42 protein-coding genes and 14 pseudogenes are annotated in these 57671 nt (G+C 68.4%); 24 read left to right on the top strand and 32 right to left on the bottom strand.

Annotation, left to right across the window (positions count from 1 at the left end; all coding sequences use genetic code 11):
* Window positions 1-241: 241 nt before the first annotated feature.
* A pseudogene (locus ASC56_RS43325) lies at window positions 242-789 on the top strand (hypothetical protein).
* Window positions 790-918: 129 nt separating this feature from the next.
* On the opposite strand, the pseudogene ASC56_RS34630 reads toward ASC56_RS43325, so the two are convergent.
* Window positions 919-1521, bottom strand: a pseudogene (locus ASC56_RS34630) (transposase); the annotation flags it as partial.
* Window positions 1522-1804: 283 nt separating this feature from the next.
* Here ASC56_RS34630 and ASC56_RS34635 point away from each other — a divergent pair.
* From ASC56_RS34635 to ASC56_RS42500, 5 genes and pseudogenes are all read left to right on the top strand, one after another.
* Window positions 1805-3901, top strand: a complete 2097-nt coding sequence (locus ASC56_RS34635; RefSeq protein WP_055495580.1) for a hypothetical protein — start codon at window positions 1805-1807, stop codon at window positions 3899-3901.
* The gene (locus ASC56_RS34640) at window positions 3885-5792 is read left to right on the top strand and encodes a GTPase (protein ID WP_055495581.1); all 1908 of its coding nucleotides are present in this window, start codon (window positions 3885-3887) and stop codon (window positions 5790-5792) included. The genes ASC56_RS34635 and ASC56_RS34640 overlap by 17 nt, the downstream gene beginning before the upstream one ends.
* The gene (locus ASC56_RS34645) at window positions 5789-6346 is read left to right on the top strand and encodes a hypothetical protein (protein WP_055495582.1); all 558 of its coding nucleotides are present in this window, start codon (window positions 5789-5791) and stop codon (window positions 6344-6346) included. The genes ASC56_RS34640 and ASC56_RS34645 overlap by 4 nt, the downstream gene beginning before the upstream one ends.
* Window positions 6347-6670: 324 nt before the next feature.
* Window positions 6671-7618, top strand: a pseudogene (locus ASC56_RS43330) (CHAT domain-containing protein); the annotation flags it as partial.
* A gap of 1142 nt (window positions 7619-8760) precedes the next feature.
* Entirely contained in the window at window positions 8761-10038 is a 1278-nt protein-coding gene (locus tag ASC56_RS42500; RefSeq protein ID WP_055495584.1) for a hypothetical protein, read from the top strand.
* Between the two features lie 27 nt (window positions 10039-10065).
* Here the strand turns inward: ASC56_RS42500 and ASC56_RS34660 are convergent, their stop codons facing one another.
* From ASC56_RS34660 to ASC56_RS34690, 6 genes are all read right to left on the bottom strand, one after another.
* A complete protein-coding gene (locus tag ASC56_RS34660; RefSeq protein ID WP_159039784.1) occupies window positions 10066-10239 on the bottom strand; it encodes a hypothetical protein in 174 nt (57 codons plus the stop codon).
* Window positions 10240-10611: 372 nt separating this feature from the next.
* Window positions 10612-11405, bottom strand: a protein-coding gene (locus ASC56_RS34665) for an IS5 family transposase (RefSeq protein ID WP_234377212.1) whose coding sequence is annotated in 2 segments (ribosomal slippage) — window positions 10612-11070 and window positions 11073-11405 — 792 coding nt in all. Because the reading frame shifts where the segments join, the coding sequence is not laid out codon by codon here.
* Between the two features lie 13 nt (window positions 11406-11418).
* On the bottom strand, window positions 11419-11802 hold the full coding sequence (locus tag ASC56_RS34675; protein WP_055495587.1) for a hypothetical protein: 384 nt from the start codon (window positions 11800-11802) through the stop codon (window positions 11419-11421).
* 1000 nt (window positions 11803-12802) lie between these two features.
* Window positions 12803-16567 (bottom strand): CHAT domain-containing protein, encoded by a 3765-nt coding sequence (locus ASC56_RS34680; protein ID WP_159039785.1) that lies wholly within the window; start codon window positions 16565-16567, stop codon window positions 12803-12805.
* Window positions 16564-17514, bottom strand: coding sequence for a hypothetical protein (locus tag ASC56_RS34685; RefSeq protein ID WP_055495589.1), 951 nt, complete (start codon window positions 17512-17514; stop codon window positions 16564-16566). Before ASC56_RS34685 ends, ASC56_RS34680 begins: the two co-directional genes overlap by 4 nt.
* Complete coding sequence (locus ASC56_RS34690) at window positions 17508-17903, bottom strand: hypothetical protein (protein WP_055495590.1); 396 nt, start codon at window positions 17901-17903, stop codon at window positions 17508-17510. Before ASC56_RS34690 ends, ASC56_RS34685 begins: the two co-directional genes overlap by 7 nt.
* 365 nt (window positions 17904-18268) lie before the next feature.
* Here ASC56_RS34690 and ASC56_RS40245 point away from each other — a divergent pair.
* A protein-coding gene (locus tag ASC56_RS40245) for an IS5 family transposase (RefSeq protein ID WP_234377213.1) occupies window positions 18269-19062 on the top strand; the annotation gives its coding sequence in 2 pieces (ribosomal slippage) (window positions 18269-18601 and window positions 18604-19062; 792 coding nt in all).
* A gap of 58 nt (window positions 19063-19120) precedes the next feature.
* Here the strand turns inward: ASC56_RS40245 and ASC56_RS42505 are convergent.
* Window positions 19121-19278, bottom strand: a pseudogene (locus ASC56_RS42505) (glyoxalase/bleomycin resistance/dioxygenase family protein); the annotation flags it as partial.
* Between the two features lie 806 nt (window positions 19279-20084).
* Here ASC56_RS42505 and ASC56_RS34705 point away from each other — a divergent pair.
* Window positions 20085-20642: a DUF3291 domain-containing protein gene (locus tag ASC56_RS34705; protein WP_055495592.1), complete on the top strand. Its 558-nt coding sequence runs from the start codon at window positions 20085-20087 to the stop codon at window positions 20640-20642.
* A 141-nt stretch (window positions 20643-20783) separates the two neighbouring features.
* Here ASC56_RS34705 and ASC56_RS34710 read toward each other — a convergent pair whose 3' ends face one another.
* Window positions 20784-21062: a hypothetical protein gene (locus ASC56_RS34710; protein ID WP_055495593.1), complete on the bottom strand. Its 279-nt coding sequence runs from the start codon at window positions 21060-21062 to the stop codon at window positions 20784-20786.
* A gap of 770 nt (window positions 21063-21832) precedes the next feature.
* Between ASC56_RS34710 and rph the strand changes: the two genes are divergently transcribed.
* Complete coding sequence (rph, locus tag ASC56_RS34715) at window positions 21833-24427, top strand: rifamycin-inactivating phosphotransferase (protein WP_055495594.1); 2595 nt, start codon at window positions 21833-21835, stop codon at window positions 24425-24427.
* Window positions 24428-24736: 309 nt separating this feature from the next.
* Here rph and ASC56_RS38960 read toward each other — a convergent pair.
* Together ASC56_RS38960 and ASC56_RS34720 are read right to left on the bottom strand one after the other, a co-directional pair.
* Window positions 24737-24995 (bottom strand): annotated as a pseudogene (locus tag ASC56_RS38960) (chromosomal replication initiator protein DnaA); the annotation flags it as partial.
* 236 nt (window positions 24996-25231) lie between these two features.
* Window positions 25232-25741: pseudogene (locus ASC56_RS34720) on the bottom strand (TetR/AcrR family transcriptional regulator); the annotation flags it as partial.
* A 20-nt stretch (window positions 25742-25761) separates the two neighbouring features.
* Between ASC56_RS34720 and ASC56_RS34725 the strand changes: the two are divergent.
* Together ASC56_RS34725 and ASC56_RS34730 are read left to right on the top strand one after the other, a co-directional pair.
* On the top strand, window positions 25762-25938 hold the full coding sequence (locus ASC56_RS34725) for a hypothetical protein (protein ID WP_371330443.1): 177 nt from the start codon (window positions 25762-25764) through the stop codon (window positions 25936-25938).
* A 52-nt stretch (window positions 25939-25990) separates the two neighbouring features.
* Window positions 25991-26656, top strand: coding sequence for a hypothetical protein (locus tag ASC56_RS34730; RefSeq protein ID WP_055495595.1), 666 nt, complete (start codon window positions 25991-25993; stop codon window positions 26654-26656).
* A gap of 61 nt (window positions 26657-26717) precedes the next feature.
* Here the strand turns inward: ASC56_RS34730 and ASC56_RS34735 are convergent, their stop codons facing one another.
* Complete coding sequence (locus tag ASC56_RS34735) at window positions 26718-28736, bottom strand: hypothetical protein (RefSeq protein WP_159039786.1); 2019 nt, start codon at window positions 28734-28736, stop codon at window positions 26718-26720.
* Between the two features lie 584 nt (window positions 28737-29320).
* A complete protein-coding gene (locus ASC56_RS43335) occupies window positions 29321-29542 on the bottom strand; it encodes a helix-turn-helix domain-containing protein (protein ID WP_371330445.1) in 222 nt (73 codons plus the stop codon).
* An 18-nt stretch (window positions 29543-29560) separates the two neighbouring features.
* Here ASC56_RS43335 and ASC56_RS34745 point away from each other — a divergent pair, with 18 nt between their 5' ends.
* Window positions 29561-29752 carry a hypothetical protein gene (locus ASC56_RS34745; protein ID WP_055495597.1) on the top strand — a complete coding sequence of 64 codons (192 nt, stop codon included), beginning with the start codon at window positions 29561-29563 and terminating at the stop codon, window positions 29750-29752.
* 274 nt (window positions 29753-30026) lie between these two features.
* Here ASC56_RS34745 and ASC56_RS34750 read toward each other — a convergent pair whose 3' ends face one another.
* Window positions 30027-31010, bottom strand: coding sequence for a LysR family transcriptional regulator (locus ASC56_RS34750; RefSeq protein WP_063785052.1), 984 nt, complete (start codon window positions 31008-31010; stop codon window positions 30027-30029).
* Window positions 31011-31225: 215 nt separating this feature from the next.
* Here ASC56_RS34750 and ASC56_RS34755 point away from each other — a divergent pair.
* Window positions 31226-32147, top strand: a pseudogene (locus ASC56_RS34755) (NADP-dependent oxidoreductase).
* Between the two features lie 138 nt (window positions 32148-32285).
* Complete coding sequence (locus ASC56_RS34760; RefSeq protein WP_055495598.1) at window positions 32286-32990, top strand: type 1 glutamine amidotransferase domain-containing protein; 705 nt, start codon at window positions 32286-32288, stop codon at window positions 32988-32990.
* A gap of 28 nt (window positions 32991-33018) precedes the next feature.
* Here the strand turns inward: ASC56_RS34760 and ASC56_RS34765 are convergent, their stop codons facing one another.
* Entirely contained in the window at window positions 33019-33666 is a 648-nt protein-coding gene (locus tag ASC56_RS34765; protein WP_371330446.1) for a transposase, read from the bottom strand.
* Window positions 33591-34070, bottom strand: coding sequence for a winged helix-turn-helix domain-containing protein (locus ASC56_RS38970; protein ID WP_234377209.1), 480 nt, complete (start codon window positions 34068-34070; stop codon window positions 33591-33593). The genes ASC56_RS34765 and ASC56_RS38970 overlap by 76 nt, the downstream gene beginning before the upstream one ends.
* Window positions 34071-34990: 920 nt before the next feature.
* On the opposite strand from ASC56_RS38970, the pseudogene ASC56_RS42510 reads away from it, so the two are divergent.
* Window positions 34991-35293, top strand: a pseudogene (locus ASC56_RS42510) (transposase); the annotation flags it as partial.
* An 18-nt stretch (window positions 35294-35311) separates the two neighbouring features.
* Here the strand turns inward: ASC56_RS42510 and ASC56_RS34775 are convergent.
* The 6 genes and pseudogenes from ASC56_RS34775 to ASC56_RS34795 form a co-directional block, all read right to left on the bottom strand.
* Window positions 35312-36649 (bottom strand): beta-1,3-glucanase family protein, encoded by a 1338-nt coding sequence (locus ASC56_RS34775; RefSeq protein ID WP_371330453.1) that lies wholly within the window; start codon window positions 36647-36649, stop codon window positions 35312-35314.
* A 192-nt stretch (window positions 36650-36841) separates the two neighbouring features.
* Window positions 36842-37201 carry an IS5 family transposase gene (locus tag ASC56_RS34780; protein WP_055495599.1) on the bottom strand — a complete coding sequence of 120 codons (360 nt, stop codon included), beginning with the start codon at window positions 37199-37201 and terminating at the stop codon, window positions 36842-36844.
* 365 nt (window positions 37202-37566) lie between these two features.
* Window positions 37567-39312, bottom strand: a complete 1746-nt coding sequence (locus tag ASC56_RS34785) for a VCBS repeat-containing protein (protein WP_055495600.1) — start codon at window positions 39310-39312, stop codon at window positions 37567-37569.
* A gap of 80 nt (window positions 39313-39392) precedes the next feature.
* Window positions 39393-39587 carry a hypothetical protein gene (locus ASC56_RS40260; RefSeq protein WP_107309443.1) on the bottom strand — a complete coding sequence of 65 codons (195 nt, stop codon included), beginning with the start codon at window positions 39585-39587 and terminating at the stop codon, window positions 39393-39395.
* 372 nt (window positions 39588-39959) lie between these two features.
* Window positions 39960-40109, bottom strand: a pseudogene (locus ASC56_RS40265) (VOC family protein); the annotation flags it as partial.
* A 388-nt stretch (window positions 40110-40497) separates the two neighbouring features.
* Entirely contained in the window at window positions 40498-41742 is a 1245-nt protein-coding gene (locus ASC56_RS34795; RefSeq protein WP_199836155.1) for a hypothetical protein, read from the bottom strand.
* Window positions 41743-41818: 76 nt separating this feature from the next.
* On the opposite strand from ASC56_RS34795, the gene ASC56_RS34800 reads away from it, so the two are divergent.
* Window positions 41819-42226 carry a hypothetical protein gene (locus tag ASC56_RS34800; RefSeq protein ID WP_055495602.1) on the top strand — a complete coding sequence of 136 codons (408 nt, stop codon included), beginning with the start codon at window positions 41819-41821 and terminating at the stop codon, window positions 42224-42226.
* 9 nt (window positions 42227-42235) lie between these two features.
* Window positions 42236-42454, top strand: a complete 219-nt coding sequence (locus ASC56_RS34805; RefSeq protein ID WP_055495603.1) for a helix-turn-helix transcriptional regulator — start codon at window positions 42236-42238, stop codon at window positions 42452-42454.
* Window positions 42455-42466: 12 nt separating this feature from the next.
* Here the strand turns inward: ASC56_RS34805 and ASC56_RS38980 are convergent.
* From ASC56_RS38980 to ASC56_RS34815, 3 genes and pseudogenes are all read right to left on the bottom strand, one after another.
* Window positions 42467-42950: pseudogene (locus ASC56_RS38980) on the bottom strand (transposase family protein); the annotation flags it as partial.
* Between the two features lie 318 nt (window positions 42951-43268).
* Window positions 43269-44003, bottom strand: a complete 735-nt coding sequence (locus ASC56_RS34810; protein WP_055495604.1) for a hypothetical protein — start codon at window positions 44001-44003, stop codon at window positions 43269-43271.
* A 1077-nt stretch (window positions 44004-45080) separates the two neighbouring features.
* Window positions 45081-45647 (bottom strand): AAA family ATPase, encoded by a 567-nt coding sequence (locus ASC56_RS34815; protein ID WP_055495605.1) that lies wholly within the window; start codon window positions 45645-45647, stop codon window positions 45081-45083.
* Between the two features lie 798 nt (window positions 45648-46445).
* On the opposite strand from ASC56_RS34815, the gene ASC56_RS34820 reads away from it, so the two are divergent.
* The 3 genes from ASC56_RS34820 (at window position 46446) to ASC56_RS34830 (ending at window position 47920) form a co-directional block, all read left to right on the top strand.
* Window positions 46446-47228 (top strand): Ku protein, encoded by a 783-nt coding sequence (locus ASC56_RS34820; RefSeq protein ID WP_055495606.1) that lies wholly within the window; start codon window positions 46446-46448, stop codon window positions 47226-47228.
* Window positions 47229-47298: 70 nt separating this feature from the next.
* Window positions 47299-47529 (top strand): hypothetical protein, encoded by a 231-nt coding sequence (locus tag ASC56_RS34825; protein WP_055495607.1) that lies wholly within the window; start codon window positions 47299-47301, stop codon window positions 47527-47529.
* A gap of 46 nt (window positions 47530-47575) precedes the next feature.
* Window positions 47576-47920, top strand: coding sequence for a fic family toxin-antitoxin system, toxin component (locus ASC56_RS34830; protein WP_371330451.1), 345 nt, complete (start codon window positions 47576-47578; stop codon window positions 47918-47920).
* Between the two features lie 164 nt (window positions 47921-48084).
* Here ASC56_RS34830 and ASC56_RS40910 read toward each other — a convergent pair whose 3' ends face one another.
* Entirely contained in the window at window positions 48085-48315 is a 231-nt protein-coding gene (locus tag ASC56_RS40910; protein WP_159039788.1) for a hypothetical protein, read from the bottom strand.
* Between the two features lie 729 nt (window positions 48316-49044).
* On the opposite strand from ASC56_RS40910, the pseudogene ASC56_RS38985 reads away from it, so the two are divergent.
* Window positions 49045-49299 (top strand): annotated as a pseudogene (locus ASC56_RS38985) (alpha/beta hydrolase); the annotation flags it as partial.
* Between the two features lie 12 nt (window positions 49300-49311).
* Here ASC56_RS38985 and ASC56_RS34835 read toward each other — a convergent pair.
* Window positions 49312-49925 (bottom strand): annotated as a pseudogene (locus ASC56_RS34835) (TetR family transcriptional regulator).
* A gap of 84 nt (window positions 49926-50009) precedes the next feature.
* On the opposite strand from ASC56_RS34835, the gene ASC56_RS34840 reads away from it, so the two are divergent.
* The 3 genes and pseudogenes from ASC56_RS34840 to ASC56_RS42520 all read left to right on the top strand — a co-directional run bounded on the left by ASC56_RS34840 (window position 50010) and on the right by ASC56_RS42520 (window position 51847).
* Window positions 50010-50939 (top strand): oxidoreductase, encoded by a 930-nt coding sequence (locus ASC56_RS34840; RefSeq protein ID WP_055495609.1) that lies wholly within the window; start codon window positions 50010-50012, stop codon window positions 50937-50939.
* Between the two features lie 39 nt (window positions 50940-50978).
* Window positions 50979-51119, top strand: a pseudogene (locus tag ASC56_RS42515) (IS701 family transposase); the annotation flags it as partial.
* Between the two features lie 200 nt (window positions 51120-51319).
* A complete protein-coding gene (locus ASC56_RS42520) occupies window positions 51320-51847 on the top strand; it encodes a hypothetical protein (protein ID WP_234377210.1) in 528 nt (175 codons plus the stop codon).
* A gap of 48 nt (window positions 51848-51895) precedes the next feature.
* On the opposite strand, the gene ASC56_RS34845 is transcribed toward ASC56_RS42520, so the two are convergent.
* From ASC56_RS34845 to ASC56_RS34860, 5 genes and pseudogenes are all read right to left on the bottom strand, one after another.
* Window positions 51896-53770 (bottom strand): TerD family protein, encoded by a 1875-nt coding sequence (locus ASC56_RS34845; RefSeq protein WP_055495610.1) that lies wholly within the window; start codon window positions 53768-53770, stop codon window positions 51896-51898.
* Window positions 53771-53986: 216 nt separating this feature from the next.
* Complete coding sequence (locus ASC56_RS34850) at window positions 53987-54430, bottom strand: DUF3761 domain-containing protein (RefSeq protein ID WP_079102911.1); 444 nt, start codon at window positions 54428-54430, stop codon at window positions 53987-53989.
* A gap of 547 nt (window positions 54431-54977) precedes the next feature.
* Window positions 54978-55376 (bottom strand): annotated as a pseudogene (locus tag ASC56_RS43340) (GNAT family N-acetyltransferase); the annotation flags it as partial.
* A gap of 107 nt (window positions 55377-55483) precedes the next feature.
* Window positions 55484-56224, bottom strand: a complete 741-nt coding sequence (locus ASC56_RS34855; RefSeq protein WP_371330454.1) for an MBL fold metallo-hydrolase — start codon at window positions 56222-56224, stop codon at window positions 55484-55486.
* Window positions 56225-56507: 283 nt separating this feature from the next.
* The gene (locus ASC56_RS34860) at window positions 56508-57434 is read right to left on the bottom strand and encodes a DUF4238 domain-containing protein (protein ID WP_159039789.1); all 927 of its coding nucleotides are present in this window, start codon (window positions 57432-57434) and stop codon (window positions 56508-56510) included.
* Window positions 57435-57671: the final 237 nt, after the last annotated feature.

Here is a 57671-nt window from a genome sequence, read left to right on the forward strand (position 1 = left end):
GCGGACTTTGTCCTGGTCGAGAACGGGGCAGTGAAGGAAAAGCACTCCTACGTCGACGGAATGGCGATGCAGGCCGCGCTTGCGCCCGCCGATGCTGCCGCATGAGCCGCACTGAATGACAAAACGGTAAGAAGCTGTTGTCTTCCGAAACCTGAGGACGGCGGTTTCGCTGGTCAGGCGTAGAGGCGACGTCAGCGTGGGAGTGGTGGCTCGTCGTGTCGTCGCCCCCGGGAGGTCGTGGATGCGGTCGGTCGTCGGACTACTGGAAGAGCACGAGCTCGCTGCTCGCCATCGCGTCGACGGGCTGCGTGAGGACGCCGACCGCCTCCAGGCCGAGTTGGCCGCAGCCGAGCGGGAATGGCCGGAGTGGTCGATCGCCCGCAGGCGGGTCGATACGGTGCCGGCTCTAGGACTGCGGCAACGCCGCCGACGCGGAGGTCACTCCGGATCCGCGGGATGCGGACGCGCAGTCGGCGCCCCGGGATGCGGCGAAGCCGAAGCCGAAGTCGCAGGTGCCGATGCGGCGTGAGGGGCTGGTTTGGTCGGTCGGTGCTGTCGGTCGACTACCAGCGCCTCCTGCAGGCGCTCGCGGACCAGACCCAGCTCGGTCAAGGGCCGCTGAGTTGCCAGGAGACGGCCGCAGCGTTCGGCATGGACGTGGTGTCGGCAAGAGTGGAGGCACAGCGGTCGAAAGCGAAACGGCTGGTAGCCCTCGGCTGGTTCGCCGAGTCGACGCCGGGCCGGTTCACGCTCGCGCAGGCCGTGGCCGGGCCAGGTGGCGGGTCATGAGCAGGGCCATCGACCAGTAGACCATCGCTTCGGCGCTGGTGGTGCGGCGTAGCCGTGGGCCAGGCGGCGGGTGTGCATCAGGTGGGCGAAGAACCGCTCGACGATCCACCGCTTGGGCAGCACCACGGGTCATGCCCCTGTGGTGGTGTAGCGGGGGCCGAGTTGATCTTCGTCCTGGGGGTAGATCGTGACCAGGCTGCCTTCGGGGATGTAGCGGCGAGGGAAAGCGATCTATTCGTCGTGCATCTCGATAAGGACGGTTGTGGCGAGGCGTTCGAGGGCGTCGGGGTTAGGGAATGTCTGGACGGCGTCGACGCGGCGCTTGATCTCCCGGTTGACCCGCTCCAGGGGGTTGGTCGACTGGATCTTCTTCCAATGTCGCTCGGGGAAGCCCGCGAAGGCGGTGAGGTCGACCTTCGCCTCCCAGAGCATTGGCCTCACCTTCGGGAACTGCCGTCCGAGCATGTCGGCGACGCTGTCGAGTTGGGCGCGGACGGCCTCGGCGGTGGGCTGGGCGAAGATCGTGCGGATGGTTACGGCCACCACCTCCGCGGCGTCCTTGGGGATCAACGCACAGACGCTGCGCAGGAAATGAACGCGACACCTCTGGTAGGCGGCACCGAGCATGACCTTGCGGACGGCCTTGACCATGCCGCTGTGGTGGTCGGCGATGACCAGGCGGACCCCGGTCAGACCCCGCTCGCGCAAGGAGGGCGGGAACTCGCTCCAGAACCAGATCTTTCGGACCCGCGCCCCCGCGTCGCGCCTCTCCCCTCGCGCAATCGAATGACCGCTGTCCACCACCGTAGGGGGATCTACAGCGCAAAAGAACTGGGACTTGACTCAACTGTCTTCATCCGCTGTTGGCTTATGGACATACTGGACACCTCTTGCAGAACGGTGCGGGCCGTTCACATCTCCCTGGCCACGGAACCGGCCGCACCGCTGTGCGCCTGGACAGCCACGCCCGCATCGTCACGCAGGTCTCCCACACGCTTCCTCCGAGGGCACGGACATGGATGAACAGGAAGACGCTGACGGTCGTTTCGTCAAGGCGGAGCTGCTGCAAGGGCTCGCCATGGCCCTGATGCGGCTCGGCGTGGAGCTCGACATCAGGGGTGCCGACAACAGCGACTGGCTGCTTCTGGTACGGCAGCTCTACGTGCTGAGCTCGCTCGGCGGGCACCAGTTCGTCTCGATCGCCGGTGAGCAGGGAGCCGGCAAGACGTTGCTCGCCCGCAACCTCTATCCGGACGCGGACACCTGGCTCGAGGACAACACTGGCCTGGGCGAGAAGTGCCCGGTCGCCATCGTCGAGCGGGCGGGCCTCCAGGAGCCGCGCGGGGTGGTGGTCTTCCGGCGGCCCGGCGCCCACGCTGAGCGCACCGGCCAGCTTGTGGAGCGGCGGTACTACTCGGCCGAGCAACGCGAGGAGTGGCGTCGGCACGTGAAGAGCCAGGATGCCCGAGTGCTGCTGACCCAGCTGGAAGTGCCCTTGGGCTTCTGGCAGTTGGAGGGCACCGGGTTCGTGCTGCTGCCCGGTCTGGAGCGGGGCCGGGCGCAGGAGCAGTGGCAGGAGCTGATGAAGATCGTCCTGGCCACCAGCCCGGCCGCGCTCCTCGTTGCCGACGAGCGTCGTCTGGCCAACGCCGGACAGCCCGAGCTGCTGAGCCTGCTGCGCCGGGACGAGGACGAGCTGCACCTGGTGGTCGCGGTGCCCCGCTGCGAGGCTTCCACACCCGAGGCGATCGAGGAGCGGACCGCTCGCGCGGCGGAGGTCTTCGGGGTCGACCGGGCGGACGTCGTCCCTGTGGGCAAGGACGGCATCAGCCCGAAGGGCTGGGTCAAGACGCTCAGGACGCGGATCGACGCCAAGCGCGGAGGCGCCCGGGACAGCCGGCGGCTGGAGACGGACCTGATGCGTGAACTGATCCGGCGGGATCTCGCGGGTGTCCTCAGGCTGGCTAAGGCGGCACGTGACCGCAAGGCCCTGGACAGCGAGGTCGCCGAGCAGATCCAGGGGCTGCTGGACGAGTTCGACAAGGCGAGCGACGGTTTGCGGCGCGCGCTCACACCCAAGGTGGCCGAGCACTACGGCCGGCACATGAACCGGGCTTCGACCAGGTTGACGAAGCTGTTGCATGACAGCGGAGGACTGAAGGAAGCGACCATCCGCACCAAGGACTACTTCCAGCTGCGCAGGAACGAGCGCGACGACCGCTTGGCCGAGCTGGTACGGCAGGCGTGGCTGACGCCTGCGGAGTCGGAGCAGCCGGGTCTGCCCGGGCCCAACGCTGCCTACCTGGGCAGCATCGAGGCGACCGTGCAGGTTCAACGGCAGGTCTACTTGGGGGCCTTCACGGGGTCGCTCACTCAGGGCCGTCTCGACCGCGATGTAGCGCTGGTTCTGACGGGCCGGCCGCCCGTCGGCGACGCGGACGCGCAGCCGGACGACCTCCGGGGCACCGTCTCACCCGCGGTGAACGTCGGAGGGCGACTCGTACAGGCCGTCAGGGCGTTGCCGTTCATGACACTCGACGCCCGGGCCTTCGCGGTAGGCGAGTTCGCGATGCCCGACGGCACACTGGAGACGACGAAGTCGCCCGAACAACTGTCGCGCCTGCTGCGCGACCTCGCGGATGAGCGAAAGGCGCTGCTGGGCACCGTGGGTCTCCTGCTGGGCACGGACGCGTTCGTCAACGAGGACATCGACCTCCTGGCGCACGTGGGACAGCTCTCGGCAGGCCTGTTCGCCGGCAGCGTGAAGACCGCGGGACTGGGCGCGACCGCCTCGACGCTGCTGCTCACCACCGTCGGCGTCGGTGTCGTCGGCGCCACGCTTCTCAACGCTGGGAACAACAAGATGTCCGAGCGTGACGGCCTGGCGAGGTCGCTGCTGGCCCGCCATCGGGAGGCGGCGGAGCGGCAGGTGCTGGAGAACGTGGACGAACTGCTGCGCGTAACCCGGGAGGTCTTGCAGGCCCGACTGCAGCAGGCGCTGGGGGCGGACAGCGAACTCAACGGCCAGTTCCGGCTGGTGTCGGCCACACGTGCGGTGGAGAGCTACCGCGAGCGGATGCTGGAGGCGCTCGGCTATGACGAACTCGGCTGACCTCGACCGGCTGCGCTGGTCGTGGTCGTCCGAGGCCGTCGCCTGGCTGCGGGCCAGGCTGTGGGGTGTGGACGAGGCGTTGGAGCAGTCCGATCTCGCCCATGTGATGGTGCTCGGAGACTCCCAGGTGGGCAAGTCGACCCTGCTGCTGAGGCTGCTCGGCGTGACCGACCCAGAGGCCGCGGCCGAAGCGGCCGTCCCCTTGCGGGCTGGGCGGGGGCGTGGCCGGTCGGCGACGCCGGTGCCCATCCGCTACCAGTGGTCCGGGGACCCGGACCGATGGTCCTTGGCCTACGCCGGCTCGGGCGACGCGTCCGGCGAGCACCCGGGAACCGCCTGGCTGACCTCCGGGCAACTGAAGAAGCGGCTGCGGTCGTTCCGCACCGGCGCCACGGGAGATCGGCTGCGCTGGGAGTCGCGGGCCCGGCCGCTCGAGATCGGGCTGCCGGACCGCTTCGCCGGCCCCAATCGGCGAACGGACCTGCGGGTCTTCGACCTGCCGGGGCTGCACGGCGCCGGAGTGGAGGAACGGGAGGCGGCCAAGGCCCTGCTGGCCGTCTACGCGCCCGTGGTGGACCACGTCGTGTTCGTTGTCTCGGCGGACCAGTTCGCCGAGATGGTCCGGGACCCGGCGATCACCGAGAACCCCTTCCTGCGCGGCTGGGATGACCAGGCACACCGCTTCAGCCTCGTGTTCACCAGAGCGTTCAGCGGTGACAGCGTGCGCAGGCACTTGCACGCGGTGCTCGGTGAGCCCGGGTACCCCGGCTGGGCCCGCCGCGACCGGGTCGTCGCGGCCGTCCAGGAGCACTACGCCGAGCAGCTGCTGGTGTCGGAGTTGCCCCCGGTCGCGCCGAGCGCTCTGTTTCCGGTCGAGATCGGCGAGTCCTGGAAGGAGTTGCTGGACAGCGACCCCTCCTACGCCGAGGCGGTGACCTCCGTCTGTGACGAGCTGCTGCGGCGGCTCAGCGACACCGTCGCCCGCTACTCGGACCCCGACCGCAGGCATCTGGCAGCGTCGGAGATCGCCGCAAGGGTCGAGATGGTCGTACGGGACGACATCAGACGCCGTGAGAAGGCCCTGAGCACGGCGGCGCAGACCTGGCGGCGCGCCAAGCAGGCGCACACCGAGGCGCTCGCCTTTGTGGAACGGGCCCAAGCGGCCGCGAAGGCAGCTCGCCGGAGGACCGAGGCGCTGCGGAAGCGCTTGGAGAGGCTCGCCGAGTGGCCGGTCGTGTACGTCCGCCCCGGCAGGCCGGACATGAAGGGCAGCCTGGTTCGCGCGAAGCAGGAGGAGGAGCGCGCCGCCTGGACGGAAGCCGCACGCAGAGCGTGGACAGACTGGCGCGAGACCACTGAGGAACCGGAGGTGCCGCGACAGCCGCCGCACGACCTGAGCACCCGGATACGAGAGGACTACGACGAACTGTGCGGCTGTTGCCATCTGTGCGAACGGTGGAAGCGCTTCATGGGGGAAGGCCCGGACCGTTGCTACGAGCGGATGACCGACGTCGGCACGCGCATGCCGGCCCGGATCCGGACCACGCTGCGCGAGCACGCCGACTCGGCGACCGCCCGGTTGGCCAAGGCCGAGGCCGATGCCGATCAGCAGTGCACGGTCGCGTCCCGGTACGCCGGCCACACCGCTAAGGCAGTGGCGCGCGCGATCGCCGAGCTGGACGAGCTGCTCGAACGAGCGTCCGAGGCGCAGGTCGAGGACGCGGCCAACCTCACGGTGGCCCGGTCGGTACGGGTGGTACACAGCCAGAGAAATGAGACGTACGTCCACCACTTGCTGGACCGGGCGGCACACTCGGACGGTGACGAGCGGTCCTGGCTTGTCCTCGCCGCCCTGCGCGGGATCCACGATCTGAACCGGATGTTTCCATGATCGATGAGCCCTCCGCTGCCGAGCCGCTGTGGGCCTCCTTCCAGGATGTTGTCGAGCAACTGACCGGACCGCTGGCCGCAAGCACGGTCGAGCGGGTCGCCGAAGAGGTGGGGCGGCTCGAGAAGTCCCTGGCAGAGCTAAGGAAGGACCTGAATGGGCTGGCCGTCGAGCAAGATGACGCTGCCCGCGCGCTGAAGAAGCAACAGGAGGCGCTGATCAGGGCGAATCAGCAACTGGGTTGGCAACTGGAGACCCTCAAGCACGACTTGGCCGAGCAGCTGAAGCTGAGCCACGAGGCGCAGTCGGCCGCCGCGCGCGAGGACACGGCCGGCGTTCTCCGCGAGGTGAGCCGGGCGGTCGAGGAGGCCCGGTCATCCGCGACAGCGCTTGAAGCGGCAGTCGGCGAACGGCTGGCCCGGCTCCGCACGTCATGGGCGGCTGACCTCGAGGCCCTGCGCGCCCGTCAGTCCGCCACCCATCGGCTCGCGAGGGTCACGGTGATGCTGCTCTCCCTGGCGCTCGTCCTCGGCGCCGTCGGAGTCGTTCTGCGGTGACCGATGCCACCAGTCGTGCTCGATGAACAGCGGTGCGCTGCGCTGACGCACTGGAACAGGCCTGGCAGGAGGTGACCAGCAGGTCGCTTCCCTCAGCAGTACGACACCGTGTACTCGCCGACCCGCTCCGGCCCGACTGACCGCGTTGCGCGGCAGCCATGGGCACATGGGCTTCATAGGGTGACCGAGATGGGGGACAGGGCATTGTCACAAGGGGTGCAGTGGGTACTGGGAATCAAACTGCGACCAGTCGTCGCGGCGTCGGGTCCCGGAGTTGGGATCGTTCTCAGTGATGGAAAGTCGCGGCATCAGGCCGAGATTCCGATGCCTGACCTGGAGGTCAGCCGGCACGATCACGAAGAAGTTCGGTGGTATCTCGAGGAGTACCGCGAATTCCCCTCCGACCCCGCACCGGTCATCGCGACGCGCTGTTCCGCCCGGCTGGCGGAACTCGGCGAATCGCTCTTCCGCGCGCTGTTCGATTTCTCCGAGGAAACGCGGACCCTGTGGAGGCAGGCCAGGGCACGGGTGCGAGACCTTCGCGTCGAGGTGGATGCCGGCCTGGACGCCGTGGTGTCCGTGCCGTTCGAGCTGCTGCGGGAGCCGAGGGAGCCCGCCCTGTCCCTGACGGCTCGCTCCTTCGTCCACCTGTGGTCGCCTGGGAATGACGCCGCCGAAAGGCAGACGCCGATCCGTCACGGGCCGATCAGGATTCTGCTCGCGATCTGCCGGCCACGCCATGACCGCGATGTGGCCTTCCGGTCGGTCGCTGGCCGGCTGATCCGGTCGGCTGAGCGGCGGCCGGATGTCCGGATAGAGGTTCTGCGTCCGCCGACGTACGAGCAACTGCAACGCACCCTGCAGGAGGCCAAGAACCGCGGCGAGCCCTTCCACATCGTCCACTTCGACGGACACGGCTCGTTCAACAACGCGGGCGGAGCAACCCCACAGGGCTTCGCCATCTTCGAGGATCCCAGCTCCACGGACAACCGCAGGCTCGTCACCGGAGGACAACTGGGCGAACTGCTCACCGTGACGGGTGTCTTCGCCCTCACCCTGAACGCATGTGGCTCAGACCGGACCGACAGGAACGGCGCCGAGGCCGCCGATCCGGCGTCCGACCCGGAGTCTGCCTCGCAGCAACTGCACAGTTTCGGATCCCTCGCCCGCAATGCCCTGCGGTCGGGACTGGGCGCGGTGGTGGCCATGCGCTACGACGTTTATGTGTCCGCGGCCGCCAACTTCGTCTCCGCACTGTACAAACGCCTCGTAGATGGAGCCGAGTTGGCTGAGGCGGTCACGTCGGCCCGGAGGGATCTGGCCGCGTCGACCGGTCCGGGGCCGCGGACGGATGAGTGGCTGGTGCCCGTGGTCTATGAGCGCTATCCCGTCCGTCTGTTTGACGCGACGCACCACGCGGCCGGTGACGGCCGGAGTGCACCGCCGGATCCGGTCGCCCATCCCCTGGACACACCGCTGCCCGTGCCGCCGAAGATCGGATGCGTGGGCCGCGACGACGTGATCATCACAGTGGACCGAATCTTCGACGACGTCCGGCCCGTTCTGCTCCAGGGCCCGGTCGGCAGTGGCAAGACCACCACAGCGGCGGACTTCGCACGCTGGTACCGCCGCACCGCAGGCGTGCGGGGCCCGGTGGTGTTCACCTCCCTTCGGACCACCCCCTGCGCCGGACTCGACGCCACACGACGGCGCCTAGGCGGCCTGACACCGACGCCGCCCGATGGCGCATCGCCGGCATCCGCGCTGTGGGTCTGGGACGACGTGGAATCGGCTGCCACCTCGAGCGACGCCGAGCGTGCCCGCCTGGCGGGTCTCCTCGCCGAGCTGTCGGGGGGCCCCGTGCGGGTTCTGCTCATTGCCACGGACGGAGCGCCGTGGCTGCCAGGGCGGATCGAGCGCGTCATCTTGGGACCCTTGAGCATCGCGGAGCGAACCGAGTTCGCGGCACTGGCTCTGGGATCGCACGCGCCTGGCCTGCCAGAGTCGGTCCTCCGTTCCAGCCAGGGCAATCCCCTGGTGCTCCAGGCCCTGTGCCGCCAACTGCCGGACGCCGAACGGATCGGAGGGGTGGAAGCCTGGCTGGAGGCTCTACTCGCAGGCACCGGCCGCCCGCTCGAACCCGGCGAGGGCGCACCCACTTTGGCCGGCACCATCGCGAGCCTTCGCACTGTCTTCGACGCGCAGGAACAGCGCCTGCTCACTCTCCTGCTGTTCTTCCGTAGCAGCGTCGCCGCCATGCATCTGGCCGCTCTGACCCGACGACTGGAACACACCGAGGCGGGCCAGTACGTGACCGCCCTGGACAAGGACTCCGCCGCCCGCCTCCTAACAGCGGTCGCCGCCCTGGGCTGGCTCACCCCCCCCGGGGCGCGGATTTCCATGCGATCCACCCAATGCTGCCCTTCGCCCTGCGGCCGCTACTTGCCTGGGCAGACAACCTGTCAGAGACGATACGCAGGGCTCTCACCGAGCACTACGACCAGCACGGACATGCGCTGTTCTGGACATACAACCACGGCAACCGCGAGATCCTCGACCTTATCGCACTCGACGAGGACAACCTGCTGCACGCACGACGGTTCGCCCTGGACCACGCGCTGGTTGATGAGGTCATGGGCCCCATGCAGGCGCTGCGCATGCTGTACCTGGAAAGGGGCCGACGGCAGCGCTGGCGCGACCTCGTCGAGGGCCTGTCTCCCACGCTGCTCGACCCCGCCACCGGCGCCCCACGCTCGGACCTCCGGTTCCGGGACACCGCCCTCCACGCCGTGCTCGCGCAGTACCTTACCGAGACGGATCAGGCACGATCCGGCCGGGCGGCCGCACAGCCGGACGGGGGAGCGCGGCCGTACACGAGCGGCGGAACAGAGACGGCGTCCTCGCCGCCGGAAACCGCCATGCAGCACAACCCCCGCCACGAGGTGGAGCGCCTGCTCGCTGAGAAGACCGAGCTGAGCCTGCGGCGGGCGGTTGACCTCGCGCACCAGATCGATGACCGGACACTGGAGGCGACGGCGCTCATCCAACTCGGTCGCTGGTACCGGGCTCAGCGCGAGCCGCGCTTCGAGCGCATGGCGGAAGCCTGCTACGAGAAGAGCCGCACCCTTGCGGGGAAGACCGACCACCTCACCACCGCGCGCGCCCTGGACGGCCTCGGAGCCCTTCAGCTCGACCGTGTCAACAGACTCAACAAAGAGCACCTTCAACGGCTCGTACAGACCGGGGCGATCGACATGAGCCGCCCTGGCCGGATCACTGTTCCCCTTCCAAAGGAGGCACTCGACGCACTCGCACTCGCGGCAAGCCATTACACAGAAGCGCTGGAACTGTTCCAAGAAGATGACAGGAAGAGCGACGAGCTCAGGGCGTCGCTCCATCACCAGTTGGGCGGCATCTACAAGATGGTCGGCGCGAACGAAAAGGCCGCGCGGCACTACCGTCAGGCTGTCCTGGCGCACGACCTCGCGGGTGACCCCCTCCGCGCCGCGCAGAGCCGGATGGACTTCGCGGAATTTCTCGTGCACCGCGGGGGCCGAGTCGAGGATGCTCTCCTGTATGCCCAGAAGGCGCTGCATGACTACCAGTCGCTGGGGGAGCCGTGCCGTGAACAGGCCGCAGCCGCTCAGAGCCTGGTCGACGAGCTGACGCGAACCGTCGGGAATGCTCCGTGACCCGCTCGAGGGTGCGCCCCTCGCGGTTCACCGAGCCGACGGTGGCGGCGAACCGCTGTCCCCTTCCGACCTTATGCGGCGAGCCTCCGCCAGGGCCTGGTCCTTGTCCATCGCGATCAGCTTGGCGGCCGGGACCACCGAGACTTCGCAGTCGGCCGCATGCTCGTACGAGCACTGGGCCAACAGCCGGTCACTGCTCATGAACCACATGCCCAATTCCGCCTTGAAGGGGCGGCCCCGAAACAGCAAAGGGCCGTCGCACACGCAACAGCGTGTCCCGACCCCTTCCGGAGGAGCCCCGAAGGAATCCAAATGCGAATCAGACATGAGGATCCCGCCCTGTCGTCCCGCCGTCAGCCGCACGGGCAAGGATCCTGCGTACGCGCCCTCCGCGCAGAATCCACTCAAGCTCCGCCACACTGCCCAGCGCCGTTACGGCGGCTGCCGTCCAACGGCACACGGTATGCCCGAGTGACGCGTTCTCGGGTGGGGCCAGCACGAGGGTGGCGGCCGCCCCCAGCAACACGATTCCCACGTTGTAGGCCGTGCTGCCCCGGCGGCTTAGACGTCGTCTCATTTGGTAAGTCTGCGGTAGCAGATGAGGCTGCAGGCGATGGCGGTGAAGGCGAGGAAGTGTTCGGCCTTGCGTTCGTAGCGGCGGTGCAGGCGGCGGGAGCCGGCGAGCCAGGACATCGTGCGCTCGATGGTCCAGCGGTGCCGGCCCAGTCGGGTGGAGGACTCGATGCCCTTGCGGGCGATGCGGTGCCGGATGCCTCGCCCGCGGAGCCATCGGCGCAGGTCGTCGTAGTCGTACCCCTTGTCCGCATGCAGCTTGGCGGGCCGCCGCCTGCGCGGCCCGCGGCGGGAGCGGATCGGCGGGATGCCCCGGACGAGCGGCTTGAGCGCCTGGCTGTCGTGGAGGTTCGCTCCGGAGATGCCGATGGAGAGGGGTAAACCGGTCCGCTCGGTGATCAAGTGGATCTTCGAGCCCTTCTTGCCCCGGTCGACAGGATTCGGACCTGTCAGCTCCCCCCTTTCAGGGCCCGCATGTTCACCGAGTCGATGGCGCAGCGCGACCAGTCCAGGTCCCCGCGCGAGCCCAGTTCGTCGAGGATGACGCGGTGGAGCTTGGCCCAGACCCGGGCGGCGGTCCACTCGGTGAACCGGCGGTGCGCGGTCGGCCCCGACGGACCGAAGACCGGTGGCAACTGCCGCCAGGTGCAGCCCGTCGTGGCTACGTAGATGATCGCCGCGAGGACCTCACGGTCACCGTAGCGTCGTCTGCCCCCGCCTTGTTGTCGTGTCGGAGCAGGAGGCACCACCCGCTGGAAGAGTTCGTACAACTCGTCCGGCACCAAGCGTTCCACGATCAGCACCCACTCAGGCTACCGATCCTCTCCAAATGAGACGACGTCTTAGGCGCCGCCACTGCTGGAAGTCGCGCTGCTGGTGCTGGCGCAGGGTGCTCTCGGCCGGGCGGGATCGGCCGGGCGGGTACCAGGTGTCGACATCGGTAGGGGAGTAGAAGTGGCCGCGCGCGTGAAAGCCGTACTGCACGCTCGCGATGAGTGCGACGAAGGCCAGGGTGAGCAGCAGCATCGCGGGGCCGGGCCAGCGGAATTTGTTGCCGTCGGCACCCAGGACACCAATCGTGGCGATGCAGGCCCCGGCGAGCAGCGGGGCGGCGACGAAATGCGCCGCCTCGGAGGCGATTCCGTATCCGAGTGGTGTCGGCTTCGCCCAATCCGGCGAGGTGTCGCTCAACGTCGATGCCCCCTCCAGACGCGATCGTGAGCACCAAGTGTCACGGTCACGGCGCGCTGTGTAAAGAGTAGTCCCTCGACGTGCGACGCCTTGCTATCGGTGTTCTGTAGGACTCACCCGAGTTCGTCCACGTAGCGGTCCGTTCTCGGACGGTGGGGATGAAGGGCCCGACGAAGGTGACGTCACCTGCCGAACCCCGAGGCGCCCACCGCGGTGTCCAGGGCGGGTGAAGTGCTCGTTGAGCTGGTGCCAGGTCTGTCGCCTCCCGAGCCAAGGTTGCCACCAGTTCCGATGCGTTCGCGCTCTCAGCCAGTCGTCGAAGCGCAGGACGTCTTGGACGGCATTCATTCGCGATGGGCCCGTCGTCCTATTAGCGTCGTCGGCCGAGCGGCAACACGTGGAAACGGTCCGCAGAAGCGGTGGTTGCCCCCGTGGGGTACGACCCGCGCGCCGACGGCGTACAGGCCTCCTCCAGCCACGCCCGGCCGGACTCGCTCTCATCACGGGGGCGTGCGCCGAGGGTGCACATTTCCTCCCTCTTCCGCTCGGGTGCTGATCCGGCGTAATCCGGCGACGGACCGGACGGCGTGACCTGGGGACTTGCGGCCGGAAATCCGGCGATGGACAGTCGGTGGGCTGCGGTGCTCCTGACAGGGCTCGCGATCCTCGCGATCGCCCCATCACCGGCCTGGCGCTGAAGGACACCGCGTCGCAGGACCGCGCCGGCATCCTGCGCGCCGTCGCGGAACTCGTGCGGGAAATGCGCAGGCGCCAATGAGGGCCCAGGTCCGGCCGCCCACCGCCGCACAGCCATCATGGCCGCCCTCGCCGGGGCCGTTGGCGAGGCGGGAGGCGAGGTCGAGCCTGACTTCACCGCAGGCACACACGTGGACTCCTTGGCCGGCGGGCAGTAGAACGCCCCAACGGATGACCTTGACCAGGGCGGCGATGGTGGAGTGGAGGGATGCCCGTGCGTCGCCGGCCAGGGGTGCTGCGCGGCTCATGGCCCCAGGTGGACGAAGTGTGTCCAGCGACTGGGTAGCTGCGGCATCTTGTCGCGCAGCCCTCGCACCACGTGGTGAAGGGCCTCCGCGGCCTGGTACGGGTGGAACTCGTCGTCCGGCATGAGCCGTGGGTAGAGACCGCGAGTGATCAGCGAGGCATCCTCGTCTCCGACGGTCCACAGGGTTCCGACGACATGGCGGAATCCGCCGTGGCTGAGGGCCGTAGCGAAGCTGATCATCTCGTCCGGCACGCCGATGCTGCCGACAGCCGACTGGCAGGCTGCGACGAAGGCGAACTGCCCGTGGGGGTGGTCCAGAGCCGCCAGGTGGGCGATGGTCAGCATGCCGTCCCACAGTCGCAGACCGCTTCGTGCGGGCTGCCACGGATCCCAGGCTCCGTGGCAGCCCATGTGGAGCCAGGGATGCCGACGGACCGCCGAGACGACGGCGTGGGTCGTGGCGTCCGGGCCGTCGAGGACGGTCGTGCGCCCCTCCCCGAACAGTGCCGCGAGCGCGTCCCGGTCCCTGGCCACGCCGCGCAGGGGCGGCTCAGCGCCGATTTGTACCACGCTCGTGATCAGCATGCGTTCCTGGCGGTGTTCGGACGCGGTGTCCTTCTCCGCGTCGGACGCGGCATTGCCGCGGTGGACCGCGGCGAGCGCGGCGAGGGTCGGCGTGTATGAGGAGACGACTCGGTCCATGACCGTCCGTCCGCCGCCCTCGGGACCGTGGTGGCCGGCCGCGTGCAGCGGCAACCATGTCGTCGTTCCGGTCGGACACCACCACAGACGGGGCCACGGCTCGCCGGTCCCCGGAGCCCGGTCGAACCCGAGGGCGGTCAGAACCGGTTCCGCGATCGTGTCCCACATCCACTTGTGCATGTCGGTGATGGTCTTCTCGAGCCGGTGCTGAACGGCTATCCCCGCATCACCGTCCGCGTCATGAAGGGTGCCCAAGTATTCCGTGATTCGCTCGACGGCCTTTGCGTCGTCGACCGGAAGCTCTACCGCCTTGGTGCGGTCCGTGGTCACCAGGATGGCGTGGTTCCCCCAGCCGCCATGGTGCAGGTTGATCATCACCACGGGGCCCGCGGCGGCGGCCGTACCCGGCTCCATGGTGGCGACGTGAGGGAAGGTCTCGAAACCCGGCACGGCGCGCACGCGGGCGACGACGGAGTCCCAGCGCATCGCCAGAGCGATCCGGCGGTCTGACGTCCCGACGCCCGTCGGTCCCAGCTCCTCCTCCGAGTCGTCATCCGGCATGTCCGCGAACTCCCCTCGTATCGCCTCCAGTTCGTCGGCCAGTTCGGGCGCGGCCGCGCGCAGCGCCGACAGCTCGGAACGGTCCTGTGACCGCTGCGCCCACAGAATCCCTCTGCCCCGTTCGAGAAGGTCCACCGCGCGGGCAGGGTCACCGGCCGCGATCGCGGCGGCGGCCGCCGCGCTGATCAGTCCCGCGGATTCGCTCAGCAGACGCTCTTGGGTTCGCCGGCCCGCACCCCGCCAGACCAACGTCGGCAGCAGGTCGATCATCGCTGCGAACGGCTCCAGGGCGGTCGCCGGATTCCCACTGCGCCTCACTTCGTGCACGCCCCAGTTCCGGGCGGCCTCCATGCGGATGTGCGTGGGCGCGTCGGACATACCCGTGAGGGTGCGGCACAGGTCGATGGCCTCTTGGCGTGTCTGTGTCTGAGAGCGGTCGAGTTGGAAGAGATCCCACAGCCTCAGGGCCAGATTCAGCAGCGCCTTGGGGCGCTCGTACGCCCCTTCCGGGGCGGCCTTCAGCGCCTGCCGGACGAGTGCGATTCCCTCGGCCATCGTCTCAACCGACGACGCGGCGTCGGCAAGGGCATGCAGCGTGTTCGCGACCGACATGATCCGGCGCCAGCGGTCTGGGTGCGTCGGAGGCGTGCGGTTCAAGGCCCTGCGAGCCAGGGCGAGAGCGCGGGCGCCGTCCGTGGGAGTGCCATCGCGCTGGAATCGGTTGCGGAGCAGCGTGCCGAACATTGACGCCCCCAGTGCCCAGTCCGGGGAGCCCTCTTCGGTTGCCTCGAGCGACGCTCCGGCTTCCTCGATGGCTTCGTCGAGCAGTGCGTGGTCCTGGTGCGGGGTCCGCTGGTACATCGTCATCAGTGCCTGGGCGAGGGTGTATCTGACCGCGGGGTCGCACCGCTTGGCCGTGACGGCCTGTCTGCCGAGCTCGATCGCCTCGGTGAGGTCGGTGAGTGTGCCGCGCGCCTCGTAACGGGTCTTGAGCGCCAGCATGAAGTTGTTGAGACATCCCTCACGGACCGCGGGCCCTGCGGTGGCCAGGGATTCACGTCCGCGGCTGACGGCGGCTTCCAGGTCGCTCCACTGTCTCTTGAGCTGGAAGCGGGTTCGCAATGCGACCGACAGGACTGACAGCGCCATGGCATATCGGCTGTCCCCGGTCGGCATGTGGTGTACGACCTGCTCAGCCAGGGTCACCAGTTCGTCGATGTCCTGCTGCCGCTGGTCTTGCAGCTGGACGTGGTCTGTGCGCATCTGCAGGGCGATGGTGAGGGTGAGAGCGGACTCCAGCCAGTCGGCCGCCGAGCGTGCCGCCTCCTGGGCTTCCCTGGCCGCACTCACGGCTGCTTCGAGATGACCCTGATCTCCCGTCGTCTGGAATCTCTGGATGAGCAGATGGGCCAGCGCATCGAGCGGGCGGGCTCGGTCGGGTCCCTCGCCGCCGACCGCCCTCAGTATGTCGGCCAACCGGTCCAGAACCGTCGTCCGACCGGTCAGCCGTGCCAGGTGGTGAGCCGTGCGAGTCAAGTTCCGGGCCAGGTCATGGTGCAGGGACGTTCCGGGGGCGGCGCTGTGCAGGGCGCGTTCGCCAGCGTCAGCGGCCTTCCGGTAGTCGGCCACGGCTTGCGTGTGCTCGGCCTTGGTCCCCAGTGCGGCCGCCAGTGAGACCAGCAGTGCCGTCATGTCCGGATAGCCGGTGCTCTCGGCTAAGGCGACTGCCTCCCGCAGCAGCTTGACGGCTTCCTCGACGCCCCGCTGATCGTCCTTGGCGCGCCCTTGGGCCGTGAGCGCGTTGGCCAGGGCGGACAAACAGGTGATCCGCAGGTCGGAAGTGGTGCACTCGTCCAGGGACCGCCGTGCGAGCCGCACCGCTTCTCCCACATCCTCCGGGTTGCCCACCCGCTCGTACCGGGTGCGGAGCAGAACGGCGGAGTAGGCAAGACACAGCGGGTGGTAAGGGTGGCCGACGGTGATGCGTTCGGCGAGGGCCGCCATCCGGCCGATCGCTCTGTCGAGAGCCGTCGGGTCGTTTCGGTCGGTCCCCTCCTCAAGGATCAGACCTGCCACGTGTGCCGCCGCCTCCGGCGGCTCGGGCATTCCGCGGCTTGCTTCCGCGCTCTGGCGCAGCAGCTCCACAAGTTCCGGCGGTACCAGCCCCTGGGCGATGTGCTCCGGAGCATTGTCCCAAAGCCAGGTGAACACCCTCAGCGCCTCAAAGGTGTCCTGCCCGCGGTCGTCGCCTTCCGGCCCCGCCAATGCACGGTAGTAGTGGATCCAGCCGACCGCGTGCCTCGCCGTGATCGCCGCTACCGGATCCTCGGCCTGGTCGGCGAGCCTCCTGACCTGCCGGGTCGCTTCGACGACCTGGGAGTCGAGGATCGGTCGCGGGTCCTGCCACTCCCGCCACACGTCGATGCGTTTCCACAGGTCGTCCACCAGCGCGCCGAGCGTGTCCGGTTGCCGCTGTGCTTGAAAAGGGTCTTCTGTCACCGCAGCGTTGTCCTTCCTGCGATCGGCGGGGGCTCGGCGTCGGCGAGGGAGATCCAGTCCTTGCGAAGTCGTTGACTGATGGCGAAGCCGACCTCGCAGGTGAGGTCACCAGCGTGCGGGACGCCGAGTTCGGTGGCGAGGTCCGTGCCGTACAAGTCGACCGCGGACTCGGTCAGTTCGGCCAGCGCCGCGACAGCGGCACGGGAACGCAACCATGCCGTGGTGGCGGCGACGAGGGCGACCAGCTCCGCGGGCCACCACCTCGTGCCCAGCGCGGCGTAGAGCACCGCCCATCCCCACAGGCGCGCGGATGCCGTATAGGCATCGTGGGCGGCAGCCAGTTCGGTCCGGGCCGTGTCCGGCATCACCAGCCACAGCCGCGGCCAGGCGGTACCGAGATCGAGATGGTAAGCGTCGCGCACGCGCGTGTCCGGTGCGTGCAGCCGATCCCCAACCCAGGTGGGGTATCGCGGCGGCACGAGGCTGATCCTGTCTCGCGCGACCATCTTCGACCGTACCTGATCGGCCGCGGTGTCGGTTGCGGCCGGGCCCACGGCGGCGGAGACGGCTGCCCCCAGCCGCCTGCCGGCCGTCTCCCACCGCCGGCGCCGCCGGTCGGCGAGCCAACTCAGTGGCCGGCGATCGCCTTCCAGCGACCACAGGAGCTCAACGGCGCTTCCGAGGACGGTGGCGGCCAACCCGGCCAGAGCGGATGCGGCGAGCACTGCGCACACGACGAGGACGGTGGTCGCCGTGTCGAGGGCGTGCGTGGAGCCCGCCCGACCGGTCATCCACGTCCGCAGAGCACCGGGGTCCAGTGCCTGCCGGTGCCCGAGTGCCCCGGCGACCGCCGTGGCACCGACGAACAGCAGTCCCGGGCCCACCAGCACGCTCACCCAGCGCTCCGCGAGCCTCTTGCCGAGCTCGTCGAGCAGGGATGTCACCATCGAATGTGCTTACGCGTCAGTGCCACACCCGTCACCTCGCACGTGGGTGGCTCATCGAGAGCGTCGGCGACAGCGTGCCAGCGGCTGCACCGTCCGGCCGGGCAGGCCCAGACCTCGATCGTCGGAAGGCTCCCGGCAGAGGAGGCAGGCGAGGCCCGGTACTGGCGTCTGACCGTCGGGGCGAGCCCGCCCGCGACTCCGTACCGGATCAACGCCTCGTGGAGCTCAAGCAGTGCGGCGGCCAAGCGCTCCTGCCCTGCGTCGCCGCGTAGTTCGGCCAGGATCCGGTCCAGGGGTTCGGTCGCCCCGGCATCAACAGCGATCGACCGCAGCCCGCCACCGCCGAGTTCACGGCAGACGGTTGCCAACAGCTCACCGAGTTCGGCCATCCAATTCCCCCGCAGCCCCGGCCGATGGCGAACCGGCCCAGCCCTCAACGCCCGAAGCCACAGTAGCGACGCAGCTACTCCCAATCGGACACTTCTGAAGAACTGGCCAGAAGTAGATCCATGACGGACAGAAGCGATCCCGGTGCCCAGTAAGGGATCCTTGCACTATGCCCGCCCGGGTCGCGTGGTCTGGCACCGCACTTCGCCGCGTTGCCGAAGAGCCCTGGTAGCTCCGCTACAAGGGCTCTTCGGCGCCTTGCGATGCACGGCACCAGACCACGCGACCTCATCGGCGCTCACAGTGCAAGGACCCCTAAGACGTCGTCTCATTTGGAGAGGATCGGTAGCCTGAGTGCGTGCTGATCGTGGAACGCTTGGTGCCGGACGAGTTGTACGAACTCCTCCAGCGGGTGGTGCCTCCTGCTCCGACACGACAACAAGGCGGGGGCAGACGACGCTACGGTGACCGTGAGGTCCTCGCGGCGATCATCTACGTGGCCACGACGGGCTGCACCTGGCGGCAGTTGCCACCGGTCTTCGGTCCGTCGGGGCCGACCGCGCACCGCCGGTTCACCGAGTGGACCGCCGCCCGGGTCTGGGCCAAGCTCCACCGCCTCATCCTCGACGAACTGGGCTCGCGCGGGGACCTGGACTGGTCGCGCTGCGCCATCGACTCGGTGAACATGAGGGCCCTGAAAGGGGGGAGCTGACAGGTCCGAATCCTGTCGACCGGGGCAAGAAGGGCTCGAAGATCCACTTGATCACCGAGCGGACCGGTTTACCCCTCTCCATCGGCATCTCCGGAGCGAACCTCCACGACAGCCAGGCGCTCAAGCCGCTCGTCCGGGGCATCCCGCCGATCCGCTCCCGCCGCGGGCCGCGCAGGCGGCGGCCCGCCAAGCTGCATGCGGACAAGGGGTACGACTACGACGACCTGCGCCGATGGCTCCGCGGGCGAGGCATCCGGCACCGCATCGCCCGCAAGGGCATCGAGTCCTCCACCCGACTGGGCCGGCACCGCTGGACCATCGAGCGCACGATGTCCTGGCTCGCCGGCTCCCGCCGCCTGCACCGCCGCTACGAACGCAAGGCCGAACACTTCCTCGCCTTCACCGCCATCGCCTGCAGCCTCATCTGCTACCGCAGACTTACCAAATGAGACGACGTCTAAGTCACGTGCTTGCCCCTGTCCGGTCGTGAGTCGCTTGGGTCGCTGGTCAGCTGCCGCAGGCGGATGCGGTGGTGGCGGTCTCGGTGGTCGGGCTGGTGCAGCAGACGTCGCCGCCGGTGACCGGACTCTTGCCGAGCTGGTCGGCGTCGGCCTTGACGACGTAGACCTCCCAGGCTCCTTGCTGGGGCCGTGGACCCAGACCTCGCCAGGGCGTGGAGGCCGCCCGGCCGATCCGCGAGGAGATCCGGGTCCGAGTGCTCGGTCTGCTCGCCGAGCTCGGGATCAGCGTCGACGGCGTGTGAGCACTGGCCGGCTGGCTCTGTCGATGACGAAGAGCAGCGTATGTCCGGCAGTTCGGGAGGCGCTGCCCGCGCCGAATGTCCACGGCTTTGGACAGCAGCTCGGTGGTGACCGGCGAGGCGCCGTCGGCCGCCCGGCCGGCGCTCGGAGAAAGAGCGCTGGGTACGGGCGCAGGTGGCAGCCAGTAGCACTCCGTTGCCGGGTGTCGGTGCGGGTGCCTCCCATTCTCGTCGACAACGACATCCCGGCGCGGCAGGTGCCTCCCGCGGTCGTCAACAACTGCTGTCGTGAGACGTCGATATAGCCAGGCTGGCCGTCCTTTGACAGCGAACCCAGTCGCTGCGTCATCCAACCCAGTCGACGCCGCTGGCGTCGCCCCGGCACACCAGCTTGAGCGGAGCTGTCGATGCTGCTCCTCCGCCGTTGCGGGGCCGATGCGGACTTCCACGACGGCAGGCAGCGCCACCGCCCCAGCTCCCGGAAGGACCTGTGCAAGAGGCCACTTGGACAGGGAAAACGCAACTTCGACATGGCCCGCAGAGGCAGCTACCTTCACCTGGTCTTCGGCGATCGCCCACGGTCGCACATGAGTTCCCCGCAGGTTGAGCCACCCGCGACGGGATGGGTTGGTCACGCCCCACGAATCCTCGCCCCCATGCGTAAGCCACCGAACCGGGTCCACACCAGGCCCCCCAACCAGGGAGAGACGCATGCCCCATCTTGCTCTGTACACATTCGGCGTCCTGAAGTCACCTCTCGCCGATCCCGCACCTCTCACGCGCGAGTTCTACGACAGTGGTGAGGCCGTCTACCGGAAGATCAGTCAGCACCCCGGATACCTCGCGCGTGCTGAAACGGTAGACGGTGACCGGGGCATGCTCTTCGAGGCGGACTGGGGTGCATGGGGAGAGTTCGCCGTACCGACCTGGTACGGCAAGGGCCATACGGTGGAAACCACCGCCCTGGCCGCGACCCTCTCACTCTGGACCGACCTGCGCCCCGCCTTCGACGCCGTCTACACCGGTCTGCACCGTGAGTCGCTGAACAGGCGTTACGACTGGTTCGAGAGGACAGGGCACCCGAATTACGTGTGCTGGTGGGTCTCCGACGGCGTGATACCCACCTGGCGGGACGGGGTTTCCAGGCTGGAGCACCTCCACGACCACGGCTCCGCACCGCACGCCTTCACCTTCCACCACTCATTCGCCCCGGACGGAACTCTGACCAGGATCAAAGGCATCGGGCCGAAGAGCGACCAGGTTCGCTGACAAGGAAGCCTGAACGACTGGATTCGCTGTCAAACGGCTCGATTGAATGACGGCGAACAGCAACGGCCTGGCTCTGTTCACGAGTACCGGTTCTCGTGAACAGAGCCAAACGGCTCCGACTCCCCGTCACGGACATGTAGCCTATGAGTCGTCGCAGTTCAGAGCCCGTTCACGAGCTCCTCGGGTCGGTAAAGTCGAGTTTAACGACAGATAGGGTTTCTCCCTCGGCAGGTGGTGGAGCAGGCCTGAGAGGATTACGCGGTCGGTTTCGGTGAACGCGGGCTTGCCGACATGGTGTTGCAGCACCAGCAGCTGATGCCGAAGCGGCAAGATCTCGAGGTCTTTGTCCCGATCGTTCATCGGCAGCAGGCACAGCAGCGTGACGGCGGTGATGGTGACGTAGGCCAGTCGCAGCAGCATGACAGATCGTCATGCCGTCCCTGCCCCTCCACATGTGCGGATAGCCAGGAGGTCGACGGGCACGACTCAAGATCAGCGATCAGGTCCGCCACCTAGGCGAAAGATCTATCGGCACCCGCAGCGCCGGCCGATTTGCGCCACGCAGACCGTCAAGCGTCCGTTTGGCGAGCTTGGCCCAGCACTCGCGTGGCGCGACGACCTCCGGGAGATGGCGGCGCGCTCGACGTTCGGGCCTTGCCGACAGCGGAAAGAGCTTCTGGTTCCGCGGCTGCACCCGTAGGCCGATGGGACATCCGCCTGGGTCAACGACGCGTACCCGTACGCGGCGCGCCACCGCTTCGCGAGAAGCTCGTCAGTTCCATTGGACGGCAAAAGGCAAAGGCAAGGAGAGCTCTCTCCTTGCCACTCTCAACGTATAGCGCATTGGGGGGCTTGCCGCAAGACCCGGGTCACGGCGCAGAATCGTCGGCCGATGCCACAACCTGCGGAAGGGGCGGGCACGACGTGCGTGTGTTGTTGTCGACGTATGGGGGCGCGGTGACGTCGAACCAGCGGTGGGACCGCAGTGCAGTTGCGGGTGCTCGGCGCGGAGGTGCGGGGGTGCGGGGGTGCGGGCCGCCCGACTGGGCGGAGCGGCCGGCCGACTCGTCAGAGGGAAGGCAACCAGGGATGAGGACGTGCTCGACAAGAGATTCGACAGAGTTGGAGGCGCTGGTGATTCGATCGGCCATCGCAGTGCAACGGAGCACGGGCGCCTCGGGGGTGTCGCAATGATTGAGCAGTACGTGTTGGATCTTCAAGAGGTTGACGCGGTGCAGGTCGCGGTCGTTGGCGGCAAGGGCGCGCACCTGGGCGGGCTGTCGCGGATCGAAGGCATCCGCGTGCCGGGTGGCTTTTGCGTGACGACGGACGCCTTCCGGCGGATCATGGCGGAAGCGCCGTCGATCGACGATCGGCTCGATCAATTGTCGCGTTTGAACCCGGACGACCGGGAGGCGATCTGCACGCTCAGCGCGCAGATTCGTCGGACCATCGAAGGGATCGCCATCCCGGACGATCTCGCGGCGGCGATCACCCGCGCGCTCGCCCGGCTCGGCGAGCAAGCCGCCTACGCCGTCCGATCCAGCGCGACGGCAGAGGACCTGCCGACGGCCTCCTTTGCCGGCCAGCAGGACACGTACCTGAACGTCGTGGGGCCGACGGCGATCCTCCAGCACGTCAGCCGGTGCTGGGCCTCGCTGTTCACCGAGCGGGCCGTGACCTACCGCCAGCGGAACGGCATCGACCACCGTACGGTCCACATGGCCGTGGTCGTGCAGCAGATGGTCTTCCCGCATGCGGCCGGCATCCTGTTCACGGCCGACCCCGTCACGGGCAACCGGCAGGTCGCCACCGTGGACGCCGGCTTCGGCCTCGGCGAGGCCTTGGTCTCCGGCCTGGTGAACCCGGACGTCTTCAAGGTGCGACACGGCGAAGTCGTCGCCAAGGCGATCGCCGCCAAACAGCGTGCCGTTCACGCCCTGCCGGCTGGCGGTACGCAGGAAACGGCGATCGACTCGCAGTGGCAGGAGCAGCCGGCGCTGACGGATGCGCAGGTCGTGCGGCTCGTGCAGCTCGGGCGGCGGATCGAGGCGCACTTCGGCCGTCCGCAGGACATCGAATGGTGCCTGGTCGACGATGGCTTCCAGATCGTTCAGAGCCGGCCGATCACGACGCTGTTCCCCATCCCCGAGACCGGCGACCAGGAGAACCACGTCTACGTCTCCGTTGGTCATCAGCAGATGATGACCGACCCCATGAAGCCCCTGGGGCTCTCCATGTGGCAGCTGACGGCCATGGTGCCGATGCACGAGGCGGGCGGGAGACTGTTCGTCGATGTCACCCGGCGCCTGGCCTCGCCCGCGAGCCGCGCAAGCCTCCTGGACGTCATGGGGCGAGGCGATCCGCTGGTCAGGGACGCTCTGGAGACCGTCCTCGACCGCGACGATTTTGTCCCGTCGCTGCCGGACGCGGGTCCCGGCGGGCCGCCGGCCGGTGCGTCCGCCCCGATCGAGACGGATCCGGCCATCGTCACCAAGCTGATCGAGCGCAGTCAGGTGTCCATCGCCGCCCTGGAGCGCGACATCCGGACGAAGACCGGACCGGCGCTGTTCGACTTCCTGCTGGAGGCCTTCGAGGAGCACAAGCGAGTCCTCAGTGATCCGCTGAACCTTCAGGCGATCATGGCGGGGATGGAGGCCACGTGGTGGCTCAACGACAAGCTGCAGGAGTGGCTGGGTGAGAAGAACGCGGCTGACACGCTGACGCTGTCCGCCCCCGACAACGTCACGTCGCAGATGGGACTGGCGCTGCTCGACGTCGCGGATGTGATCCGCCCGCAGTCGGAGGTGGTGGCGTTCCTGCAGGGTGTCGAGGACGAGGGCTTCCTGGACGAGCTGGCGAAGCTCGCGGGCGGGACCGAAGCGCGCGACGCCATAGAGGCCTACCTCGACCGGTACGGCATGCGCTGCGTCGGCGAGATCGACATCACGAGGCCACGTTGGCGCGAGCGCCCTACCACGCTCGTGCCCGTGATCCTCGACAACGTCAGGAACTTCGAGCCGGGCGCCGCCGAGCGGCGCTTCGAGCAAGGGCGGCAGAAGGCGCAGAAGAAGGAACTGGACGTGCTCTCACGCTTGCGGGCCCTGCCGGACGGGGACCAGAAAGCCGCCGAGGCAAAGCGGATGATCGACCGGGTGAGAACCTTCATCGGGTACCGGGAGTACCCGAAGTACGGCATCGTCAGCCGCTACTTCGTCTACAAGCAGGCCCTGCTGGAGGAGGCCGAGCGCCTCGTGCAGGCCAACGTGCTTCCTGAGAAGGAGGACATCTTCTACCTCACGTTCCAGGAACTCCACGACGTCGTGCGCTCGAACCAGGTGGATGACCAGCTCATCCAGCAGCGCAGAGACGCGTTCCGGTCGTACCACGCGCTCACACCGCCCCGGGTGCTCACATCGGATGGTGAGGCCGTCACCGGGGCGTACCGGCGCGACGACGTGCCGGCCGGCGCCCTGATCGGTCTACCGGTCTCCGCCGGGACCATCGAGGGAAGGGCCCGCGTCATCCTTGACATGGAGCAGGCCGATCTCGAAGCGGGCGACATCCTGGTCACGACCTTCACGGACCCCAGCTGGTCGCCGCTGTTCGTCGGAATCGCGGGCCTGGTGACGGAAGTGGGCGGCCTGATGACCCATGGCGCAGTGATCGCCCGGGAGTACGGCTTGCCGGCCGTCGTGGGCGTGGAGCAGGCCACCCGGCTGATCCGGGACGGGCAGCGGATCCGCGTGCACGGAACGGACGGGTACGTCGAGATCCTGCCTTGACCGACCACACCGAGAAGCCCCATCCGCAGCTTCCGACTGAACAACGCCAAGCAGTTGCTGACCACCCCACGACCGCCGCCCGCAACGCGCTCTCTCGGTGAGGTCGTTGAGTTGCTGGCGGGTCATTCCGTTCAGGGCGGGGTCGGACAGTGAACCGCCCCGGTTCGAATGGAGGCTCCGGACTGTCCCGAGTTGGGTGGAGGCGAGTTGCTTGGTTTCAGGCTACCGGCGGGGTGCGCCAACGTCGCGGCACCGTGCCGCACGTCGTGGAGGCGGACCGGGGTTGAGGTCGTCGTGGTCGTGGCCGTACACGCGGCCGCGCGAGGTGCCGCACAGGTCCTCGACGGTGAGGCCGAAGTAGTCGGCGGTCGCCGCCTTGATGGCCGTCGCGGTGATCTCCGGGGCCGCGTCCTCGCCGCCGTGGATCAGGCCCTTGAGGACGATCTACGTCAGCCCCAGGGTCCACCGGCTGCCGGTTGAGCGACGCGAACGCCGTCACCCGGATCAGAACGCCCTCCTGCTCACGGATGTTGCGCGCGATCCGGGAGGCGATGAACTCCAGCACATCCAGCAGGGCCCTTGGAGAACTACGCCACGCGCATGGAGCCTTGTGCTCCTTGATGGAGGTGATGTTACCGGCGGCCTCGGAGTCTACGAACAGGTTCAACTGTCGTCAGTTCGTCGTGGTGTCCAGCCGGATGGTGACCGTAGGTCATCTCCGGCGGCGTACCGGCTCCAGATCCCTTCGCTCTGCCGCTGGGGCTCGGCGGGACAGCGCCGGGCGGGGTCGAGTCCAGGCTGAGGTCAGGCCGTGCCGGTGAAGGCTCTGGAGGGGCAGGTGACGGCCCAGGCGGCCTCGATCATCTGGAAGATCTCGTCCACCGCGGTCTCCGGGTCGGCCGCCTCCCTGGCCAGTGAATAGGCGTCGATCACGAACCTCGCGATCGTCCGGCAGGCCGTTGTGGTCTGTGGCGAGTCCAGATCAGCGGCGATGGCGGTGGCCAGGGACTCTGCATGGCGCAGCCTCATCGACTCCTCGTACTGCCGCAGGGCGGGTGATGCGTCGATCATGCGCCAGACGGGGGCAGTGCTGTCCGCCGTGCAATGTCGCACCAGGGCCTGGATCTCGCGGCGCAGTGCGGGGATGAGCGGCTCATGCGGCGCCCGGCCGGTGACCGCCTGCGTGAGGCGTTGCTCGAAGTCTTCGTCCTGCTCGAACACCAGGGCCTCTTTCGAGGCGAAGTGGGAGAAGATCGTGGTGACGGCCACGTCCGTCTCAGCGGCCACCTCACGGATACCCACCGCGTCGTACCCGATTGAGACCCCGGCGGGCATTGACCGCCCGGGCGTATCGCGTCGGTAGCAGCGGTACGGCGGTCAACGTCGTCGCTCTCGACCGGCTCGAGGCCCTCGTCCGCAACCGGCTCAAACACCTCCAGCACCGGCCCGACGCCCTCGACGGCTTCATGGCCGGCACCGGCCTGGCTCCCGGAGATCCAACGTCACCTTGACCAGCCGAAGTCGCTAACGTGTGCGCGACGGTCGAGGAGAGGGGTCGCCGCGATGACTGACAACAGCTTGGGGTGGATCGGCGAGCACTGGTACAGCGGTGCGATCGCCAAGGACGGGATGCTCTCGGACATCAGCCTCACGGCGGTGCGGGGCCTGGACCCGGTGGACTTCGTGGTGCGCCTCGGCGCCGACCGCGGCATGGCCGAACGGCCGCCGTTGTTCAAGGACTTCGACAGGCTGAGCGTCAACCTGGGTGACAGCGTGGCGATGTTCGGGCGCAGCGGCGAGTGGACGTACGTCCTGGAGGTCGAGCGGTCCACCTGGCACCTCGTCTTCCTCGACCGGCTGGGCCAGGACACCTTGGTGGAGCAGGGCGACGAACTCGTCTGCCTGGACCGCTTCCTGCACGAGCACCCGTGGGTGTGCTACATCGACGCAGCTGGCGAAGTGAGTTCCGGCGAGCCCGGTGACAGCCTGCTGGAGACCGCGGTCCCGCCCAGGGACCGGCTCGGGACGTTCTCCGCACTGGACGCGGCCATGCGCCGGGCCGGGGCGGTGCGGGACACCTTCCCCGGCTGCGAGGACCCCGAGGACGAGGACGAGGAGTTGGCGAAGCGGCTGTTCGCGGCGGTGGGCGAGCATCTCGGGCTGTCGCTGCCGCGTCAGGAGATCGAGCTGGGGCTGCTGCCCGCGGTGCACCTGCCCTCGCCGGTGTGAACCGGTAGCAGCGGGGGCGCCGCGCCCTCGCGGCGCGGCGCCCCCTGTGAGCGGGGTGGTGCTACTGGTTGTTCGCGGTCATGGTGCACTTCACGGTCGTGCTGTCGGCGGCGCACGCCGCGCGCATGTTCGTGTTCAGCCAGTACGGGTCACGGTCCAGCAGTCGCTGGTTCGCGTTGAAGGCTGCGAACCCGGCCATCGAACCGCTGTTGTCGTTCCCGGAGATCGCGGACCGTCCGCAGACCTCCTTCCACGTCGGCACGAGGCCGTCGATGTTGAACAGGTGCACGATGCCGTCCTGCTTGTTCGCAAGGGTCTGCACACAGGCGTCCCCGCTGCTGACCGGGTTCAGGCCACCCGCGAGCGAGGGCATCCCGCCGCTGTTGTAGGTGGCGTTGAACGCGAACTCGTCGCAGTTCAGCTCCTTGTCCGTCGTGCCGTTGAGGGCGCTGGTGTCGCCGTTGGCCGCCGCCCATCCGGTGGGGCAGATCACCGTCCGGTTGCCGCTGATGTCACCGTCGGGCAGGAAGTACAGCGGCTTGCTGTCGGCCTTGCTGCCGGGGTGGTTGGCCAGCTTGTGCTGGATCAGCCAGGCGTGCGACGAGGCTTGCGGGTACTTCGCCGCGTTGAAGGTGTAGGTCGACACGTAGCTGTGGAACACGCAGCCGATCGTCGGCACCTTGTTGATGATCTTGGTGTTGTCGCATCGGATCTGGTCGGAAGCTCCGCCGTTCTCCAGGTCGCCGCCCGCGACGTCCATGAAGACCGCGGGGGTCGTCTGCACCGTCTGGCCCGGGATCTTCGGGTTGCCCTGCAGTGCGACCGCGACGCCGAGCTTCATCACCTGCGGCTTGGTGGTGTTCGGTCCGGTCAGGTCCGGCCCCCAGAGGTAGGAGGCGTCCGCGGTCACGCTGTGGTGATCGCCGGGCACCCATGCGGCCGCGCCCGTCCAGCCGCTGACGTTCTGGACGCCGCAGTTGCCGGAGGGCTCGCAGTCGATCTTCGGGGCGTCCAGGGTGAACGCGGGGATGGTTGCCGGAACGTCCACGTCGGTGACGTTGATCCGCTCGGTGATGTTCCCGGACTTCGGGTCGAGTTGACGCTCGTTGACCACCAGCGCCTTCACGGTGCCCACGGGGACGTCGTTGAGGGACGCCTCCCACGCCATGGTGAACGACGAGCACTCCTCGAAGCGCGTGGTCCACAGCCCCGCCCGCGGGTTGGCCGGGTCGCAGCCGCTGACCAGGGACGACTGCGCGGCGGTGCCGCGGTGGAGGGTGAAGTTACGGCCGTCGTAGGGCTCGGCCTTGCCGCATACCTTCACTCCGTCGGAGGAGGTGGTGCAGCGGGTCCCGAACGTCCCGGGGGCGACGGAGCGGTCACGGCTCGGGCCGGCCGTGGTCTTCCACGGAGAGGGCGGCGCCATCGTGTCCGTGTACGGCTGGGCGGACTGGTCCGGATTCTGCGCCGAAGCATCGGGGTTGGGCAGGGTCAGGTCGACGGGCATCGTGACGCGGAATCGGGCCCAGGGCGACCACGACGTCTCGTACAGGCCGCTGTCCTTGGCGTAGGCGGAGGTGTGGAAGACGTAGTCGACGTTCGGCTTCAGCCTTCCGGCGCCCACGGTCACGGAGGCGGTGGAGCCGGACTTGACGAAGTCGGACACCAGGACGCCGTACTGGTTGTCGCTGATCTTCACCTGGGTCTTGGCGTTCCCCGAGGAGTCGGCGGTCCAGACCTCGAAAGTGAGGTTGGCCGTGCTGCCGTCGGCGTTGGTCACGGTGTTGCTCAGCTTGACCCTGGGTGTGGTGACCTGCCAGACACCGGCGGTGTCCTTCTTGCCCGGCCCGGCCGAGGGGTTCTTGCCCGACACCGGCCGGGACGCTGCGGCGACGGCATTCATCGCGGGCCCGGCGGCCGGTCGGGTCGACGGTGCGGCGTTCGGATTCAGGTTGCGGTCGAAGCCGCCGCCACCGTCGGCCGCGGTCGCCGTCGCCACCCCGGATCCCAGGAGCAGCAGCGCCGCGGTGCCGATGGTTATCCGGTGAAGGATGTGCTCTCTTCTGGACGTACCAGGCAAGACGTTTCCCTTCTGGCTCTGCTCTCCGGGTCCCTCGGGGCAGAGCTGGGTGCTTCTTAAGTTCTTCCCAGACACGGTGTTGGTCCTCTCGCGCCGCTCGCGCCCACCGGCAGCGACTCGTATGACTGCGACATGCGTTCGATGCCGCCGCACATTCCTATGTCGACCCGCACATGACAAGCCACCAGATAAATCGCGACGAACCACATAAAGGGGCCCAACTCGACTGTGACCATCCCCACGGTTTGGCCATGGTTGTGCACCAGCCCGTGAAGGTTCCACGGGGATCGACCGGGAGGCACCGCGGTTCCGCGGCGCCGGTGACGCGATCAGCGGGTCGACGAGCTGCCCGCCATCCGGCCGTAGGCCCGCCCTCCCGTTACGTCCGGCCAGGGGGTGGTGGGAGCCGACGAGGCGGCCGGCAGCTCGCGGCGCAGGAGGGAGCAGGCCGTTGCTGACTGCGGCTGCTCAAGGTGACGTTGGATCACCGGGAGCCAGTCCGGTGCCGGCTATGAAGCCGTCGAGGGCGGACAGCGCGAGCCGCTCGGCCCCCGGGAGGCCAGAGCCTGCGCGCCGCCGTCCCGTCACAGCTGGTGCCAGTGGTAGGCCGACTTGCGGCTCACCCGCAGGCGCCGTGCGACCTCCATCGGCTTGATCTTCTGCTCGAACAGCTCGGCCGCTCCCATCCGTACCGTCTCCCGGCGCCGCCGTCCCGAAGCGGACAGCCCGCCACCATCCCCGTACCTGACACACCACGGGGTACAGCCACCGCTTCGTGCCCGTCCGGGACTTTCGAGGAAGTTCACCCTGACGAGCCGAAGTCAATGACCAGTCAGCGGTCGACTGCTCGCCGCGAGCTGGGCGACCCGTCCAAGCTCATCGACACCACCCTGAACTATCTGCTGGGCGCCGAGCAGCCCATAGTGGTGCCCGGCACCGACCTGCCCGACCAGGCCGGCAAGGAGCCCACCCCGGAAGCCAAGGCGGCGGCCGACCTGCAGGTGAAGCTGCGCTAGAGATCTTTAACGGTGCGGGTTACGGGTCGTGACGGCTGTCGTGGGCCGCGTTATGCCGGAGGGATGAGGTATCCCGATAGTGGCGGGCTGACCGCGGAGGAACGGGCTCGGCGTGAGCGCATCCGCTTGGCGGCCGTCGGGTACTGCTGGCCACTTCAAGGTGCTCGCACGCGGGCGCTCCAGGGGCTCGGTCCCTCGCAAGTCCTTGTCGGGTCATGCGTGTTGGCCACTGTTCAGTTCGGTTGGCCACCTGGGGCAGGCTGGCTGGCCAACCCTATGCATCTGTGGATGGTCCGTTCAGGTCAGGCTTCCTGTGGATCGAGGCGGGCCATGGAGCCGCTGAGCCGATTCGCCAGGCCTTGCCGGCCGCCAGCAGATGCTGGCGGACGAGGATCAGGTGTGGGTTGGTGGGACTGCCCGGGCGCTGGACGAGGTAGGCGGTGTTGATCGGGGGGTCCTCCGGCTGGTGGAGCAGTTGCAGGACACCGGAGGCGAGTTCGGTGCGACACAGGTAGCTGGGCAGGACACTCCAGCCGGCGCCGGCGGTGACGGCGGTGAGGACGCCGCGCAGGTCGGGGATGGTGATCGCGGCCTGGGCGTGCAGGCGGCGGTTGAAGACGTGGCGCCAGTAGCGGCGGGCGATGGGCAGGTCCTCGGTGTAGGCGATCAAGGGGAGGTCCTCCAGGGCAGCGGGCAGCTGCTGTCCTTTGAGCTGTTCGGCCCATGCCGGGGCGGCGACCAGGACGAACTCCTCGTCGGCAAGGAGTTCGGCGTGCAGCGTCCGGCCACTGGGCCGTCGGGTGGCGACGACGAGGTCGTGTCGTCCTGCCCGCAGTTCTTCGAGTAGCGGTTCGGTCAGTCCGATGGCCATCCGCAGCCTGACTCCCTGCGCGACCAGCGGAGCCAGTACCTTGAGGCCGGCGCCGCTCAGGAACTCCGCCGGCCCCGCCAGGTGCACCGGTGCCGGGTGGTCGCTCGGCCTCTCGCCGGTGATGCCGGCCAGCTGGTCCATGGGAACCGACAGTTGCGTGGCGAGCTCGTGGGCGTGAGGCAGCGGGGTGACGCCGCGTGCCTGGCGTTCGAACAGTTCACGGCCCAGGTGGTTCTCCAGCGTCCGGATCTGCGTGGTGACGGTGGACTGCGACAGTCCCAGCCGACGCGCGGCGGCGGTGAAGGATCCCAGGCGGTGCACTGCGAGGAAGGTGCGCAGCAGGTTGAGGTCCAGCGGACCGGACCCAGGGGTGTCCTGATCGCTCACGGTGTCGAGCCTACGAGATCCGCATGGCAGCTACCGGCCGCCAGTCCCGTATCAGGCATCGGTTCATCGATACCTGATACCGGTGTTTTCATTGGTGCGGGTACGTCGGCGGTTTTAGATTCGAGACGGAAAGCACTCAGCTGCCTGACCTCACACGCGCCAGTCCTCCCCACTCGGCCGGGATGCGCCGACTGCTCGGAAAGCCATCGTGAATCATGAAAGCCATTGCACTCGAACGGTACGGCTCGTCCGACGACCTGCGGCTGATTGACCTGCCCGATCCCAAGGTGGCGCCCCGGCGAGGTCCTCGTCCGTGTGAAAGCGGCGGGGGTCAATCCCGTCGACTGGAAACTCGCCGCCGGGTACCTGGATCCGATCATGGAGGTCCGGTTCCCGCTGATCTCCGGCTGGGACGTCGCGGGCGTCGTGGAACGGGTGGGGTTCGATGCCGGGGAGTTCGCCGTGGGGGACGAGGTCTTCGGCTACGTCCGCAAGGACTGGGCACAGAACGGTGCGTACGCCGAGCTTGTCTCCGCCCCCGTCCGCGCCCTGGCCAGGAAGCCTGCCGCGCTCAGCTGGGAGCAGGCCGCGGGGGCGCCGCTGGCGGGGCTCACCGCCTACCAGAGCATCAAGCGGGTCGGCCTCGGCAAGGGCGAGACCGTGCTGATCCACGCCGCGGCGGGCGGTGTCGGCTCGCTCGGCGTCCAGGTCGCCGTCGCGTTCGGCGCCCGGGTGATCGGCACCGCGAGCGAACGCAACCACGGCTTCCTGCGTGAGCGCGGCGCGGAGCCGGTCGCCTACGGGGGCGGGCTCGTCGAGCGCGTACGGGAGCTGGCGCCCGACGGCGTGGACGCAGCCCTCGATTTCGTCGGCGACGGCGCGGTGGGTGTGTCGCAACAGCTGCTCAAGAAGCGGGACCGGGTCGCGTCGATCATCGATGGCGAGGCGGGAACGAAGGGTGGCCACTACGTGTGGGTCCGCCCGGATGCGGCCGACCTTGCGGCCCTCGCCAACCTCGCCGACGCGGGCAAGCTGACGGTGCCTGTGGAGCACGCACTGCCGCTGGCCGAGGCGGCTCAGGCGTGGCGCCTGAGCCAGGCGGGCCACACCCGAGGAAAGATCGTCCTGACCGTCTGACATCGCCTGCGGTGATGGGCGCTGTGGCCGGTACTCAGCGCCAGTGATTGGCGGGCCCGCAGTGATTTGTACCTGCCGAGACGATGTTGTCGACCGAAACTCCCCACACAGGGGCAACCAACAGTTAGAGGGAATGTCATGCCTGCAGCCACGAACAAGATCCTCATCATCGTGACCAATGCCGACGAATACCAGAAGGTCGGTCTGCGGACCGGACTCTGGCTCGGAGAGTTGACCCATTTCTGGGACTTCGCCGAGGAGCGCGGGTTCGCGATGGACATCGCGAACCCGTCGGGTGGCAAGATCCCTCTCGACCCGGAGAGCCTGACGCGGCAGATGCTGGATGCCGAGGGTACCGGCAAGCGATACCTGGACCGAGACTTCATGGACCTCCTGAAGGACACCATGAAGGTCTCCGACACGCATGTCGACGACTACGACGCCATCTACCTCACCGGCGGCCACGGGGTCATGTTCGACTTCCCGCAGAGCGAGGACCTGGAAACCCTGATCGCCCGGTTCTACGAGACCGGCCGTGTGGTGGCGACCGTCTGCCACGGCGCAGCCGGCCTGCTCAACGTCACCCTGAGCAACGGTGAGCCTCTGATCAAGGGCAAGCGGGTCACCGGGTTCTCGTGGCCCGAAGAGGAACTGGCGAACCGGGCGGAAGCGGTCCCCTACAACGTCCAAGAGGACCTGAAGAAGCTCGGTGCCGACTACAGCACGGCTGCCCAGCCCTTCGCCCCGTATGTCGTCGAGGATGGGCGCCTGATCACAGGACAGAATCCGTTCAGCGCCAGGGCAGTGGCCGAGGCAGTCGTCAAACAGCTGGTCGCCGAATGAGGGCTCTGCGGCGATATTCGAGGCCCGCTCATGTCTGCTGCCCCGTCGAGCTCGAAGAACTTCGATGGCTGAGGCTACGGCGATTGGAGGTCGAGCCCGGTCTTGGCGACGAAGCCCTCGATGAGGCGGGGCGGTACTGCATCCGTTTGAGCCGCGTCTTCACCAACGCGGTGAGCTGGTCGAGGCCGTGTTTGGTGAGGTTGGCCAGCGACCTCTTCAGGTGCGACCACACGCCCTCGACGGGGTTGAGCTCGGGAGCGTAGGGCGGCAGCTCGTGGACAGTCAGCCATAATCGGGCGTCGATCAGCTCACGCATGGTGTAACTGACGTGCGTGTTCAAGTTGTCCCACACCAGAACGATGGGGCCGCCGAGCTGCTGGTGCGCTGCATCCAGCAGGCGGGCGTAGTCGGTCTCGGTAAAGCCCTTACGGCGGCCCTTGGCAGGACCGCGGTCGAGGTGGAGGCGATAGATCAGCCGGGGCCGGTGGCCGACTTTGGTGCAGATCAGCGCCGCCATCGAAACACGTTTGGTGCCTGCGGCGGTGACCCGCACCACCGGCGTGTGGCCCCGGCGGCCCCAGGTACGACCCTTGGGCGGCATCAGGCCCTGGCCAGCCTCGTCCTCGAAGCAGAGCCAGGCGCCCAAGTTCGCCGCCCTCTCTTTACGATTGGCCACTGCTCGTCCTTCCAGGCGGCGATCTTCACCTCGTCCCGCTCAGTGGCCTTGTGGGAGGGCACCTGCACGCTCCAGCCGATACGGTGCATCAGCAGGTCCAGCCCGGCCAGGGTGTACTCGACGCCGAACCGGCGAGGCACGACCTCGGCGATACGAGCCAGCGTCCAGCACTGGTCGGAACAGCCGGCGGCGGCCGGGCCGGCATCCAACACCAACTCCAGAACACGCAGTTGTGCCGCATCGAGCTTGCAGCGGGCGCCGCTGGAGCCCTTGGAGGCCAGGGCGTGCCGACCACCGGAAGCCAACGCCCGCCGCCAGCGGTTCGCCGACATCCGGGTCACCCGGAACCGGCGGGCAACCTCCCAGTCACTGGCCCCGGCCTCGATCGGATCGGCGGCCGCCAAGCGGACCCGCTCACGCCGAGCCCGGTCCTCCGCGGTCAGCCCGCCACTATCGGGCTACCTCATCCCTCCGGCATAACCCGGTCCACGACGGCCGTCACAACCCGACGTAACCCACCCACACCGTTAAAGATCTCTAGTAGTGGGCCGACAAGGAGCTGCTGCCGCTGCGCATCCAACTGGCCGAGCGGTGTGTGCCCCAACTGGCCCGGGCGGGCCGAGGGCCAGTTAGAGCTCGTAACACGTGTCTAACCAGCCGAAGCAGCGCGTACGGTTCGAACAGTGTCAGCGTCGAGGGGGGTCGGCATGGCCATATCGGCTTTCGGCGAAAGCAAAACCGCTGCCAACTGGGCAGCGGATGACCGCTGCGTCGTGTCAAAGGGCGTTCTGGAGCGCCGCCTATGTGCCGGCTGGGATCCCGAGAAAGCGATCACAACCCCATTCAGGGGGCCCGCATGGCAGTCGACGAAGCGAAGCTCCCTTGAAGAGGATCGCGCGAAGCCGGCGCAGTACACGTACATCCCTCCAGAGCCACCGGCCAAGCCGCGCAGGAAGAAGTCGCGGGGCGTGGGCGGGCCCCTGAAAAGAGTCACCGAGCTGGACCCGGGCTGGCGGAATGCGCCGCCCCGGACGGTGACTCCCGTCGATGGGCAGAGCTCCAGCATAAGAGCGGTCCCCGGTGGCTTGCCCTCACTGGGAAAGCGGCGCTGACTCGCGTCACATCCACTCTCAGTGAGAGAAGCCAGCTGCGGGTCATCGAAGCTACGCCACCCGTATCCATCGTGGCGGCCGAGGTTTCGATCACTTTCGGAGTGATCCCTCGCGTCCGAGGGGTCCAGGGACCACCATCCCGGACATCGGCCTGTACCGGCAGACCTCGAGGAGTCCGCCGAGTACCCCCGGGTCTGGTATGGGCCAGCCCAAAGCCATCTGTCGTGACCGCGGACAAGGCCTACAGCTCCCGCGGATTCCGCAGCTACCTACGACGACGCGGTATCGCTCACACGATTCCTGAGAAGACTGACCAGCAGCGGCACCGGCATCATCCCGGGAGTCGCGGTGGCCGACCACCGACCTTCGACCGGGAGATCTACCGCCGACGAAACCTCGTCGAGCGCTGTTTCAACCCCCTGAAGGGCTTCCGCGGCATCGCCACCCGGTACGACAAGACCGCCACCTCCTACGAAGCGGCGGTCACACTCGCGTCGTTCCTGCTCTGGGCAAGGTCCGTTTGGAGACGGACCCTAGTAGCCGACTGCGACCTCCATCCATTGCGGGTTCTGCATCGAGGTGTAGGCGGCCTGGCCGGCCACGTCGTCGTAGGGGAAGCCGTAGGCGAGGTGGCTGATGGCGTGGTCGTGCCAGTACTTGGCGTACCAGTTGGCCGGGTCGCCGGCGTAGAACCGGGCCGGGTCCTGCTGCTGGGCAGCCGGCAGGTCTGCGGTGTGCCGGTTCAGCGCCGCGCACAGGCCGGCGTTCGCCGCGAGGGAACCGGCGCATCCGAAGATGTTCGAGGTGGGCTCGTTGACGCCGACCGAATTCGCATACGCGGTGAAGTAGTTGGCGTTGGCGCCGCCTGGGCGGAAGCTCGGGTCGCTGCCCGGGGCGATGATGCGGTACGGCGCCTGAGTCTGAGCCAGTACTTTGAACTGCTGCGGCACGGAATTCTGGAAGCTCTGGAAGACCTGCTGGCGGCTCATGGTGAACAGGTCCTGAGAGTCGCCCAGTTGGACGCCCTGACCGCTGTGCGAGTGCAGTCGGATGGCCAAAGGCAGTCCCCAGGCGTCCACGCGGGTCGTGTTGCCGTTGAAGTCGGCGGTACCGCTGGTGAATTCGATGAAGTCGTAGTTCTGGCTGTTCGGGGCGCCGACGTAGAAGTACATGCGCTGGGCGGGCCCTGCGACGATGTCGAGGTAGGGCTGTTCGGCAATCGAGTGGACCTGACCGTTGTAGCTCCAGTAGACCTGGCTGTCCGGGTAGGCGCCGTTGGTCCGGTTGAGGACCTTCACTTTCATGACGGCCGATGAGGCCGGGATGTCATCGGTCGTCCCCCAGAAGTTGTCCGGCGGCGTGGTCCCGGAGCCGCCGTAGACCTGGAACTCGTACAGCGAATAGCCGTACGGGGTGGCGCGTTGGGTGCCGTACATCCGCACATACCGGCCGGAGGCGGTCACGTTCAGGTTCTGTACACCGCCCGTGCCTGTGGTGGTCGAGTAGACGGTTGTCCACGGGCCGCTCGGGCTCGTGGCTGTCTGGATGGTGAAGGCCTTGGCATACGCGGCCTCCCATTTCAGGGTGACCTGCGTGATGGGCTGCTCGGATCCAAGGTCTACTTGGATCCACTGAGGGTCGCTGAACGCGCTGGACCAGCGGGTCTGTTCATTGCCGTCCACCGCCTGGGAAGCAGGGAAGGACGCGTTCTCTGTGGAGGAGGCGGTGACGGGCCTGCCCTGGGAGAGCAGCGTTCCATCTGCTCGGGCCGGCGAAGGCGAGACGGCGTTGATGGCCAAAGCGGCGATCAACGCCAGGAGGACGGCGAGGATGGTCTGGGGGCGACGCCGCGCACTGTGCGGTATGACGATGTTTAACACGGTCGTACTCCTCTTACGGGTGGGGGCCGTGACGGAGACCGCAAAGACAAACGCTTGCTGGCGAGTGATGCTCGCAAGCACCCGCGCGTGAGTCAATGGTCTGTACCTAAGAGGCCAAAGCGGCCCATGCAGGGTTCGGGGGTCGAACGGTCACAGCGGGCCGCCTGCCGCCATCGCGGTGAATCACCCCGCCGCTGCGCCGGTCGCGTGACGGGCGGCATGCTGGTGAGCCCCCCGGACGATGGTGGAGTCGACCTGGACCAGCCAGTCGATGTCACCGGCGGCGTCCGCCTGTGCCTGAATCTGTTGCAGAGCTCGGGTGAACACGCCGTCGAGGGCATAGCGGCGGAAGCGGGTGTAGACCGTCTGACATGACCCGTAACGTTCCGGCAGGTCACGCCACGAGATGCCAGTACGGATCTTGTAGACCATCCCGTTGATGACCCGCCGGTCCTCCACCCGCGGCCATCCCGTGGCCGCGTGAGGTATCAGCGAAGCGAGTAACTCCCACTCCCCATCGGTGAGTTCATGACGACGTATCAATCCACCATGACAAGCGGCGCAACGTGGTGGAACTTGGGCCCGTTGTCCGCCGTGGTCGGCCCGACCATGAGCCCGACCGCGGTGGACAAGGGGTGCATGGACGGCCCGACCACGGCCCCTTGACCGGGCGGCCCGCTGCCGGAATGTGCGGCCCGCGTTTTCCCTTAGACCATCCCTGCGACCAGGCGTCGTCGGAGTGCGGTCAAGGGGGGCTTGTGCATGCTCCTCCCTCGGTCACCGCCCCGGTTTGACGCCGACCTCGTCCGTGTCAGGCAAGGGTGACGGGGCGTTACTCACTTTCGGTTGACGGACGGGACAGCGGTGGGGCGGTGCAGCGCCCGGTCGCCGTGGTCGGGTGATCGGGTTCAGATCAGGGTGTTGTAGATGCTCCAGCCTGTGCCGATCTTCGTGGGGGCGGCGAAGGGTGCGGACGGGTTGCCGGTGCCCTTGCAGAGCCAGAGGACTCCGTTGTGGTCGACGGCGAGCAGGTCGGCTTTGCCGTCCCCGTTCATGTCGTAGGTGCTGAGAAGGGTGGTGTAGGTGTTCCAGCCGGCGCCGAGGCGGGTGCGGGCGGTGAAGGGGGCGGTGGGGTTGCCGGTGCCTTTGTACAGCCACAGCACGCCGTCGTGGTCGCGGGCGAGGAGGTCGGGGTGGCCGTCGCCGGTGAGGTCCGTTCCACCGGTCAGTGCGGTGTAGGTGTTCCAGCCGGCGCCGAGGCGGGTGCGGGCGGCGAAGGGGGCGGTGGGGTTGCCGGTGCCTTTGTACAGCCACAGGACCCCGTCGTGGTCGCGGGCGAGGAGGTCGGGGTGGCCGTCGCCGGTCAGGTCGCCCGCGCCGACGAGCGTGTTGTAGGTCTGCCAGCCCGTGCCGACGCGTGTCCGCGGCGCGAAGGGGACGGTGATGTGTCCGGTGCCTCGGTAGTACCAGAGGACGCCGGAGGCGTCGCGGGCGACGAGGTCGCCGGTGCCGTCGGCCTTGAGGGCGGACAGCTTGGTGATGGCGTTGTAGATCTGCCAGCCGGTGCCGGCCTTGGCGCGGGGGGTGGCGTGGTTGTACTGGGGGGTGGGGGAGGCCTGGTACTGCCACAGAACGCCGGCGCTGTCGCGTCCGTAGAACGCGGCTCGGGCGAAGGCCGGAACCACGTCGGAGGTCAACTTCAGGTCCTCCCGCCAGCCGCCGTATTGGGTGCCTTGGGCATCACGTACCTCGATGGCTCCGGTCAGCGTGCCGGCCGGCAGTCCCCAGGCGGCGTTGAAGTGGAGGTACTGGTCCTGCTGGGCATGGGACTGCCAATCGCTGAGGGGAGGCAGCTCGACGGCAAGGGAGCCGTCGGCGCCGAACGTCCACGTGCCTGGGGTGAACTGCTGGTCGTCGGCGGAGTAGCCGACCGTGAGGGCGGATGCGAGTTGAGTTGCGGTGTAGCCGGCGTTGGCGATCTGCTGTGCGGTGAACACGAACCGGGTGCGGGTCGACTGGGGTGGCGTCTTCATGGCTATCTGGAAATTCAGCCGTTCGTCGACGGGGCGGGTGTCGCCCGTGGCGACCACGAGTGAAGTGTTGTACTCGGTGTAACCCTGGGGGCTGTGCCAGGTGGGGCTGAGGTAGGGGTGGTTCACGAAGATCCGTGCGTCAGTGCCGAGGCTGGAGTGGGTGATGACGCTGTCGGAGGCGCCGTCGATCAGGTAGGCCCGGACAGGGTTGAACTCGTACGCGGGGTAGCTGGCGCTGACGTGGAGGTGGATGACCCCGCTGGCCAGCGGAGCGCCTTTGACGCCGTTGTGGTCGCTGTCGTCGGCGCCCATGAGAACGTAGTTGGTCCGTGCCTCGTGGACGATGGGGAGTGTGTTACCGGCATCGTCGGTGAAGTGCAGGTTGTCCGCGGAGTTGCTGCTGGCGAGTTCGAGGCGGATGTAGGCGTCGGCGGCCGGCGGCGCCTTGACGGTGACGTCCATCTCACCGGCCGGGCCCCACAGGTCGATTCCGCCGTTCATGCTGACGGCGATGGCGGGAGCGGCGGGGTCCGCGCTCGCGCTCTGCAGCGGCGTGAGGCCGACACCGGCTCCGAGGGCAGCGACGGCAAGTGCGGTGCGGTGGCGGCGTGGTATGCGCACGGGTGGTTCCTCTCGAAGGTGCTTCGCTCGGATGCTTGCCGGAGCTCGGGGAGCCGGCAGCGAATGACGGGCAGCCTCGATCAGCTTCGATTGACCGACACACCGACGAGGCGTTCCCGTAACTCGACAACATTCTGCACCCGCTTGATCAACATCTGTTTGCCCGAACTCGGCATCAACCGTTCTCGCCCTACACCGACGAAGCCAGTGGCGACCAGTGCGGCGAGGATCTGGGAGCGGGAGGTCTGTTCGCCTGCTGCTGTGGCGGCGCGCACGTTTGCGGTAGGCCAGGCGCATGCGCTGCACGGTGGTGCGCGAGACGCGGCCGAAGCCGAGTGCGGTCAGCTCCTCGGCTTTGGCCTGCCCCCGCTCGGCCAGCGTGTGCTGTTCGGCGTCGTACTGCGGCCGTACCGCCCCGCGGAAGCGGACGTGTGCCCCGGCCCTGATAGCCGGCCGGGCATCCCGTCGTGCGGTCACCCCGCCCCTCCCGTCTTGCCGGGCCTGCTCCAGCCCCGGGCGAAGGACAAGCAGCTGCTGCCGCGCGAGCGGCCCACGCAGCTCTGGTCGCCGCCCAGTCCCAGGTCCGATCGGCGCGTACCGGCGACGGCCTGCTGGCGTCGTCGACGGGCTGCGGTTACACGGGGCGCTCTGGTACGCAGCTCCAGCAGCGCTACACGGCCTTGCCAGATTCCGAAGACCGCGCCGTCCCGGTCCGCGGCCAGCGCCGCCCGGCCCCTGCCGAGACGCAGCGGGCCGACCGCGATGGTGGCGCACCGCTCCCGGATGCGGGCGGGCGTGAACTCACACATCGTGCGGCCCGAAGCTGAAGGCCACCTGGTGACCCGTCCTGCCACCTATCCAAGGCTGCCTCTGATCCGGCGGTCGGCCCCCGAGAGCGGGCCACCTTCTGTGAGCCCTTTCCAGGCTGATCTCGCAGGTCGGGGCGGGTGTGTAGCCCGGGCATCGATGCGGGCGCGGTTCCTGGTACGACACTTTGACAGGGTCGGAGCATGCTGCGGCTGGCTCACCGTCACGATGTGGTCAGCGCAGGCGGCACCACGGCCGCTGGCCGGGTGTCGGGCCGCCGCTCTCGATGGCGGGTGCGGGCCATACGAGGTGTCGTCGATCCAGGCTCGGGACCACCGCAGGCCTGAAGGGGTGACCGTGGTGGGGATGGCGGGTGCCTCATCGGATGAACCGGATCTGCGGGTAGCGGGGTGAAGGGTGCTGGAGCAGGTGGTTGTCTAGGTGGCGTAGGTGAAGGTCGAAGAATGCTCGTATGTAGTCGCGTTGCGCGTGGATGGCGCGGTGCGGGTCGAGGGTGCCGATTGCTTGCGTCACCTGGCTGGGCGTCAACCCGAGGACGGGCGCGGCCTGGGGTAGCAGTGTCACCAGGTCGGTGAACGAGGTGTGGGTGGAGCCGATGAGGGCCAGCTCGCGTTTCCAGCCGTACTGGCTGGTCCAGAACTGATCCCAGCTGGGATCCTCCGGGCCTGGGCCGGGGTCGCTGCCAAAGAGAAGGAATGGCCGGTCGGTGCCGGCGGTGAGGGGTGGCAGAAGGCTGCCGTCCAGGTTGACGCCGGCCCGCAGGCGCCGGTCGGCGCGGATGGCTGCGGCGGCTGTGGCGCCGCCGAGGGAGTGGCCCAGCATGCCGACGCGGGACAGGTCGAACGCGCCGGCGAGGGTGGGTGGCAGGGGTCGCCGTCCGGAGTCGGTGTTGTGTCCGGCGTTGAGCGCGGCGAGCTGGTCCAGCACGAACCGGGTGTCCGCGGTGCGGACAGCGAGGGCCTTGGCGATCAGGGCATCGTCGATGTCGCCGGTGATGGCGAAGGTTTCCACCCGGCCGCCGGGAAATTCGACTTGGTCGGCGTCGTAGGTGTGGTCGATGGCTACGACCAGGTAGCCGTGGCTGGCTAGTTCCTCGATCAGAACAGTGCCGAGGCTGCGGTCGCTGCGCAGGCCCGGTGAGTACAGGACGACCGGCCTCCCGCACCGGCCGCGGTCCACCGGTGCGGCCAGGTGGGCGTGCGTGGTCGGCAGCAGCAGCGTGCCGGACGGGATGCCCTGTTCCCGCTCGAAGTAGGGGACGGCGCCGGGTGACATCCACGGCGCGGGCGGGTGGCCATGGGCGGCGTGTGCCGGGTACCAGAGCTGGATCATGAGTTCGCGGACCGGGCGGGAATCCTGCCAGGGATCGACGCGCGCCCGGTCGAGCAGGTGCAACGAGACCGTGCCCAGGGGGTGTGGACCGGTTGGTGCGGGCAGGGTGAGCCGCACCGGAGTCGGCGTGGGGTCGGCGGCGACGGGCGAGTTCGCGGCGGGTCGCGACTGGGCGGATGCCGCGTGGGCCATCGGGAGGGAAGCGATGGCTGAAGCCGCGGCGGTACCGAGCAGCGCTCGGCGGGTCAGGAGTCGTCTCTCGTTCACCATCGCCAAAACGTAAGGTGTCCCTTCCATCGAGTCAAGGGTGCTTGACTCGATGGAAGGGACACCTTACGTTCGTCGCATGGCAAAGCAGGTACAGCAAGACCAGATGACGCGCGCGGCCCGCCGCGCTGTACTCATCGACGGCATACCCGTGTCCACGTTGGGCGTGATAGCTCTGGCACTGGGCAGCAACCCCCATCAGAGCACCGCCCAGAAGGCCTGGTGGATCGCGACGACCGCCGTCTTCACCCTCGCGATCGCCTGGGTGCTGCTGCGGGCGTTCCGGCGCGCGGACGAATACCTGCGCAGGATTCAGTTGGAGAGCATGGCCATCGCGTTCGCCGCAGTCCTCGTAGGGCTGCAAGTGGCTACCCTGCTCGATGCCGCAGGCATCATCCAGCTCCATCAGCTCGCGCAGTTGATCCTCCTCGGTGGCGTGGCGATCTGGATGACGATCGCGGACCTGCGTACCCGCCTGCACCGGTGAGGGCGCACTGTGAAGAACCGGCTACGCGAACTGCGTGCAGCTCGGCGGTGGAGCCAGGCCGACCTGGCCGACCGGTGCCACGTCTCCCGGCAGGCCATCAACGCCATCGAAACCGAGCGGTACGATCCCAGCCTGCCTCTGGCGTTCACCATCGCCGACGTCTTCGGCCTGACCATCGAGGAAATCTTCCGTCCTGACCGGACGGAAACGACGGGCGACCCGGCCTGACATCGAGTCTCTTCAGCCGGTATAGCGGTTCGAATTCGATGTCGTGCAGGACGAGGACGGCGTGCACGAATGTGGTGGCGCGACGTGGGCAGCAGCGCAGCTTGGCCAAGGTCTTCCAGGTCTTGAGAGTGGCGATCGATTGTTCGCCGCGGGCGCGGCTCTTCGCGTTAGCCCGGTACACAGCCTGCTGACGGCGTGACAGCTTCGGCCTGCAGCGGCGCTGCTTGAACGGGGCGCGCACGCTGCCGCGAGCACCTTGATAGCGTTTATCGGCGAAGGTCATCACGTCTGCGCTGGCCAACGCCTTGATGATTCCCTGGGTTCGAGCCGCGGTCAGGTCGTGCACCGCGCCCGGCAAGGCCGGTGAGGCCCACACGAGCCGGTCCGCCGCATCAGCGATGACCTGCACATTCACGCCATGGCGCTTGTGCTTGCCGTCGTAGTACGGCCTCTGATCGGCGACTCGACCGATCGGGATGAGCGTGCCGTCCAGGATCGCGCACCCTCCTTGGCCACGGCTTGTTTTCGGTGAACTTCCGTGACGGCCGGGCAAGGCTCAGTCATCACTCAGCGTGACCGCACCACAAAAGCTGAGCCAGAGCCCGAAAGCCGACAGCATCTGTGCACGAGTTTGGGCAGCACTCGAAGCTCTGCAGAAATCGAACAGCTCATGACTTCAGGCAGCACGGGCCCCTGCCGGGAGTTCAGCAGGGGCCCGGGGTATGGAGAGCTGCGGAGGGCCGAGACCTGTCCTCGATGAGCGGCATGCCGGCCGACATCGGCTACCGTCTGCTGGCGGTCTGACGGCCCGGCCTCACTTCAGATGTCTGGTGAAGAACTGGGCTGCGGCGTCTCCCGCGAACTGCGGGACGCCGGTGTGCCCGCCCATGTTGGCGTGCAGGGACTTCTCCTTGGAGCTGAAGGCGTCGAACAGGTCTAGGGCCGCTTGCCGGTCGTTCCCTTCGTCGTCCCACTGCAGCAGGACGTGCAGTGGAATAGTGACCTGCCGGGCCTCCTCGAACATGGCGCGAGGCACGAAACTCCCGGCGAAGAGACCGGCGGCCACGATGCGCGGCTCGACTACCGCAAGCCGGATGCCGATGGAGATCACTCCCCCCGAGTACCCGACCGGGCCGCCGATCTCGGGCAGCGAAAGGAGGGCGTCCAGGACGGCCTGCCATTCCGGGACTGCTCTTTCGACCAGCGGGAGGATGAGGGCGTCGACGATCTCGTCGCTGACCGGCTCGCCGGCCGCCATCGCCCGGCGCAGGTCGGCGCGGGCCTGCTCGGCGGCGGGCCAACGGGGCCGGTCGCCGCTTCCGGGGAGCTCGATGGTGGCCGTGGCGAAGCCCTCCGCCGCGGAGTGCCGGGCCCGGGCCACCAGTCGGGGATACATCTTGCGCAGCCCGAGGGGAGGGGGGCCGAGCAGGATCAGCGGCACCGGTGCGGATGCGGATGCGGGTGTCCACAGGATGCCGGGGACCTCACCGAGGGTGAACTCGCGTTCGAGGACGCCGTCGTCGAGGTGCTGCTGGGAAGTGAAATGCATGGACGTACCTTTCGGGAGTGCACTGAAACGGCGCTCCCGGACGACCTATCGCCCGACCGTGACCCCGGAGGGGAGCACCCATGTCGATACAGCGTTCACGGGTACCACCTCCTCGATCTCTCGCACGGCCTCCGGAAAAGTAGCAGTGGTCGCCGTGGTCCGCCAACGGGTTTTCGCGGAGCCTCCGTGGCCGGATACCACGCGGACACTACGCAGAGCTACTTGAGGACCTGAAGCGTGGGGTCCGCAATGCTGACCACCCGGAGGCAACCTGGATGCCCCCTGCTGGGAAGACTTCGAAGAGCTCGATGAAGAAGAGCGTGCCCAGCAGTTAGCGCACATGGAGGGCGCTGAGCGCTGCGCGGCGCCCTATGGGCGGTCGCCCCTTCGCACTCACGCCAATGTCCTGGACCTTCTTCTGGCCGCAGGAGTCATCTACGAAGTGCCTGACGAGGCCGGGGTTCCGCGCATTTACCCGAGAATTCCGGCACCCGTGCCAGGAGAAGTTTCCCCTGGACGAGGAAGAGGCTGCCATCCAAGGGAAGCTTCGGGTCGACAGCGCCACCCCCACGAGGCACGTGAGGCAGTCCGTCTCCTCACAGAGGAGGCACCACCAGCCTCGACCTCACCAAACTCCCGTCGCACAAGGTCTTCCGTATCCGGTGCGACTGGGACCGGTTCGACCAGGTGCGGATCGACATTCACGGCATGACCGAGGACGGCCAGCTGTCGGTCACACTGCCCAGGGACGAGGGCCAGCCGTAGCCGCTTCCGGCACTCAGCTGTTCAGCTGACGGCTAGGAGCCGCTCGAGGAGTTCGTCGACGCTGGCGATGTGCCCGATGTGCCCGATGTGCCCGATGTGCCCGTACGGAGCCAACTCTGACGCGAGGTTGCGGACCATCGTCACGCACCGCGGGGCGTTGATCCGGCTTGCCAGGTCGAAGGCGCGCGTCGCCGTCTCTGCCGCGATATCCGCGTCGCCCGCGCGGAGATGCGTCTTGGCCTGGTACGCCAGACGACTACGAGGACCTGGTCCTCACCATCCCCTACATCGACTTCCCGTCTTGAGTTCCGGTTACGCACCGTCGCGGAGGGACCCGCGGGCGAAGGCAGTGATGTCCTGGAGGCCCGGCTGGTATCCGTCCGAGGTGTCCACGGTCAACGTGGGGACGTCCAGGGAGATCGGCACGAAGGATTCGAGGGAGTGCTCTCCGGCGGCGATGGCTTCGAGCAGGTCCTGGTCGCCGTGGGCGGCTCGGTGTGCGTCTTCCTTTGCGCGCTGGACGATGCGGTCGTGGGCGACGTCGGCCGCGGTGGTGCAGCGGATGACGCGGAGGTGCGCGGGGCCGGTGAGCGGCTCTAGGTTCGGCCGCCACAGCCGGTCCTGGAAGGCGGCTTCGGCGACCACCGTGACGCCGGCCTGCAGGAGCACTTTCAGCGTGCTGAAGAAGGCGTCGAGGGTCGGGTAGTTGAGGGGGTCGTCGCCGCCGCTCTGGTAGCCGGGGTGGGACATGACCATGCCCTGCTTGATCTCGTCGCGGATGATCGCGGGGCATCCGAGGGCGCGGGCGAGCTCGTGCGCGAGCGTGGTCTTGCCCGTTCCGGGGCCGCCGCTCACGACGACCAGGGTCGGCGTGCTCATCGCGTCTTCTCACGGGTCAGCATGGGGTTCCCGTTCGTGGTGTCGTCCCGTAGGGCGGGGTGGACGGGCAAGGTGTTCTTGGCGAGCCGGAGGGCGATGAACCCGGCTCGCGGGACAGTTTGGCGTATGCGGTGGGGCGGTGCTGGGCCATTGCCGGGGCGGTTCGGTGTTCCACCAGGCGTTCGATCAGCGCCGCCCTCGACATCCAGGCTGCCTGCACCCGCTACCAGCACCTGCCGCGCGGCCGTCGCCCGGAACTCGTCAACATGCATGAGGCCGTCGCCGCCTACCCTGACTTCGTCCGGCCGGCCTGGACCCCAGCGGACCGAGCGGCAGCTCGACGAGGTTGCCGACTACCTCAACCGCTTCGGACTCCGGAACAACCCGGCCATCGCCGAAGCCCTCCTTCGACCCCCAGGCGTCCCGCGCCTCCCTCGGCGGCACCCGCGCGTGCCTGTACCAGAACCGTCAGCCCTGAGCCACACACCAGGCGCCGTCAAGCCAGCGCAGCGGTGTGCGCCGGCAAGGTCATCCTCGCCGCTGCCCAGCGCGCCATCGTTACCGACTGGACCACCGCACTCAGCGCGCTCGGCCTCAGCTGAGGCGCGGCTCCCTCCGGCTTCATGCCGAGCCAGGCATGCCGCATTGCGGCTCCGAGGGGCAGGGCAGTTGGCAGGGCCGCCCCAGGTGGCCCCGCATGCCCCGACGTGAAGATCACAGCGGAACAGGCCGCAGGCTGATGGGCGGGGGCACGCCGTCCGTGCTGCGCCGTTCTCCGCGGCGGTGGACGCTGGAGACATGGACGAGGTGGCGCAGGCAGTATGGACGGGCTGGATCTCCTTCGGCCTGGTCAGCATGCCGGTGCGTCTGTTCCCGGCGACCCGGGAGCACCTCGTGCAGCTGCACGAGGTGCATGCCGCAGACGGCTCCCGCATCCGGCACCGCCGGGTGTGCGAGGCTGAGGGCCGGGAGGTCGACTGGCAGGAAGTCGCCAAGGGATACCAGACGGCGGACGGGCGCACCGTGGTGCTGCGCGAGGAAGACCTTGAGGCACTGCCACTGCCCAGCAGGCATGTGATTGAGGTCCTCGGGTTCGTGCCGGTCGACGGCCTGGATCCGATCCTGTTCTCCCGCGCCTACTACGCCGCCCCGCAGCAGGACCTGGCCCGGCGCCCGTACGCGCTGCTGGTGGCGGCACTGACCCGGGCCGAGCGGGCTGCAGTGGCCAAGGTGACGCTGTGCACCAGGGAGCGCCTGGCCGCGGTGTGGCCGCGGCGCGAGACGCTGGTGGTCCAGACGCTGCTGTGGCCCGAGGAAGTACGCGAACCCGGCGGTCCGGCCGTGTCAGCGCCGCTGACCGGGCAGGAGCTGGAGCTCGGCTCTCTGCTGATGGCCCAGCTGCCCGAGCCTGACTTCTCGTCTCTGCACGACGAATACGCCGCGGCACTCCAGCAGCTGGTGACGGCGAAAGAGACCGGAGGAGAGCTCGCGCGGCTCGCGGATCCTGAGCCGGCGGTGGACCTGGTGGCCGCCCTGGAGGCGAGCCTGCGGACAGCGGCAGACCGCAAGTCCACACGGTGAGCCCGGTAGGGATGGACCCGTCCAGCTCATCTCTCCCCGCTGGGAGCCGGGTCCGGCTACCGTGGGGGGCATGGCCAGGGAAATCCGCATCGAGATCGATGACGAGCAGTACGAGCAGCTGGAGCGCGAGGCGCACCAGCGGCACGAGGATCCGACGGTGTACGCCGGACGCGTCCTGGCCCGCGAACTCAACAAGGCGCGGTTCCTCGAGGGCAGCGCCCTCTTCCTCAGCACTCCCGGGGTGCGCGAGGAGTTCGCCAGCCGGTTCGGCCCGCAGCCCGGTACCGCCTCCGCGGCGTAAGGCGGGCAGCGACGCAGTGGACCTCGCGGTAGATCTTCCGTGGCTCATGGAGATCGCCCGCACGCAGCTGGGCGACCCGGACGTGACGGACTGGGGAGCGCTGGAGGCGGCCCGCGCGCGGCATGCCTTCCGCGTCATGGACGAGCCCGTATACCCGCGGCCGCATCACCGCGGCGCTGCTCTATTCCACTCGCTTGCCCGGGTCCCGGCCCTGGAGCACAGCAACGAACTCTTCGCCGCGGCGGTCGCGGTCGGCTACCTGCACGCCAGCGGCCTTCCCGTACGGTTCACCGCCAAGGAGGCCGCCGACCTCGCCGATCAGGTGTCGGCCGGGCATGTGGATGTGCGGGCCCTGGCTGCGGCTCTGAGGGAGTGGACCGAGCGCAGCTGAGCATGGGCTCCGTCGGGTGGAGACGTTTCTGATCATCACGGCTGCCGCCTTCTGAGGCTGCGGGACGGGCGTGCTCATACCCCGTCCCGCGTACCAGCTCCCCGGGCCGCCTCAGGAACCCTGGCGGTCGGAATGCATATTGCCTTGGGCGGCTCTCGCCCGGACTACCGCTGGTACCGAGCCTCAGCCTTGGCCCGGAACTTCTCGAACTTCTCCGGCCGGTATCGCTGATGCCACAACACATTTAGCGCCGCCAGGCCGCTCAGCAGCACGACGCCGAGTACCCAACCGATCACCACTGGCCAACTGCGATGTTGGGCAATGTTCATGATTGCCGCAAAAGCGGCAAAGCCGACCACAACGAGGACCTGCCGTGTCCACCATCTTCGAGACATGCCCCGCACCTTAAGCGCCACTCAGGCTGTCAGCGATCAAGGAGATTCAACCGTGACCCAGGACCGCTTGCGGGATTTGGGGCGGACCGGGCTACACCACTCGATGGGGACACCATCGGGACGCGTACGGCCCGAGCACACTCTCGGTCGCCTCCGTCACTATCTAGAGTCAGATCTGGTGTGCAGGCATGTGAGTCAAGTTGTCCAGGACGTACGTGCCTTACGGATATCCGAGGGTTGACAGGCAAGTATGGCAAGGCGCCTCTCAGAGCCCCAGACGGGATCCTCGGACTGGAAGGCCAGGCCTATGACGGCCAGGCGACTGTGCCATCACGTACCACCAGTGGCTCGGGACTGCGCTCTTCATACGGACGGATCCATCCCAGCTCGACACTGCCGTCCGGGCATCGGTGAGAATCGGCGGCCTTGGTCGCGATCCAGCACCCGCGCCCCGGCGACCCGGGCCGCTTCGACTGGTCCGGCGACAGCCCCTGACCACCCTGCCGTCCCCGATCACGAACCCGACCACGATGCCGACGAACCCGACCACGATGCCGACGGCCCCGACCACGATGCCGACGGCCCCGACCATGGGTCCGGCCATGGCAGGTCAGCGTGCTGGCGTCCCGCGCCGGCCGCTCGCGTGCCCGGCGTTCCGCGAGGAAGCCTTCCGGGCGGGTGTCTTCTTCGCTGGCGTGGCCGGCGCCTCGGGCAGGTCCGCGTCGCCGTCTCGCCGCCCGGGCGGTCGGCCTGCTGCGCGCCCAAGCCCCTGGCTGCGGGCGAGGAATCCCGGAGTGCCACAGTTGGAAGCACACGCCGTCCACCTACGTCGTCTGCGCCCAGGACCGGGCCATCGACCCTGACCTTCGGCGCAAGATCGCCTTGCGCTGCGCGGATGTGGGCGCGTGGGAGACGGGCCCCTCCCCGTTCGTGGGACAGCCCCGACTCATCGTCCAACTCCTGGAGGAACTGACCTGGCGATAGGCGATTGACGCCCTACGACCGCACAACGGCATCCAGCGCCGGTGCCGTGACCGCGAAGGCCCGCTCGGTCAAGGTGGCCGGGTTCTCGGCGCCGTCGCTGTCGCTCCAGCGTTGCAGCACCGTGTGGAAGGCCGTCAGCGCCATCCCGGCGGCCAGCTGCGGGTATAGCTCCGCCTCCGGGTCGAGGCCGACACGGCCCGCCACCTCCGCCGCCAACTCGTCGCGCCACTGCGCCTGGAGCTCCAGGAAGCGGGCGAGGAGGGCGGGCGTGCCCAGGATCAGTTGGACGACGTGCAGGGTTCGTTCGGAGTGGCCCGCGCAAGCGTCGATGGCACGCAGACCGTGTGGCGCAGGGCGGTCGACGGGGGTTCCTCGACCGGGCGGCCCGCCAGCTCGGTGCGCATGTCCGCGCCCATCCCGGCGAGGAACTGGACGACGACGTCCTCCTTGGACGCGAAGTAGCGGAAGAACGTCCGCTTCGAGACGCCCGCCGCCGCGGCGATCTCGTCCACCGTGACCGCGTCGAAGCCCTCGCGGGCCAGCAGGCCGAGCGCGGCCTGCGTCAGTTCGTCGGCGACGAGCTGGCGCTTGCGCTGGGCCAGGGTTCCTGCGCGGCTGGGAGTCATGCGGCCATCGTATGCCGTGGGTCAGCTCTGACCTGCAGTGACGCCCTTGACACTTGGTGACAAGTGTGTGGCAGCGTGGGCCATATGGATAGAGCAGAGCGCTGGACAGCCGACCAGATCCCCGACCAGAACGGACGGGTGGTCGTCGTCACCGGAGCGAACAGCGGACTCGGTCTGGCCACCACCCGCGCGCTGGCACGCAAGGGCGCACGCGTGATCCTCGCCGTGCGCGACGAGGAGAAGGGGCGCCGCGCGGCTGCGGAGGCGGCGGCGCCGGGCGCCCGTCTGGACGTGCTGCCGCTCGACCTGACCGACCTGGACTCCGTGCGCGCCTTCGCCGACCGGATGGCCTCCGACGGGGTGCGCCCCGACGTGCTCGTCAACAACGCCGGACTGATGGCGCCGCCCCGCACGCTCACGCCGGACGGGCACGAGGTGCAGTTCGCCGCCAACCACCTCGGCCACTTCGCCCTCACCGGCCTGCTCCTCGACCTGCTGGCGGAGGGCAATGACCCCCGGGTCGTCACGGTGACGTCCACCAACCACCGCCAGGCGCAGCTCTTCTTCGACGACCTGACCGGCGAGCGCAAGTACTCGCCGATGGGCCACTACAACCAGTCGAAGCTCGCCAACGCCGTCTTCGGGTGGGAGCTGCACCGACGGCTCAGCGCGGCCGGCAGCCCGGTGCGCAGCGTGCTGGCCCACCCCGGCTACACCTCCACCAACCTCCAGACCAGTTCCCCCACCGGCATGGTGAAGCTGATGTTCGGCCGCCTGCTGTTGCCGCTCGCCCAGTCGGCGGACCAGGGCGCCCTGCCCCAGCTGTACGCGGCGACCGCCCCGGACGTCCAGGGCGGCGAGTTGTACGGCCCCGACGGCATGGGGGAGCTGCGCGGAGCGCCCAAGCGGGTGGAGCTGGCGGCGCGGGCCTCGGATCCCGGGACCGGCGGACGGCTCTGGGAGCTCTCCGAGGGGCTGACCGGCGTGCGCTTCCCGCTCCCGGCCGCCGCCTGATTCGTACTCTCGGACCCGGCGTTCCGCACGAAACCGCAGCTGGCCGCAGCCCTCGCGGCACGGGGGAAGGAGGCGGGCTTCGGCTGCCGGGCGGTGGTCGCCGACTGCGCCTACTCCGTCAGCGACGACTGGTACCTCGCGCTACGCGAGGCCGGCCTGGCCTACGTCGTGGCCCTCAAGCCGCACCGCGGCACCTGGGCTCCGGCAGACCAGCCGCACACTCCCATCGAAGCCGCCCACGCCCTGTCCTGGAAGGATGCCAAGCGTCCAGGCGACTGGACGCCCGTGGAGCGTCCTTCCGTGACGGGCACACCGAGACCTGGTGGGCCGCCGACGCCTACCTGGCCGGCTACGGCCCGGACTCCCCGTGCCGACTGGTCGTGGCCACCACCGACCCGGCCGGCCTGCCGGAGAAGGCAACCTGGTACCTGGCCACCAACCTGCCCCACCCCGACGCACCCCACGCCGCCACCAGCCCGCACCCGCCGGCCGAACTCGCCGAGATCGTCCGCCTCTACGGCTTGCGGCCATGGATCGAGCAGAGCTACAAACAGATCAAGGACGAACTCGGCTGGGCCGACTTCCAAGTCCGCTCGGACCGCGCCATCCGCCGCCACCAAACCCTGGTCAGCTGCGCCTTCTCCTTCTGCTGGGACCAGTGGTTCGCCCCACCCGGACCCCTGGAAGCCACCGCGCCGGACCCGTGCCCCGACGAGGGGCCAGAGAGGGGGACCAGCCCAACCCCACCAGCCCCAACGGCCCTGCTGGCCCAGGCCATTACGGGCCGTCCGCTCCTGGCTCACCCCCGCCATCACCCTCAACCGATGGTGGCGAGCCTGGACGGACACGGACCCACCCTCCGAGCTCCAGGCGCTGATCGACGCGGTCACCACCGGACACGGCATTGACCTCTACCGCCGGATTTAACGAACTACTGGTACAGAGCCACTGACTGGCTATGTGACGTTGACGCCGTGGGCGCGGGCGAGTGCGTCGAGGCCGTCGGCCCAGCCTTGGCCGATGGCGCGGAGTTTCCAGACGGGCTGGCCGTTGGTGGTGGTGTGCCGGTACAGCTCGGCGATGACCATGGCGCGGATGCCGGGATCGGCGGGCGGCTGGAAGGTCCAGGCGGCTCCGGTGACGCAGTCCATGTACAGGGCTGCGTGGGTCAGGGCGCCGCAGGTCAGGCCGGTGTCGACGTCCATGTTGATGGCGATCGTGACGCGCTGGATGTGGGCCGGCAGGGCGGCGAGGTGGAGGGCTGCGCGTTCGACGGTGTGCGGGCCATCGGCCTGCTTGCCCAGCAGGCGGGCCGCGCCGTGGGCGGCGGAGGGCTGGTTGTAGAAGACGAAGTCCTCGTCGCAGGTGACCTGGCCGCTGGTGTCGGTCAGGAAGAGGGTGAGGTCGGCGTCGGCGCCCGCGAAGCTGAAGGCGATGCGCAGCTCTTGCCAGGCATCCTCGGGCAGCACCAGGTTCTGTCCCGGGGTGAGCGCGGTCGCAGGGGCGTGGCTCGGCAGCGCAGGAGTGGGGGCCGGCGCCGCGGAAGCGGGCGGCGGCGTCAGAGGAGCGGTCTGGCTCTTCCACTCGGCGAAGGGGCGGATCCGGTAGGGATCCGGCAGGGGAGCGGAGGGGGCGGCAGGGGTGTTGGCGCGCAGGTCTCCGTCGAGGCCGGCCAGGGTCCCATCGCCGGATCTCGTGTCGTCCTGGGCGTGGTCGAGGAGGCTTTGCAGGCCGGGTAGCCGCCTGGTGTCCAGGTGCTTGATGGCGCTGGAGAGGTTCCCGGAAGCGGTGGTGGTGACCGAACAGGCGACGTCCTGGCCGATGTCGAGGAACCGCAGCGCGTCGGTCGTCTCCCGCCACGGGCCCGCTTCGATGGACTGGCGCGTCCAGCGGCCGTAGGCCACGAACCCCAGACGCTGGGTGTCCGGCAGGCGCGTGAGCACGGCAAGGTCGATGGCGGTGATCCCGGGCGCGACGGCAAATGCCTCTTTGAGCGTGGCAACGACGTTCGACCCCATGGACGTGAGCCACCACAAGGTGCGGTCCCGCTTGCTCAGGGCCTTGAGAGTGGGGCGCCCGCTGGAGGTGACTCCGGGCGTCTGATCGGGCAGCGAGTCGATGTCCTGCTGCCGCATCACCACGGACAGCACTGCCCCGTCGACTCCCACCGCGCAGCCCGCGGCGGGGTTGTCGGAGAAGGCGTAATTCACCGCCTCGCACACAGCCTCCTCGTCGTTGGCGAGCAGCGCCTGCCACCACTGACCGGCCTCGGCGGCCAGCTGGCTGTGTACGGCCTGCAGACGGGCCTGCTCGGCGGCCAGGTAGGCCGGAGCGTCCTCCTCGGCCCTCCGCTTGGCCGCCGCCCGCGCGGCGCGGGAGAAGACCCCCAGCCCCGCCAGGTGGTGGGCCTGGGCCTCTGCCAGGGCCCAGGCCAGGCTCAGCTGCGGAGGCCCCGGCACCACCGGCGGCCGGGCCGGAGTGAAGGACTCCAGGTGGACACTGGTCGTCTGCCGCCGCAGCTCCTTCAACTGGGCGATCGCCGCATCGCGTTCTGCCTCCTGCTGGGCCCGCGCGGCCTGCCGGCGAGCGCGCTCCAGCTGCGCTGCTGAGGGGGCGACGGCCCGTGATCGGGTCGCACGGCTCGTGCTGGTACGGCGGCGCCCTCCGCCCAGGGAACCGGAGGCATAGAACGGACCCACTCCGGAAGAGATCCGCGTGCCGCCGCTGCCCATGCTGATGCGCGCCGCGCGGGGTCCCACGGAGGTGCGCACGCCCCGGGTCGAGACCCGCACGCTCATCCCCGGCACACCCACACGAAAGCCGAAAGCCATGGTTCCTCTCCGTTCTCCTTCTACACGCAAGCCCGCTGTTTTCGACGACGATTGCTCCGCTGCCACATCGCACGCCGGCCGCCCCACACGACCTGGCCGCGCTCCGGCCGGAACCACTCGTGAGGACTGGCGAGCCGACGCGCCTGCCCCGCCGCTGCCCCATCTCCCCGACCGCAGCCGCAGCGGCGCAGCTCAGCAGCCGCGCCGCGGCGTCTGCTACCTGTAGAAGACGGCGACACCGCCGTGATGGGAGCAGGCTCCCTGGTGATGAGCGGCGTAGCTGTAGGTGCCGTCATTGCACAAGGCGGTGGCCCCGGCCGCGTCAGACGTGCCGCCGGAGCTCGACGAGCCGCCCGACGACGAACCACCGCCGCTGCTCCCCGAGGAACCGGAACTTGACTCGTGCGTGGCTGCCGACGCGGGCTTGGCCGTCTTGGTCACGGTGACCGTCGGGGCGGGCGCTGCTGCCTTCGTCATGGTGACCGTCGGGGCCGGCTCCGCCGTCTTCGTGGCGGTCGCGGTGACGGTCACCGTAGGGCGCGGGGCGGGACTGGCCGCGCTGGAATTACTACCACCGCCGAATGCGGCACCGACCGCGAGGAGCGCGAAGCCGCCGACCCACACGCGCTTGCGCTTGTGCAGCGGGCGGATATCAGGCATGCGGACAGGCTCAGGCGGACGGACAGCCCACGGCCCGGGCTGGTACTGGCTCACGCGACGACCCCCCTGCAACGGACACCCGGGCACACGCCACGGGGCAGTTGAGCACTTTACAAACCCTCCCCAGAAACTGCGCAACCCCCGTACATGCGCGGGATGCTGGCGATACCCTTCGACCCGTAGCTGCTCCCGCGGCGGACTGTTACGACCCGCTTGGATCTGCAGTTCGCAGACCGGTTCCGGACCGGTTGGTGTCATCCATCCGTACCTGATGCCTCACCCGCCCGCTCCTGCCAGTAGGCCAGGCTGTCGGCGGGCCACCCGCGGCTTTGCCGTCAACGCATCAGCTCAGGGGTCCGCGATCATGCGGTCCTCTTGGCAATGATCCTGGCCCGCAGCGTGTCACGAACGGTGGGCCACTCATCTGCGAGCAGGCTGTAGTACAGGGAGTCGCGGCGGGTGCCGTCCTGGCGCTGCATATGGCTGCGCAGGGTCCCTTCATAGACCAGGCCAAGACGGTCCAGGGCGTGCTGGGACGCACGTTCAGATTGTCGGTGCGCAGGGCGAGCCTGGCGAGTCGCAGGTCATCGAAGGCATGACTGAACGGCAACAGCTTGGACTCAGCGTTGTATGGGCCTCCCCAACAAGACCGATCGAACCAGGTCGCGCCGACTTCAGCACGGCTCTGCTCCAGATCGATGTCATACAGGCTGGTCGAACCGACCACGGCGCCGTCATCACAACGTTGCACCGCGAAACGTCGCCGCGCAGGGTCCGCGATCATCTGGCTCAGCATCGCGCGCATCTGCGTCGCGGACTCAGGGCGTGGCCGCGGCATCCACCGCCACACCTCAGGGTCGGACGCAGAGGGGAAGAGGGCTTTGGCATGGCCGGTGGATAGCGGGACGAGGCGGACCTCAGTACCGACGAGAGCGTTGTTGTTCACGGCGGCACATTCCGATCACGTGACCGGTGATCGGCAGGATCGTTCGGGCCGGTGTGGGGCGGGGTGACATCTCTGACGGGCGTGGGCTGCGTGGACCAGCGACAGTCCTAGCCTGTGAGGGCGGCGAGGCGGGCAAACTCCCACGGGTCGTGTGCGCTGAAGACGGTGACCTCGTCTGCACGATCTCGGCGGAGGCCGCGCAGTCGGTCGCGGGTCGCGACGCGAGCCGCAGCATCGGTCTCTGCTCCCCGCTGGACCGGCTCGAGGACGGGGTGGGAAAGGTGCGGGGTGTGCTCGAGCTCGCCGTGATACATGTACGCGTCGCCTGCATGCAACAGCCACCGTCCGGCGCCGTCGCGCACGGCGACACCCGCGTGTCCCGCCGAGTGGCCGGGCAGCGGCACCAGCAGCAGCTCGCACGCCAGGCCCCGCGGCCGCGCCACGCCGGGGAAGCCGAACCACTCCGTGCGCTTCTCCACGGGTGCGGGTGCCAGCAGCGGGTTGTGCGCCCGGTGTGCCGGCATGAAGCGGTCGAGGCTGTGCCGGTGGTGGGCTGCCGCGGGGTCGGTGACGGCCCGGTACTCGTCGGGGTGCACATGCACCCGTGCGTGAGGGAAGTCCGGCAGCCCTCCGGTGTGGTCGCGATGCAGGTGGGTGAGCACGATGTGCCGCACGTCCTGGGGCGCGTACCCGAGACGGGCCACTTGGCGCAGCGCGCTCTGCTCGGGGACCAGCGCGGGCTGGGCGTAGGCCACCCAATCCGCACCCAGCGACCGGTCAGGGTGCCGTAAGTCGGCCGTGCCGAGGCCGGCATCGACCAGGATCAGCCCGTCCGAGTCCGCCTTCAGGTCATCTGGTGCTTGACGTCGAAGTCGGCGGTGCCCTCGATAACCGGACGGCCGTTGATGACTGGCGCAGCTGTCCGTTACTCGGCTGGTCGGCCATCGCTGACGGCGCGGCGGCCGTGACGAGCAGCCCGACCCCCACGGTCCCCGTAGTGAGCAGCTTCCTCAATTTCAAGTTGTACCCCGTTGTACCCCCTGTTTTGGGTCACAGCCGACGGGGCGCGCAGTGGTCAACTTGCGTGCTAGTCCGTCGCGTTGGCGCCAAGGAAGCAATGACGATCGCCTATCAGATAGTGCGGTCCCCGGCCGGTCGTCGCTGTGCGGCGCGTTCCACGAACGGCTCCAGGCCGCTCTCGGGGTGCATGTACACGTAGCGGTCGGCGGCGTGGACCTGCACGGCGTTGAGGCGGTCGACGAAGGACTGGGGGACGGTGAGCATGACGTTTTCGGGGCCCAAGGACAGCATGTGCCTTGGGCCGATGGGAAGTATGAGGGTCTGAGCGTCACCGAACGCCATGCCGTACATGGTGCGGCTTCTCTCCACGGACAGGGTCAGGGCCGGGTTGTCGCCGATCAGGAACTGGCCCGTCTCGGGCGTGATCACCTCCAGCCGCCGCGTCGACGCCAGGTCCCGCATCTGGTGGAAGGTGTCCTCGATGCTGGTGCGGAAGAGCTTGCCGCTCTCGTGGTCGCGCATGACCGAGGACCGTTCGATGAGACGCTCGGCGAAGGCGCCCAGGGAAGCTGGGCCGGACAGATGCAGGCCCGTCTCGCGCAGTGCCTCGCGGCGCAGCTGCTCCGGATACTGGCTGATCGCCTTGGCGACCAGGCGCGTGCGGGCCCGCTGAAACGCGTCGGTGTGCACATCGCGGTAGTGGAGCGACCGGACGTAGTGGAGCACGACCAGGTCGCGCAGCGCGGCCACGTGAAGCGGGTCGGTGAACGGAGTGCCGGCGTGCGCGGCGGCGAGCGCCGCAGGCACGCGCCTCTCCACGTCGCCCCACAGTGCTTCAATGGATGGGGAGTCGACGGCGACGAAGTTCTCGACCCAGCCGCATCGGCTGGTGGGCATCCGCTTGTGCACGCGTCCGGGGTTGTGCAGGTCGAACGGGAGCAACTGCCGGCTACTGCCCTTCGGCTCGGGCATCGTGAACTCTTTGAGCAGGACCTGGGATACGAGGTGCTGCCGCGATGTCTGCTGTGCTGTTCCCACGCACCGAATTCTGCCAAGTATCCCTCTCCACCCGCTCAGAGTTTCCCGGTTGCCGATCCACATTGTCACCGGTCAGCGCAGTCGGACCGCGGTGACGACTTCCCTGCCAAGTCAGTGTGTTCTGCTGTAGCGTCGATGTGCTCATAGGGCGATAGCCCTCGGTGTTGCCCGTGCTTCGTGGCTTAGAGGTCCTAACAGAAGTTGTTGATCAAGTGACTGTCGGCTGGTCTGCTCGTT

Origin of the sequence: Streptomyces sp. TP-A0356 (assembly GCF_001417775.1) — a bacterium.
GTDB lineage: Bacteria > Actinomycetota > Actinomycetes > Streptomycetales > Streptomycetaceae > Streptomyces.

Coding starts and splice junctions, on each gene's coding strand:
- ASC56_RS34690 (WP_055495590.1), bottom strand. CDS start 17,903: ATGGCCGAACTCGGTGAGCTGTTGGCAACCGTCTGCCGTGAACTCGGC.
- ASC56_RS34825 (WP_055495607.1), top strand. CDS start 47,299: ATGGCCAGGGAAATCCGCATCGAGATCGATGACGAGCAGTACGAGCAG.
- ASC56_RS34730 (WP_055495595.1), top strand. CDS start 25,991: ATGACTGACAACAGCTTGGGGTGGATCGGCGAGCACTGGTACAGCGGT.
- ASC56_RS34830 (WP_371330451.1), top strand. CDS start 47,576: ATGGAGATCGCCCGCACGCAGCTGGGCGACCCGGACGTGACGGACTGG.
- ASC56_RS34705 (WP_055495592.1), top strand. CDS start 20,085: ATGCCCCATCTTGCTCTGTACACATTCGGCGTCCTGAAGTCACCTCTC.
- ASC56_RS34810 (WP_055495604.1), bottom strand. CDS start 44,003: ATGCATTTCACTTCCCAGCAGCACCTCGACGACGGCGTCCTCGAACGC.
- ASC56_RS34815 (WP_055495605.1), bottom strand. CDS start 45,647: ATGAGCACGCCGACCCTGGTCGTCGTGAGCGGCGGCCCCGGAACGGGC.
- ASC56_RS34800 (WP_055495602.1), top strand. CDS start 41,819: ATGGCAAAGCAGGTACAGCAAGACCAGATGACGCGCGCGGCCCGCCGC.
- ASC56_RS34840 (WP_055495609.1), top strand. CDS start 50,010: ATGGATAGAGCAGAGCGCTGGACAGCCGACCAGATCCCCGACCAGAAC.
- ASC56_RS34760 (WP_055495598.1), top strand. CDS start 32,286: ATGCCTGCAGCCACGAACAAGATCCTCATCATCGTGACCAATGCCGAC.
- rph (WP_055495594.1), top strand. CDS start 21,833: ATGATTGAGCAGTACGTGTTGGATCTTCAAGAGGTTGACGCGGTGCAG.
- ASC56_RS34850 (WP_079102911.1), bottom strand. CDS start 54,430: ATGCCTGATATCCGCCCGCTGCACAAGCGCAAGCGCGTGTGGGTCGGC.
- ASC56_RS34640 (WP_055495581.1), top strand. CDS start 3,885: ATGACGAACTCGGCTGACCTCGACCGGCTGCGCTGGTCGTGGTCGTCC.
- ASC56_RS34820 (WP_055495606.1), top strand. CDS start 46,446: ATGGACGAGGTGGCGCAGGCAGTATGGACGGGCTGGATCTCCTTCGGC.
- ASC56_RS34845 (WP_055495610.1), bottom strand. CDS start 53,770: ATGGCTTTCGGCTTTCGTGTGGGTGTGCCGGGGATGAGCGTGCGGGTC.
- ASC56_RS34645 (WP_055495582.1), top strand. CDS start 5,789: ATGATCGATGAGCCCTCCGCTGCCGAGCCGCTGTGGGCCTCCTTCCAG.
- ASC56_RS34660 (WP_159039784.1), bottom strand. CDS start 10,239: ATGAGCAGTGACCGGCTGTTGGCCCAGTGCTCGTACGAGCATGCGGCC.
- ASC56_RS34685 (WP_055495589.1), bottom strand. CDS start 17,514: ATGGTGACATCCCTGCTCGACGAGCTCGGCAAGAGGCTCGCGGAGCGC.
- ASC56_RS34710 (WP_055495593.1), bottom strand. CDS start 21,062: ATGCTGCTGCGACTGGCCTACGTCACCATCACCGCCGTCACGCTGCTG.
- ASC56_RS42500 (WP_055495584.1), top strand. CDS start 8,761: ATGCTGCCCTTCGCCCTGCGGCCGCTACTTGCCTGGGCAGACAACCTG.
- ASC56_RS40910 (WP_159039788.1), bottom strand. CDS start 48,315: ATGTCTCGAAGATGGTGGACACGGCAGGTCCTCGTTGTGGTCGGCTTT.
- ASC56_RS34795 (WP_199836155.1), bottom strand. CDS start 41,742: ATGGTGAACGAGAGACGACTCCTGACCCGCCGAGCGCTGCTCGGTACC.
- ASC56_RS34635 (WP_055495580.1), top strand. CDS start 1,805: ATGGATGAACAGGAAGACGCTGACGGTCGTTTCGTCAAGGCGGAGCTG.
- ASC56_RS34745 (WP_055495597.1), top strand. CDS start 29,561: ATGACCAGTCAGCGGTCGACTGCTCGCCGCGAGCTGGGCGACCCGTCC.